Below are 56,062 nucleotides of genomic sequence, written 5' to 3'. Positions count from 1 at the left end.
GAGCAGGACTGCCGTGACCTGGCGTACGCCGGTTCGCGCGTGCGCCTGTGCAAGGGCGCTTATCAGGAGCCTGCTTCCGTTGCGTACCAGGACAAGCACGACGTCGACCTGTCGTACGTGCGCTGCCTGAAGATCCTGATGGAGGGCGAGGGCTACCCGATGGTGGCCTCGCACGACCCGCGCCTGATCGCGATCGCCGCCGACCTGGCGTCTGGCCGCGCCAAGGACTCCCACGAGTTCCAGATGCTGTACGGCATCCGGCCCGAGGAGCAGCGCCGCATCGCCGCCGAGGGCAACCGCATGCGCGTGTACCTGCCGTACGGCGACGAGTGGTACGGCTACTTCATGCGCCGTCTCGCGGAGCGTCCGGCCAACGTGGCGTTCTTCGCCCGGTCGCTGCTCACCAAGAGCTGAGCTCCTCGGCCGTTTCCAGCGCGAACTGCAACTTCACCGGCTCACCTGCCCCGCGGAGGATCTCGACCGCGCGGCGGGTGAGCCGCAGTGCTTTCTCCGTCTCGTACCTCGTCTCGGCGCAGAGCCGGCCGTAGATCGTCACCGCGTCGGCGTAGTCGGCGCTCCGGTCGAGGTCGAGCCCGGCCATGTGCCACAGCACGATCGCGATGTGCGCGGTGTTGCGCGCCTCATCTTTGCGTTCCGCGGCACGAAGTCTGCAGACGTGCCGCTGGAGGGCCGAGAGGTAGACGGTGGGCGCCGTCCTCGCCCGCAGCGCGCGGCAGATCTCGACCGTGAACTCGGACATCCCGACCGCGCGGACGTGGTGGTCCGATTCGGACAGTGCGCGGGCCGTGTTCTGCAGTGGTGGCGCCAGTTTCGCGCCGAAGAACTCGACGAGCTGCGACGGCAGGCGGTGGCAGAGTTCGAGGCACTCGTCGGACGTGGTCATCGCCTGACCGTCCTGGCCGTGCAGGAGCTGCTGCTCGACCAGCGTCGCGAGGGCGATCACGAGGCCCGCCTGGTTCGAGACGAGGTCCTCGGCGACCAGTTCCCGGTACACCTCGACGGCCTCCTCGGCCGCGCCGAGGTCGCCCACGACCTTGGCGACGTTGAGCAGGGCGGCGCCCAGGCCCTTGTGGTCCCCCGTCTCGCGCCAGAGCATGGCGGCCTCTCGCGCGGTGAGCGCGGCGTCGATGTCGTCGGCCAGCTCCAGCAACGCCTGGCTGCGCCGCGTCAGCGCGTCGGCGAGTTCGGTGCCGAACGTCTCGGGGTGGGCGACGGCGAGGCGGCGGAACAGGTCCACGGCCTCCTTCAACGTCTCGCTCGCGACCTCGGCCCTGTCCAGGTCCAGGAACATGACGCCGGCCGCGACGAGGTTGCGGGCGAGCTCGGGTTCGAAGCGCGGGTCCTCCTGCGCGACCAGCCTCCAGTTCGCGATGGAGAGCTGCATCGAGTCGGCCGCGTGCTGCCTGTTGCCCTCGACGTGGAAGCGGCGGGCCATCGCGGCGGCGACCCTGGCGAAGTCGGCGCGGAAGAGCGCCGGGTGGTTCTTCGCGAGCTCCTGGAAGAGCAGGGTGGCGCGGCTGATGGCGGTCATCGCGTCCTCGTCGCGGCCGAGCGTCTGGTAGCGGTAGCTGATCTGCTCCAGCGCGGACGCGAGCTGCGGGATGGTCTCCGGGTCGTCCTCCGCGATCTCGCGCCAGAGGTCGATCGCCTCCTCTGAGACGGCGAGCACCTCGTCGTTGCGCTGGGCGTTGATCAGCCTGAGTCCCAGGTCTCCCAGCGCGTCCGCGAGCAGCGGCCGGTTCTCCCGGTCCTGCGCCACGAGCTCGCGGTAGCACTCGACCTCGGCCTGGGAGGCCTCGACGGACTCCTGGCGCAGGCCGCACAGCATCGTGCGGGCACTGAGCATCCCGTACATCTCGGCGCGTTCGAGGACGTCGTCGGCGCGGTCGAGCAGCCGGCGGGTGAGGATCGACGGGATCGCGTCGGTGGCGAACCGCTCGTCGCGGAAGACCTGGCGGGCGATGGCCTCCACGGTGGCGGTGGACCCGATCTCCGCGGCGATGCGGAGGCTGTCGCGGGCCATGTCGCGCACGATCTTCGGGTTGCCCGTGACGAGCTCGTCGAGCCGTGGCCTCAGCGCCGGCCAGCGGTGGGCGGCGCGTGCCAGCAGGTCCGGGTCCGCGGTGTCCGGGGTGGCGACCGCCAGGTAGTCCTCGGCGATGCGGCCGGTCTTGCGGCCGGTGTCGCGCTTGAGGAGCTGCCGGACGAGCTGGGTGCGGTTCACGTCGCACGGATCGCCGTGCACCGCGGTCAGCGCGGCCATGTGCAGGTCGAGGACGGTCTCCTGGGCGATGTTCGGCGGCGGCTCGTCCGGGGCCGTGACGTCGAGCTCCTTGGCGAAGTGCTGGCAGGCGAGCGTGAACGACTCCTCGCGGTCTTCGAGCGTCGCGGCGAGCTCGACCGCCATGACCTCGTGGTCGAAGTCCGCGATGCGCTGGCGGGTGGAGGACCACCACCAGCCCGTGGTCCTCGCCGCGAGCAGCACCCGCGTGCGCGCAGGTCCGTGCCGGAGCGTGTCCTGCAGCAGCAGGAAGACGTCCTGCCAGCGCAGCCGGTCGGCGTCGTCGACCACCAGCAGCCTGCCGTGCTCGGCGTCGTCCCAGCACTCCTCCTGGAACTGCTGGAGCAGCCTGGTCTTGCCCGCGCCCGCCGGGGCGTACAACAACAGGGACGCCTGTGGCGCGGGGCTGTCGCGCCAGAGCGTCAGTGTGTGCAGCTCGGATTCTCTGCCGTGAAAGGGGACCACCTGCTGGGTGGGATCCAGCAATGCGGCAACGCTGAGTGCTCGGTCCACCGTCACATAGTCGGTCGCTGGTCAGCCGAGGGGTAGGAAGACCACTCCATCGTGGCCTTTTCCCGTTTTTCCTTCACCTCAACGTCTACTGGCTTGGAGAAGGTCCAACAGCTACGTGTGGCGGAGCCGGTTTCACCCTGGACTGAAATTGTCAGACCTCCCCGGCACAATCTAAGGCGTGCTGGTCGCCCTCGTCATCGACGCTGACGGCGCCGGCCGGTGGCAGAAGCTGCACGACGACGGGACTCCGGCGGGTCCCGCGATGACGGCTTCGTCGCCGGCCGCCGCCGTCGCGTCGCTGGAGCGCGCCCACAGACCGCGCTGGGTCTGGGCGGACACGTCCGAGGTCTACCCGGTGCTGCTCGCCGCCGGGGTGCGGGTCGAGCGGTGCTGGGACCTGCACCTGACCGAGGCGTTGCTGCTCGGCGCGGAGGGCCGCCACCGCGAGCCGAAGGAGCTCGCGGGGGCGTTGGCGCGGGTGCTCGGGCTGCCCGCGCCGGCCGACGTCGGGCCGCCCAAGAAGGACGACGCGCTGACGTTGTTCGGGCCGGATCCGGTGGTGCTGCCGGGAGACACCGACCCGCTGGCCGCGTTGTCGCTGGTTCTCCGGGCACAGCAGCGGAATCCGGCGCTGGGGCTGCTGATCGCGGCGGAGTCGGCGTCGGCGCTGGTGGCCGCGGAGATGACGCACCACGGGCTGCCGTGGCGGGAGGACGTGCACACCAGGTTGCTGGAGGAGGTCCTCGGGCCACGTCCGGCACCCGGTCAGCGGCCGAAGTTGTTGCAGGACCTGGCGGACGAGATCCAGGAGGCGTTCGGCGGCCGGGAGATGAACCCGGACGCGCCGGCCAGCATCGTCCGGGCGTTCGCGCGCGCGGGCATCGAGGTGCCGTCCGCGCGGCGGTGGGTGTTGAAGAAGGTCGACCACCCCGCGGTGAAACCGTTGCTGGACTACAAAGAGCGCGCGCGGCTGTGGGTGGCGCACGGCTGGTCGTGGCTCGACACGTGGGTCGAGGACGGGCGGTTCCGGCCGGACTACGTCGTGGGCGGCGTCGTCACCGGACGCTGGGCGTCGCGAGGCGGAGCCGCGTTGCAGATCCCGCGGCTGATGCGGCAGGCGGTGATCGCCGACGACGGCTGGTGCCTCGTCGCGGCGGACGCGTCGCAGCTCGAACCGCGGATTCTCGCTGCCCTGTCAGGGGATCCGCGGCTGACCGAGGTCTGCGGGGACGACGACCTCTACGCGGCACTGGCGCAGGACTCGTTCAAGGGCGAGCGGTCGCGCGCGAAGATCGCGATGTTGTCGGCGATGTACGGCGGCACGTCCGGCGAGGCCGGTCCGCTGCTCGCCGTGCTGCGCAAGAGGTTCCCGATCGCGGTCGGGTACGTGGAGGACGCCGCCCGGGCCGGCGAGCAGGGCCGGATGGTGCGCACGCGGCTGGGCCGCACGTCGCCGACGCCGTCAGCGGCGTGGCAGGAGCTGACCGGAGGCGCCGACGATTCCGGGGAGTCGTCGAGCTCGTCGCGGCAGGCGGCGCGCAACTGGGGGCGGTTCACCCGCAACTTCGTGGTGCAGGGCAGCGCGGCGGACTGGACGGCGGCGTTGCTGGGCGTGCTGCGCACCAGGCTTCCCGCCGACGCGCACCTCGTGTTCTTCCAGCACGACGAGGTGCTCGTGCACTGCCCGCGCGCCGATGCCGACGCCGTGGTCGAGGCGATCGCCGCGGCCGGGCGTGAGGCGACCCGGCTGCTGTTCGGCGAGACATCGGTGCGCTTCCCGATGAACGCGGTGCCCGTGACCTGCTACGCCGACGCGAAATAAGTCCAAACGAGACGGTTCGCCCCGGGCCGTTGGTCCGAACGGGCGCTTGCTCTTACGCCGTGAGAGCGCTCTCATAAATGTACTGCACCCGTGACAAGGAGGTCACTCGCGCATGAGGCAACGCCGCCGCATCTTCGCGGCCACGACAGCACTTATTGCCGCGGTACCCCTGGCGATCGTCGCCATGTCCGCCAACGCTGCTATCCCACCCCCTGCCGCGGGATGGACGCAGGTGTGGGGTGACGACTTCAACGGTTCGAACGGATCGCTGCCGTCGAGCGCCAACTGGATCATCGACACCGGCCACGGTTACCCCGGCGGACCTGCCAACTGGGGTACGGGCGAGATCCAGAACTACACGAACAGCACGAACAACCTGAAGCTCGACGGCAACGGCAACCTGCGCATCACCGCCTTGAAGGACGGCGGGGGCAACTGGACGTCGGCGCGCATCGAGACCCAGCGCTCGAACTTCAAGCCGGCGGCCGGCGGCAAGCTCGCCATCGAGGGCCGCATCCAGATGCCGAACGTCACGGGCGAGGCCGCCCTGGGCTACTGGCCCGCGTTCTGGACCCTCGGCGCGCCGTACCGCGGCAACTACTGGAACTGGCCGGGCATCGGCGAGTTCGACATCATGGAGAACGTCAACGGCATCAACTCCGTCTGGGGCGTGCTGCACTGCGACGTCGCTCCCGGCGGTGCCTGCGGCGAGTTCACCGGCATCGGCAACTCGCGGACGTGCCCCGGCTCGTCCTGCCAGTCCGCCTTCCACACCTACCGCTTCGAGTGGGACGACGCCGCGAAGACGTTCACGTGGTTCGTCGACGGCCAGGCCTTCCACCAGGTGACGCAGGCTCGTGTCGGCGTCAACGTCTGGAACGCGATGACGTCGCACGCGGGGCACTTCATCCTGCTCAACCTCGCGATGGGCGGCGCGTTCCCGAACGCGCTGAACAACAACCAGCCGACCCCTGTCGCGGCCACCCAGTCCGGGCACTCGATGGTCGTGGACTACGTGGCCGTCTACTCGGCTGGCGGCACCACCCCGACCACCACCACCACGACCACGACGTCGAACCCCGGCGGCGGGGGTTCCGCGTACACCGAACTGCAGGCGGAGAACGCTTCCGAGCGGTCCGGCGGTTCGGTGGCACCCGGTGATGGCGGTTCGGGCGTGCACCAGATCGCGAACGGCGGCTTCGTGAAGTTCTCCGGCGTCAACTTCGGCACCGGACCCGCCCGGCAGTTCTACGCCCGCGTGGCCTCCGGAGCCGGAGGCGGCGTGAGCGGACTGGTCGAGGTGCGACTCGGGTCGCGCACGGCCACGCCGGTCGGATCGTTCGCGGTGGGCAACACGGGTGGCTGGGACGCGTGGAGAACCATCCCCGCGAACATCTCGAACATCTCGGGGACTCACGACGTGTACGTGACGTTCACGAGCGGCCAGCCCGCGCCCTACGTCAGCTTGAACTGGGTGAAGTTCGGAACCTGACCCCTGGGTTCGCGACCCGCTGAACTCGTCCGCTAAGATGGCATCCGCAAGACGCGGATGATTAGCTCAGCGGGAGAGCACTACCTTGACACGGTAGGGGTCACTGGTTCAATCCCAGTATCGTCCATCAAGCTCAGGCGACCTGTGTCTGCGGACTGCGCAGACACAGGTCGCCTGAGTTCTTTCTGGGGGTGCAACCCCAGACCCCGCCCGGAGGGCTTCGCCCCCGGACCCCCGGCTGTGATTGCGTTGGGCGGTCGCTGGCTGGGTAAGCCGTCACGAGGTCCACACCAGAACGCGCCCGGTCACTCGACCGGGCCCGTTCTTGCTGTTGCGGAGCCATTTGTGCAACGGTCGGCCTGTGTACGCCGAACGTCCCGCTCCCGCGGGTCTGGCTTGCCTGTGGACGCGCACGGTGTCGTCGCGGACCGTGCAGCGCGTGGTGCCGGACGGGTGCACGGACCTGATGTGGACGCCTGCGTCCGGTGCGCTGTTCGTGGCCGGTCCGGACACCTCGGCTCAGCTCGCCACGGTCGCTCCCGGCACGTTGTACGGAGTGCGGCTGCCGCCCGGCGCGTTCCCGTCGGTGTTCGGGGTGCCCGCACACGCCGTCCGGGATCAGCGGGTGCCGTTGTCCGAGCTGGTTCCTTCCGCTCGGCTCGACTCCTTCTCGGACATGGTGTCGTTCTGCGCTTCGCGGGTGGTCGTGGATCCCGCTCTGGCCGCCACCGCGTCGTTGCTGCGGTCCGGTGACGTCGGCACGGTCGCGTGGGAGATCGGGCTGAGCGCACGCCAGCTGCGGCGGCGGTGCCTGGACGCGTTCGGCTACCCGCCCAAGGTGTTGCAACGGGTGCTGCGGTTCGACGCGGCGCTGCGGCTGGCTTGGAACGGCGTGCCGTTCTCGGCCGTGGCGTTCGAAGCGGGCTACGCGGACCAGGCGCACCTCGCCCGCGAAGTGCGTGCGCTGGCCGGCGTGCCCCTGGGTCAGCTGATCAGGCCGTAGCGGCGCAGGGTCAGCAGTGCGTCGACCGTGGCGATGGAACGCCATTCGAAGTGCACGATCGGCGTGAAGGCGGGAAAGCCGAAGTTCCAGCCGCCGTCCTCCTGCTGGCCGTTCTGCAGTTGGTCGAGGTCCTCGCCGAACTCCTCGTCGGTGAACCACGCGCGGGCGAGGCTGGTGGGTTTCGGCGCGTAGATGTGCAGTTCCAGACCTTCGCCGTCGGCATAGCCCTCGGTGCTCGGCTTGAGGTGCTTGAGCCTCTCCGCGGCCAGTTCGGCGCGGGCGCGGTCCGGCACCTCGTCGAGGAACATCACCGCTGCTCGCAGCTCGTACGGGTGGGTGTTCTCCAGCTTCTCGATCTCCCGCCAGCAGTAGTCGGTGGCCTTGTCGAGCCACGGGTCCGTCGTTCCGAGTGCGTGGAGGGCGGCGGCAATCTGGGCGGTCAGCAGCAGCCCGCCCTCGTCGTCGGCGGCGACCCACGGTGCCTTGGGGTGGTCCTTCGAGGTGGACATGCCGAACGGCACGCTCCCGTCCGGGCAGGTGCCGGTCAGCCAGGCCAGGATCGATTCAGCATGTTCGGGGGCGTCGACCTCGCCGAACATCTGGAGCGCGCGCAGGGCGTGCAGCGGCTGGCTGGTGGGACCGCGGTGGTCGGGTTCGAGCCCGTACCCGTACCCGCCGTCGTCGTTGCGGTAGGCCAGCACCGCCTGGACCACGTGCTCGGCCCTTCCACCGTCGAAGGCGTGCTCGAACCAGCGTTGTTCCAGCGTGCGGGCGTTGTGCCAGAGGAAGGTCCTCGCTTGCTCGATCATGTCCCCGAACCTAGGCCGGTCACGGTGCGGGGTCTTGAACGAATCGGCCATGTGACCTGATCAGCTGATTCGATCGGCTCCATCGGGAACCGGTCCTATGCGAAAATCCTCCAACAGGGGTGTGGAGTTCTGAGGGGAGCTGGCCAGGATGCTGATGTTCGACGCACTCGTACCCGTGAAGGCTGCCGGAGCTGCCATCGGTGCGGCAGCAGGTGCTGCTGGAGCCGCGGCGGGTGCGGGCGGTGGCGGAGTCGCGAAGTTCAGCGTCGACCCGGACCAGGCCCAGAAGATGATCGACGGCCTGAAGAAGGCCATCGAGAACTTGATGGATCTGCGCGAGAAGAGTGCCGAGATCACGAACACAGGTGCTCCGGGCCCCGACCCCTACAGCGGCTACGCGACACTCGCGATGCGCAAGACCGCAGGTGGTGAGCCCGGCGGATACCTGTGGGCGAACGAGCAGGCCCAGAAGGCGCTGGAGCAGACCATCGCGAACATCGAGAAAGCACTTGCCGAGTACAAAGCCACCGACGAAGCGGCGACGTCCGCGATGAAGGGCTGACAAGACCTTGAAGCGCATGACCGCCCTGCTCACCGTCGCGCTCACGTTCGGCGCGCTGGTGGGGTGCACGGGGAACACCACCGGTGGCACACCCACCACCCCTGCTTCGACCGGGACCGGGCAGACGAGCAGTGCTCCCACGTCCAGCGACTCCTCGTCGGGCCTCGACATCTCGAAGTACGCGACCAAGCCGTGCGACACCCTGAAGCCTGACCAGCTCGCCACGCTCGGATCCGTCCGCGAAGGGGCGACGAGCACCGGCGAACTCGGCCAGAAGTGCACGTGGCGGGGCCAGGACGTCACCAAGAACACGAGCTACATCGTTCATGTGAGCGAAGGCATGAAGTTCGACGACCAGGCTGCGGGCAGCAAGCAGAAGAACAACCTCTTCGAGGAGAAGACGATCGACGGTCTGCGTGCCTACTCGACCGACGGAACCGACGGAGCGATGTACTGCCTGACCACGGTCGAGTCCTCCAAGACCAGTTCGATCACGGTGCAGGTCTCCAGCGCTGCCGCTGAACGAGGGACCAAGAAGCCTTGCCCGGAGGCCGAACGAGTCGCACAACTGATCATCACAAACCTGAAGGGGTAGCGGGATGGCTGGGGATGAGCCGAACATCGGCGGTTTCGCACTTCTTCCCTTCGCGGGCGGCGAAACGATCTACAAGTGGTTCCAGAACGGCAGCGGTCCGAGCCAGAGCACCGCGATCACCTCTCAGGCCTGGCGTGATCTGTCGGCCGGCCACGGAGACGTCGCTCAGCTGATCGAGAAGGCCGTACGCGACTCCGGTGCAGCCTGGGAAGGCTCGGCAGGTGACGCGGCGCGGGGCGGGACTTCACCGCTCGCCACCTGGGCAACCGTCACCGGCGACTCGGCCACTCAGGCGGGTACCAACGCGGACACCGTCGGCGACGCGTACGTCAACGCCGCGAACGCCATGTCCATGCCGCCGACCGTCCCCGACAAGCCGTTCTTGAACGACTTGCGTCCGTGGGACACGGACTACGACAAGGCGCTGGAGAAGAACCAGCAGATCAGCGAGCAGAACGTCCGGGCGTTCAACCAGTACGCCGGTGCTGTCAACGCGACCATGGACAACCAGCCGACGTTCATCGCGCCCACCGCCACGGAGGGAAGCGTCCAAGAGGGAACCGGCGGCGACCACCGGATCGACGAGGTCGGTCCCAACGGCAAGAACCCGCCGCCGATCGGCAGCAACCCCCCTCCCGGCGGTGGCGACCGCAGTGGTGGCGGGGACACCAACCTGTCCGGCTGGAAGCCGCCGGGCACCGGCGGTGGGGACGACACCGGCACGGCCGGCGTGAACGACCCCAAGTTCACTCCTCCGCCCACCGACATCGGCCGCCCGCGGCCCGACATCGGCGTTCCCACCCTGCCGCCGGACGGCGTGTACAACCCGAACGACCCGCGCAGGCCTGGCGGTCCGCTGGATCCCAACAACCCGCGCAGGCCCGGCGGTCCGCTCGACCCCAACAACCCGCGCAACCGTCCCGGTGGACTCAACGGTCCCGGCGGCGGCGGTGCCGGTGGTGGTGCCGGCGGCGGTCGTGGTGGCGGCGGTGGCGGTATCGGCGGGCCCGGCGGTGGTCTTGGTGGCGCTGCTGCGGCCAAGGGCATGGGTGGACCTGGCGGCATGGGCGGCGGCTTCGGTGGTGCGGCCGGTGTCGCCGGTGACGGTCGTGGTGGTGCTGGTGGCTTCGGGCCTGCTGGTGCCGGTGCCGCGGGTGCTGCCGGTCGTGGTGGTGCGGCCGGCATGGGTGCCGGAGGTATGGGCGCCGGTGGCGCTCGTGGTGAAGGTGCGGAGGACGCGGAGCACAAGTCCGCGTCGTACCTGCAGGAGACCGAAGACATCTTCGGCGACGGAACGATGGTCGCTCCGCCGGTCATCGGCGGATAAGGGGGAAACGTGCTGCGGAGCAGGGTCGCCATCCCTGTCACGGCGCTTTATCAGGCGTGGCAGGCCGCGGGCCTGCCGACGATGCACCGTGCGCTGCTGGCTGAGGTCGACTTCGACGAGGGGCGCCTCGAGTCGGGTGACGTGAGCGAGCTCGAACGGTTGCAGCGGTCGGCGTGGACGCAGCTCGAGCAGTACGGGCTCGCGCGCGGCGGGCAGATCCACCCGGATCTGACCAACGCGCTGCGGCTCGTGGTCGAGGCCGGCGTGGAGTACTGGGCGTTCTTCAGCCTGAAGGACGGCCCTCAGCAGAGCGTGCTGGTCGTGTCGAACGGCCAGGACGCGCTGCGGATCCTGCTCACGCCGGACCAGCAGTTCGTGCTCGAACCGGTGCGGGCGGACGAGGCGCCGCAGGCGTTGGTCGGTGCTTTGCCGCCCACGCCGGCGGGCCGGGGCAACCCGATCACGCTGCCCGAGGAGGCGCTGCAGCAGAAGCGGCAGCCGTCCTACGAGGACACCGGCTCGTTCCTGCAGCAGAGCAGGCCGACGAGCACGCCGAACGACCAGCTCGTCGCGCAGCTCAACGAGATCATGAGCCAGCCGCGCACCGGTGCCGGTCAGGTCTTCTCGGCCAAGCGCGACCACCTGGGCCGCAAGCAGCGTTGCGTCAACCCGCTGACGTACATCGACACGCCGAGCGGGCGGTACCTCGCGGCCAAGAGCGACGGCTGGCTGCGGGTGCAGCCGGCCGACTTCGGCACGCTGACGCGGATGACCGCGACGATGCCGTAGGAGAACGAACGCCACGTCGGCCGGGTCGCAGCTGCTGCGACCCGGCCGACGTCGTTCAGGAGAACCGCAGCGCGTCCGGCCCCAGGTCGGCCGGGCTGCGGTGACCCGACAGCCCGAGCGTCAGGTCGAAGTCCGCGAGCAGGCTGCGCAACACGTGCCGCACGCCGACCTGCCCGCCGTGCGCCAGCCCGTACGCGAAGGGCCGTCCGACCATCACGGCCTTCGCCCCCAGCGCCAGTGCCTTCACGATGTCGGCGCCGGTGCGGATCCCGGAGTCGAACAGCACGTCGACCTGCTCCCCCACCGCCTCGACCACGGCGGGCAGCACATCCAACGACCCGACGGCACCGTCGACCTGACGCCCGCCGTGGTTCGAGACGACGACACCGTCCATTCCGTACTCGACGGCCTTGCGCGCGTCGTCGGGGTGCTGGATTCCTTTCAGGACGATCGGCCCGTCCCAGTGCTCGCGCAGGAACGCCAGCTGGTCCCACGACTTGTCGGTGCCGGTGAACAGCTGCACCCACCGCAGGATGGCCATCGGCAGGTCCTCCTCGGGCGACTTCTCCAGCCCGGCGCGGAAAACCGGGTCGCTGAACGGGATCGCCGTGCCGACCGCGCGCAGGAACGGCAGGTAGGCCTGGTCCAGGTCGTGCGGCCGCCACGCCAGCGTCCACGTGTCCAAGGTGACGACCAGCGCCGTGTAACCGGCCTTGCGCGCCCGGTCCAGCAACGACGCACACACGTCGGGGTCGTTCGGCCAGTAGAGCTGGTACCAGCGCGGCCCGTCGCCGGACGCTTCGGCGACCTCCTCGAGGGTGTGCGAAGAGGCGGTCGACAACACCACCGGCACACCGAGCTCGGCGGCGGCCCGCGCGGTCGCCAGCTCACCGTCCGGGTGCAGGATCGACTGCACTCCAACGGGTGCGAGCATCACCGGCGCCGGCAGCTCCGTGCCGAGCACCGAAACGCCCAGATGCCGCTCGGTCGCGTTGGTCAGCATGCGCGGCACGATCCGCACGCGGTCGAACGCCTCGCGGTTCGCCCGCACGGTGGCGCCCGACCCCGCGCCTCCCGCCACGTACCAGAACGGCCCCGGCCCCAGCCTGTCGCGCGCGGACTGCTCCAGCGCGTCCGGGTCGGTGGTGAACGGCGGCACGGCGCCACCGAGCCCCTGCAGGTAGATCTCGTTCTGGTACGCGGCGAAGGAGGTCATGCCGCCTACTTTGCTACGAAGCGAGCTGCACTAGGAAGAACTCGTTGCCGAAAGAGGTCCCGCACCCCATCGCGAACGACGTAGTGGGCGCGTCCGCCAACGACAGCACGAACGCTAGGCGCGTGCCCCCACCGGACGCTTCTTCAAAACCGCTCGCCTGGGCCAGCGCGACTCCAGCCAGATCGCGATCGGTGCGGCGGTGACCACTGTGGACGCCGTGCCGGCGACGAGGCCGATGAGCAGCGCGATCGCGAAGTTGGCCAGGGAACCGTCGCCGAGCACCAGCAACGCCGACAAGACGAAGAGCACGCCGAGGCCGGTGTTCACGGTGCGCGGCACGGTTTGCACGACCGCGTCCGACACCACGTCCGGGTACGAGGCCTTCAGCCGCGAGCCGCGCAGTTCGCGGAGGCGGTCGAAGACGACGACCGAGTCGTTGACCGAGTAGCCGATCACGGTCAGCAGGGCCGCCAGGAACACGCCGTCGGCCGTCTTGCCCATCCACGCGAACACGCCGATGAGCACGAGGACGTCGCTGAGCAGCGCGGCTACCGTGGCGAGGCCGAGGCGCCAGTCGAAGCGCACGGCCAGGTAGCCCAGCTGGGCGGCCACGGCGATGGCGAGGCCGATGACGGCGTTGCGGCGCAGTTCCGAGGACAGCGACGGGCCGATGAGTTCGTTGCTGGACTGGCGGGCGCCGCCGTCGACGGCCGAGGAGACGACCTCGCCCAGGCGGGCGGAGGTGGCGTCGTCGATGGGGGCGGTGCGCAGGGAGACCTCGTTGCCCGACGACGAGACGACCACGTCGGAGAAGCCCGCGTCGGCCAGGGCGGTGCGGACTCGGCCGGAGTCCACGGGGCCGCCCGCGGTGAAGTCGAGCATGCGGCCGCCGGTGAACTCGACGCCCAGGTTCAGGCCCCGTGCGAAGAGACCCGCGGCGGCCACGAGCACCACGGCACCGGCACTGATCAGCCACAGCGACGGGCGGCGGTACAGCACGGCGGACAGACGCCGGCGGACGAAACCGAGTGTGTGCAGGCCGCTCAGACGAGGGCGCTTGGTGACGAACCGGGTGCCGAGCGCCCACACGACGAGCACGCGGGAGAGCACCAAGGCGCTGAACATCGACGCCAGCACACCGATGGTCAGGGTGACGCCGAAGCCGCGGACCGGGCCCGTGGCCAGCCAGAACAGCAGACCGGCTGCCAGCAGGGTCGTCACGTTCGAGTCGGCGATCGCGCTCAGGGCGCCGCGGAAGCCGCTCTCCGAGGCGCGGCGGAGGTTGGGTTTCCTGGCGTACTCCTCGCGGGCTCGTTCGAAGATCAGGACGTTGGCGTCGACCGCCATGCCGATCGCCAGCACGAAGCCGGCCAGGCCCGGCAAGGTCAGCGTCGCCCCCACCGCCAGCAGCCCGGCGTACGCGACGCCCGCGTAGCCGACCAGTGCGACCACGGCCAGGAACCCGGCCAGCCGGTAGGCGAACATCAGGAACAGCGAGGTCAGGGCGATGCCGATGATGGCGGCCTTGGCGCTGGCCTCGATGGCCTCGGCGCCCAGGGTCGCGCCGACGGTGCGCTGTTCGATCACCTCGACCGGCACGGGCAGCGCACCGGAACGGACGACCAGCGCGAGTTCCTTGGCCTCGGCCTGCGAGAAACGGCCGGTGATCGTGGTCGAGCCACCCGCCTGACCGGCGCCGCAGGGCGTGTCGAGGCTGACCTCGGGGGACGAGATCGGCTTGCCGTCCAGCACGAACGCGATCTGCCGGCCGGGGGTGCCGGACGGCTCGCAGGCCGCCTCGCCGGTCACCTTCTGCCACTTCGCCGGGGCGTCGCCCTGGAACTGGATGTTGACCACGAAACCCGCGCCCTGCGGGTTGCGCGCGGACTGCGCGTCGGAGATGCCCTCGCCGGTCATGACGGTCTGGCCGTTGCGTTGCACGGTGAGCTGCGCGGTCTGGCCGAGGACCTTCACGGCCTCCTGCGGGTCCTGGACGCCGGGCAGTTCGACGACGATGCGGTTCTCGCCGGAGCGGGCGATCACCGGTTCGGCGACGCCCAGCGCGTCCACGCGGCGCCGCAACACCTCCAGCGAACGGTCGGCGGCGTCGGCGTCGCCCTGGGCCTCGAGGACGATCTGGGTTCCGCCGCGCAGGTCGAGGCCGAGGCGGGGATCCGTGGTGAGCAGCAGGAATGCGGATGCGACGAGGACCCCGAGCGCTATGAGTGCGCGCACGAGCAGCCCTCGTCGCGCGTTGTCGCGCGACATGGGTGAGAAGACCTTCCGGAGTGGGTTGCTGGAAAAGGGATTCAGCGACCGGAAGGCGGTGAACGAGCGGGCTGGGGCGTCCAGCGGAGGCCGTCGGGCGTGCGGTGCACGTGCCGGGCGAAGGAGATGACGAACCGCACCGGCATCGCGGGCTTCGCGACCGGCGGCACGTCGGAGGCCACCTGGGCCTGCGGCACCTGGGCGGCGTGGGGGTTGTGCGGTTTGGGCGCGGTGACCGGCAGGTTCGCGAAGTCGTGGCCGTGCCGGACGACGGAACCGGAGACGGCGGGCTCGGCGGGCGCGGCGACGATGAACAGCTGTCCGAGGAACAGCAGGAACGCGAGCGCGACCGCGTTGCGACGCATCACCGCTTCCTGCCTCCACCGACGTAGACGAGCGCTCCCCCCACGACAGCGCACAACCAGGAAAGCACAAGTGGCTGCATCGTCGTAGCCCCGAAGAACAACGCGACGGTCCAGCCGAGCAGGACCAGGGCCGAAACGGCGAGCAGGGACACGGTCACGGCGAGCTTGCGCAGGCCGAAGAGCAGCTTGTACGGACGCAGCCGCAACGCCACGACCAGGCAGCACAGCACCAGCGCGCCGGTGAAGAAGCCCAGGTAGGGCGTCGGCCGGGGCATACCGGCGAACAATCCGAGCAGACCGCCGCCGACCAGCAGCAACGAGAGCGTGCGCAGCGCGCGCCACACCTGCACCTTGTTCAACTGCAGCGGCGCGGGCTTGGCCGAACGCCGCCGTTGCACGGTCGCGAGGTTCGCCTTGGAGTCCGCGTCGGACGGATCGAGCTTGATCGCCGTGCGGTACGCGTGCTCGGCGGTGCCCCAGTCGCGCATCCGCAGGGCCGCGTCGCCGAGCACCTGGAACGCCCGTGCCTCGGTCGGCGCTAGCTGGGAGGCGTGCAGGGCCGAGTCGAACGCCTCGACGGCGCCGTCCGGGTTGTCGGCCAGGACCTCGGCGAGCACGACGTAGCAACGCCAGTCGCCGGGTTTGCGCCGCACGGACTCGCGCGCCGCGACCGCCGCCTCCTGGTGCCGGCCGAGGTCGCTCAGGGCCAGTGCCGCGAGTCTTTGAGGCCAGGCGGGCTCGCCGTCGAGGACCATCGCGCGCTTGGCCGAGTCGAGGGCGTGGTCCGCCTCCCCGAGGTCGAGGTGGGCGGCGGCGAGCCGGCACCACGCCTCGGCGTGCCGAGGGTTCGCCGCCACGAGGGGCCGCAACAGGTCGATCGCCTGCCGCGGCTTCCCCGAGGCGGTGAGGTCGGCGGCTCGTAAGAGCACCGCTGTCATCGGCTCGGACACGCCGCACAGTGTGACAAGCGCCCCCGGCCCTCGAACGGGTGACCTCAGCGAGCCGTCCCGAACCAGCGGGCCAGCGCCCCCTCCAGGCCTGCCTGGTCCTCGCCGGCCCACGCCACGTGCCCGTCCGGCCGCAGCAGCACCGCGGGCGCGTCGAGGTCCTCGGTGACGTCGACGACGTGGTCGACCCGGTCCGCCCAGCCCGCGGCCGACAACGTCCCGGCCTGGTCGAGCAGGATCCCGCGACCGGCGTGCATCTGCGCGTAGAGACCGCCGCGCTTGAGCGCGAGGTCGCCGATCCGCCGTCCCACCAGGTCGTTCTCCGAGCCGAGGTCGTACCGGACCGAGACCGCGATGATCTTCTCGATCAGGTACCGGTTGACCTCCTCGAACTGCACGAACTCGGTGAACAGCCGCCGCACGGACTGCGGTCCGGGCTCGACCTTCATCAGCTCGATCTGCGCACGGGTGTTGTTGAGCACTTCCTCGGCCACCGGGTGCCGTTCGGACTCGTAGGTGTCCAGCAACCCCTCCGGCGCCCACCCGTGCACGGCCGCGGCGAGCTTCCAGCCCAGGTTGAACGCGTCCTGCACGCCGAGGTTGAGCCCCTGGCCGCCGGTCGGCGGGTGGACGTGCGCCGCGTCGCCCGCGAGGAACACGCGGCCGGACCGGTAGCGCTCGGCCTGCCGGGTGGCGTCGCCGAAGCGGGACATCCACCGCGGCGAGTGCACGCCGAAGTCGGTTCCGGCGATCCTGACGAGCTGCTCCTTGAAGTCGTCCAGAGTCGGCATGACCGCCCGGTCCTCGTTCACGCCCTCCGCGGGCACGATGACGCGGTACGTCGCGGTGCCGCCGATCGGGCCGATGCCGAAGCGCTTCTGCGTCTTGCGGACCTCCAGCATCAGCGGCATCGCCTCCTCCCACGGGATGCCGATCTCCATCTCGCCCAGCAGCGTCTCCACCCGCGACGGCTCGCCGGGGAAGTCGATGCCGGCCAGCTTGCGGATGGTGCTGCGTCCGCCGTCGCACCCGACCAGGTACCGCGCACGCAACGAGGTGCCGTCGGCGAGCTCGACGGTCACGCCGTCGTCGTCCTGGTCGAACGCGGTCACCGTGCTGCCGCGCCGGATCTCGGCGCCGGCCTCGACGGCGTGCTCGGTGAGCAGGCGTTCGATGTGCGGCTGCGGCAGGCCGAGGACGACCGGGTACTTCGTGTCCAGCCGTTCCGGCGCGGGCTTGTCGATGCCCGCGAAGAACCCGGCGAGTGGGTGCGTCGTGCCCGCCTCCAGGAACCGGTCGGCGATGCCCCGCTGGTCCAGGACCTCGATGCTGCGCGCGTGCAGGCCGAGTGCCCGGACGACCTCGGTCGGCTCCGGATCCCGTTCCAGCACCACCACGCCCACGCCGTGCAGCCGCAGTTCCCCAGCCAGCATCATGCCGGTCGGTCCGCCGCCGGCGATGATGACGTCGATCATGGAGTGATCCCCATTTCCCCAGGTAGATGACGTTGGCTGGGAAATGATGAAGTACACCCGGGGTCTTGTGGCAAGGCCCCGGGTGCGCTATATGTTGAAGTGGGAGGAGAGCAGCGCTCTCCTCTTCCCGTTTTGAGGGTCAGCGAAGAAGCCCTGCCTCGTTCAGGTGGGCGAAGATGATCCGGTCGACCGGGGAGATCCGGTCCGCGTCGGCGGTGGTCAGCCAGGCGAGTTCCTCGATCTCGGCCGATGCCACCGGTTCCCCGTCGAACGACGCGGTGTAGCAGGTCATCCGCACGGTCACCCCCGACGTGTGGCCGTGCGCCTGCGCTTCGAACGTCCCCACGTACTTCGCCGACGCGGCGTCGATCTCGACGGACAGCTCCTCGCGGATCTCGCGCACGAGCGTCTCGACGTCGGACTCCCCCGGCTCGCGCTTGCCGCCGGGCAGGTAGTACGTGTCCTTGCCTGCCGACCGGGTGCCGAGCACGCGGTCGTCCTTGAGGTAGATCCAAGCCACCTTGTCGATCACGCGACCGACATTAAGCGTTGGCGAGTTCCTTGACCACGCGGTGCGCGTCGGCCAGCGACTCGACCGCGAGCTCGCGGAACTGGTGCATCTGCGGCACCACGTCCGCCAGCGTCAGTTCGGCGTGCACGAACTCCAGGTTCTGGTCGAGGCCGACCATCGACAGCACGGCGCGCAGGTACGGCTCCTGGAAGTCGAAGCCCTCGCGCGGCGTGCCCGGCTTGTACGAACCGCCGCGTGCCGTCACGACGACGACGCGCTTGCCGCCCCACGCGAACGTGCCGTCCTCACGGGCGAAGTTCGCGGAGGTCGCGACCTGGTCGATCCAGGCCTTCAGGGTCGACGGGATCGAGAAGTTGTACATCGGTGCGCCGATGAGGATCACGTCGGCGGCGTCGACCTCGGCCATCAGGTCGGCGGCGATGCCCTGATCGGTGCCGTCCTTGTGCGGGATCGGCGACGCGTGCAGGTCCCGGTGGACGTAGCCGCCGCCGGGGTTCGCGGCACGCCAGCTCTCGGCGAACGCGCCCGAGATCTCGCGGGTGACGGACCCCTCGTACCGAATGCTCGTGTCGATGTGAAGCAGATTGGTCATACTCGGAACATACGAGCAAAGAACTTCCGAGTCAAGATGTTCTGATCCGAGAACATCTCCTCCGGGATGTAGGATGGAACACATGGAGGAGCAGTCCGAGGTCATCGAAGCCTGCTTGCAGAAGTGGGACTTCAACTGGCTGCTGCACCGCGCCACCCAGCGCGTCGGCGCCGCGTACTCCGACGAGATCGCGAAGTTCGGCATCTCGCTGCGCGGTCAGCTCGTGCTGCAGACGCTCGCCAACGAGGAGATCCAGCGCACCCAGCTCAAGCTCGGCGCGATGCTCGGCCTCGACAAGACCACGCTGACGAGCGAGCTCGACAAGCTGGAGCGGGCCGGGCTGATCGTGCGCGTCCCCGATCCGAACGACCGGCGCGTGCGCACGCCGGTGATCACCGACAAGGGCCGTGAGCTGCAGAAGGAGGCGGGTGACGCGCTCGCCGAGGTCGAACGCGCCTTCCACTCCCGCTTCTCCCCCGAGGAGATGGCGATCATCCGCAAGGCCCTGCAGGACCTCTCGCGCGGCGAGGGCCCAGTGCACGGCTCTTGTATCTAGTAGAGCGTCGCGGCTATCTCTTGGGATAGCGATGGCGGCAGGTTGCTGATTTTCGATCATGGCTGTCACCTGCGCGGTTGGCGGTAGTTGGGGTGATCAGCAAACGTTTGCGCCGGCAGTTTTCTGCCGCCAGCTCGGCGGCGACGTGCGTGAGCGCGCGACCATCCGGGCTTCGGTAACGACCGACCAGGCCGCCCAGCCCCGTGCGCGACTCAACGCAGCACAGCTAAGCCGCGACGCTCTACTAGTGGCGTGACCCAGAACGTCGGCTGGTAATTCACGCTCAGCAGGGCACCACGATGCACCCGTCTGACCGCGAATTCCCCGGCAACCTTCCGAGCCGTGCCGCTAGACGAGCGCTCCGAGGTCCGCCTCGCGCAACTGCTCCGGCGTCACCGTCGCCTGTGCGTCCACCAGCGCCTTCAACGCCGTGCCGTGGTCCCAGACGTTGACGTTCATCGCCGCCCGCAGCCGTCCGTCCCGCAGCCAGAACGCGATGAACTCCCGCGAGGCCACGTCGCCGCGCACGACCAGCTCGTCGTCCGGGCCCGCGAGGCCGCGGTACTCCATGCCCAGGTCGTACTGGTCGGTGAAGAAGTACGGCGACTTCAGGTACGGCTCGTCCAGCCCGATCAGCGACCCCGCCACGTGCGTGCCCTGGTCCTTCGCGTTCGCCCAGTGCTCGACGCGGACGCGGTGGCCGTAGCGCGGGTGGTCCTGCGCTGCCACGTCACCGGCCGCGAACACGTCGGGGGCGGACGTGCGCAACGTGGCGTCGACCGCGATGCCACCGTCGGTCAGTTCCAGACCGGCGGCTTCGGCCAGTTCGAGTCGTGGTGCCGCTCCCACGGCCAGCACCGTGACGTCCGGGATCAGTTCGGTGCCGTCGTCCAGGCGCACACCGGACGGCGAGAAGCTCGCGACACCGGTGCCCAGCTCGAACTCCACGCCGTGCTCCTGGTGCAGGCCGCGGAACACCGCGCCCATCTCGGCACCCAGCACGCGCACCAGCGGTTCGGCCAACGGGTCGACCACCGTGACGCGGCAGCCGTGCGCGCGGGCGGCGGACGCCACCTCGCAGCCGATCCAGCCCGCGCCGACGATCACGACGTGCCTGCCCTCGCGCAACGCCGACTTCAGCGCCAGCGAGTCGTCCAGCGTGCGCAGCACATGTCCTTGCGCACCAGGCAGTACGCGTGGCCGCGAGCCGGTCGCGAGCAGGAGCCGGTCGTAGGAACGCACTGCCCCGTCCGAGTCGACGATCGTGTGGTCGCCGGTCCGCAGCTCCAGGACGGACGCTCCGAGCTGGAGGTCGATCTCGTTGTCGGAGTAGAAGCCCGGCTCGTGCACCCACGCGGGTTCCGCGGCCTTGCCGAGCAGCACGTCCTTGGACAGCGCGGGAAGTTCGTACGGGCGGTGGAGTTCGGTGCCGAACATGGTGATCCTGCCGCCGTAGCCGCGGTCTCGGAGCGCGCCCGCCGCCGAGGCGCCGGCGAGACCCGTACCCACGATCACGATGCGTTGCGGTTCCGCCATCTTCACCCCTCCAGGTGACCTGGTGTCGTCCCACATGCGACGCTATCCGCAGCTCGGCACGGTCGCCGGACAGAGAACGCCGAACCGTCGTCATGACGACCGGTGACGCGCGTCTCTCTGACGCGAGCGCCGGAACACCGGGCCAGGCGCGCCGAGTGAGCTGGAGGAAGAAACCCGTGGGAGCCAAAGAGGAGTGGCAGGTGAGCTGCCGCGACATCGCTTCGCGCCGACGGGACATGACGGTGTTCGTCAGCCAGGGGCACATAGTGATCACCGTGCCGCCGGGAGAGGCCGCCGTGCTGACACCACTGGAGGTCGGCCGGCTGCGGGCGGCGTTGCGCGACGCCGTCGTGAGCGCGTCCAACACCGACATGTGACTGCCGTCACACCGTTACCTACTCGCTAGTAGGTAGATGGCAGAGTGGGTCGCATGGTGACCCGCGTGCTGCTGACCTTGGTCAAAGCCGGAGTGATCCGGCTGTTGGGCCCGCGAGGGCTCGCCGGCACCGTACGCGGGTATCTGCACTGGAACATCACGCTCGCGTGGGGTTATCAGACCGGTGCGGGACGCCACCCGGACCGCGCGGCGATCATCGACGACGACGGCGTGCTCACGTACGCGGAAGTGAACGAGCGCACGAGCAGGCTCGCCCACGCCTTCCGCCCCGGCGAACGCGTCGGCCTGCTGTGCCGCAACAGCCGCGCCTTCATCGAGACGATGACCGCGTGCACGAAGATCGGCGCGGACGCCGTGCTGCTCAACACCGGCCTGAGCGGAGGACAACTCGCCCAGGTCGCCCAGGACCAGAAGATCGACAGGATCGTCGCCGACCGCGAGTTCGCCGAGGTCCTGCCCGGCCTGCCGACGTTCTTCACCGACGAGCTCGAGTCGCTGATCGCCAACGGGCCCACCAGGTCACTCCCCCGCCGGCCCCCGCGAGGCCGGCTGATCATCCTCACCTCCGGCACCACCGGCACGCCGAAGGGCGCCCGCAGGCCGGAACCCGCGAGCCTCGCGCCCGCCGCCGCGCTGCTGTCCCGGATCCCGCTCCGGCACGGCGACGTCATCTCCATCACCTCCCCGCTCTTCCACGCCTGGGGTCTCGCCGCCTTCCAGCTCGGGCTCGTGCTCGGCGCCACCCTGGTGCTGCGCCGCAGGTTCGACCCGGCGCAGGCGTTGAAGGACGCCGACAGGTGCACCGCCATGTTCGTGGTTCCCGTGATGCTGCAACGCATGCTGGAGGCGGAGCACCGGCCGAAGCTGCGGATCATCGCGTCCAGCGGCTCCGCCCTCCCGCCGAAGGTCGCCGCCCGCACGCTGGAGGAGTTCGGGCCGGTGCTCTACAACCTCTACGGCTCAACGGAAGTGAGCTGGGCGAGCATCGCCACGCCCGAGGAGATGCTGCGCGAGCCGGGCACGGCCGGAAAACCGCCGCTCGGCACCAGACTGGCCATTGTGGACGATCAGGGCAAGCCCGTGGCACCGGGCGAGACCGGACGGATCTTCGTCGGCAACGAGATGCTGTTCGACGGTTACACCAACGGCACCAGCAAGGAGTCGTTGAACGGCCTGATGTCGACCGGCGACCTCGGCTACCTCAAGGACGGCTTGCTGTTCGTCGCCGGCCGCGACGACGAGATGATCGTCTCTGGCGGCGAGAACGTGTACCCGCACGACGTCGAGGCCCTCCTCTCGACGCTCGACGGCGTCACGGAGGTGGCGGTGCTCGGCGTGCCGGACGAAGAATGGGGTCAGCGCCTCGCCGCTTTCGTTGTCGGCGCAAAAACCCTGACGGCCGAACACATACGTGAACACGTGAAGGCTAATCTGGCGCGGTACTCCGTTCCCCGGGATGTTTTCTTCGTCAACGAGTTGCCGCGCAACGCAGCCGGAAAAGTGTTGAAACGTCAATTGCGCGAACAGCACTAGGCTCGGCCTCCGAACGAGGGGGCTTCACCATGACGGTTCCCGGCCGGACCGCGGATCCGCGATCCAATGCCGTGCACAACCTGCGCGAGGCACGAATAGCGCTGGACGAGGGCAGGCCAGGCGAGGCCCTGGAGTACGCGGAGAAGGCCGTGGCCGCCTACTCGTGGCTGGACGACGCGGAAGGCGTGGCGGAAGGCGTCCTGGCGCAGTCGGTGGCGCTGGGCAAGCGGGGGTTGTGGCCGAGCGCGCTCGACACGATCGACAAGGTGCAGGCGATCGCGGCCGCCAACCGCCACATCGGACTGCAGGCGCGGTGCAGTTTCTCCCGGGCCGTGGTGGAACTGCGGCTCGACTCGCGGGAGCGGAGCTTCAACTCCTTCGCCCGCGCACTGGGTCTCGCGGAGCTCACCGGCGACAACGAGCTGATCGGCTCGGTGCTGTTCGAACAGGCACGGGTGATGCGGATGCAGTACCACGAGCACTGCATGATCCGCACCGCGGAGAACCGCTGCAGCCTCGACGGAGAGCCGTGCGTGCGCAAGCTCCGCCGCGCGGAGGCGTTGTGCGCTCAAGTGCGCGACCGCTGGAAGACCCTCGGCGATCCGGTGCGGATGGCGATGGTCACCGTGCTGCTGACACACGTGCGCATCGATCTGGGTGAACTTGACCGCGCACACCGCAGCTGGCAGCGCGCTGACCAGTTGCTTGCCGGAAGGAACCGCCCGGTGGCGAGGGCCGAGGCGCTGATGGCACGGGCGCGCCTCAGCGGTGCGCGGGCGCGCTACCCCGAGCAGATCGCCCAGCTCTCCCAGGCCGCCGAACTCGCGATGAGCTGCCTGGCACGGGAAGTGGCGGTGCACGCGCACCAGCAACTGAGCGAGGCGCACGAACGGTGTGGCGATCTCGAACGGGCGTTGCGCCACGCGCGGATGCAGTTGGAACAGTACCGGTTGTGGGAACTGCAGGAGGGCCGCGATCTGCTGCGGATGCGCGAGCACGACCTTTCGTCACGGCTCGTGGAACAGTTGGCGCACAGGCGTTTCGAGCCCAAGCGGGAGGACGCGGTGGTCCGCGTTCCGAACGTCGGCGAGCTGCACGAAACCGGTACCGCGGAACACACGAACACCCGGATCGCCCGCGCACTGCGGGCAGGGCTCACCAAACGCGGCATCGAGGTGCTGCGGCTCGTGGCCGCCGGGGCGAGCACGGCGATGGTCGCGGAGTCGCTCGGCCTGTCCCCCAAAACCGTGCAGAACCACCTCCAGCGCATCTACGCCACCCTTGACGTCAACGGCCGTGCCGGCGCCATCGTGTGGTGGATGAACTTGACCGTCGGCCAGTAATGCATTGTCAACCTATTGACAACTGGTCCGAGCGCACTTGTTGACCATCGCCCGTTCGGCCGCTTGTCCCCGACCGGGAACTGCCGGTTCCCGGGTGTTCTACCCACACGCGCGCGGTTCAATTGGGTGATGTGATGGGTAACTGGTCTGTGTCATGCTCCGTTAACAAGGTGTCCGGTTAATGAGCGAGGGGCGGTCATGGGCAGGCAACGCCGCCGAGCGCTCTCGTCAGTGCTTTCGGAGCGCGATGCGTGCCACGTCCCGCCACAGCAGCGGGTCGACGACCTCGGGGTTGATGTGCTCCAGCATCGCGGCCAGTGCGGTGCGCGCGTCGCCGCCGTCCGCGTCGACCTCGTCCGCGGCCCGCACGAGCAGCAGGTGGCACCGCAACTGCTGTTCGGCGTCGAGCTCTCCGGTGGCGAGCGCGACCTCGGCCAGTTCGCGGGCCCGGTCGACCTCTCCGTCGCGCAACGCCAGTTCCGCCCGCAACGCACGGGCGTGCGCGAGCAGGCCGTCCTGCCGGCGCATCGCGGCGACCGTCGTCTCCACCTCGTCCAGCAACGCGACCACCTCGTCGAGGTTCGCTCCCGGCGTGCGCAGCGCGATGGACGCCCCGGCCAGCCGGACCCGGCAGCGGTACTCGGGATCGCCGTCGAAGTCGTCCAGCAGCGCGACGGCCTCGCGGATGCAGTGCGCGGCCTCCATCCGGTCCCCCAGGCGATCCGCGACCTTGGCGCGCACCCACCACGTGGAGATCGCGAGCCGGTCGCGGCCGAGTTCGGGCAGCCGCACGGAAAGCTGGTCCACGACCTGTTCGGCGTCGGCCAGTCGTCCCGCCGCGGTGAGCTCCGCGCACAACGCGATGAGCGCGCGGGTGTGGACGCGGCGCACCCGGTCGCCGTCGCCGCTCGCCAGCTCGACGGCCTCGGTCGCGGCCCGCACGGATTCGGCCGTCCGGGCGAGGCGCCGCAACGAGGATGCGCGCAGGATCTCCACGAGCGCGTCCACCGCCGGACCGGGAGACCACGACTTGCGCAACTTCGCCGCCGCCAGCAGCAGACCCTCGTGGTCTCGCTGCCGCGCGAGCATCACCAGGCGCGTCCAGCGCACGCACCAGCCGAACATCTCCTCGTCCGACCGCTTTCCCAGCGTTTCCAGCAGATCGACGGCCAGCACCAGGTCGCCGTCGTGGTACGCGAGCAGTGCCTCGCACCACGCCAGCGCCTCGTCCTGCATGGCGGTGCGGTCCTCGTCGACCACCAGCTCGGACGGGTCGACGCCGAGCACCTCGGCGAGCCTGCGGACGACGGTGGGCGACGGAACGCGTTCGCCGGACTCGAGCCGGGACACGTAGCTCATGGAGACACCGGGGCACGCGAGGTCCTTTTGCGACAAACCGCGTTGCAGCCGGACCGCCCGCAACCGAGCACCGAACCTCGTCAACGACTTCCTGCCCTCATCCACGGCCGCCACCTAACGAAGGAGCCCCTCAATGAAGTTGAACACTATCGCTCGAAGCATCGCGGCTGTGATCCTCAGTTTGGGGGCGCTGCTGGCGATGTCGGGCGCGGCCTCGGCTGACGACAGCGACAAGTTCACCCCGCCGTACTGCTCGCAGCCCTGATCGACTCGCCCTGCCCGAGGTGGTCTTGCCTCCCTCGCAAGCAAGACCACCTCGGTCACCGACACACCAATTGACACACCTGGCCACACCACCTGGTGCAGGTGAGGCACCCTTGTGAGGTGACTCTGCAACTGCGCACGCCTCGTCACCAGGTGAGCCCGAAGTCCGTCCTGCTGTGGACCATGCAGGCCGCCCTCTTCTGGCTCGTGCTCTTCGTGCCCCAGCTCGTCGTGTTCCTGCTGGTGGACGAGCCACCGACGTGGGAGTTCGTGCTCATGACCGGCACGCTGGTCGTCGGGATCGTGCACACCGCGGTCGAGCCGAGCTGGCGTTACCGCGTCCACCGCTGGGAGACCACGCCGGACGCCGTCTACACCCTCTCCGGCTGGCTGAACCAGGAGTGGCGAGTCGCGCCGGTGTCGCGGATCCAGACGATCGACACGAAACGCGGGCCGTTCCAGCAGATGCTCGGCCTGTCCACCGTCACGGTGACGACGGCGTCGGCCGCCGGACCGGTGGAGATCGAGGGCCTGGAGCACGAGGTCGCGCAGAGGCTCGTGGTGGAACTGACCAACACCACGCAGGCCACGCCCGGTGATGCCACGTGAGCACTCCTGCGGAGGTGCCGGCCGGGCTTCCCGCCGCACCGGAGTTCGTCGAGCCGCTGCAGGAGTGGCACCGCCTGCACGTGCGGATGCTGGTCGTGCGGCCGCTCAACGAGGGCGTCGCGATGCTGGTGCCGATCCTGGTGCTGCTGTTCACCGGCAACGGCGAGAAGTGGCGGCTCATCGCCAGCGGCGCGACGGTCGCGGCGATCCTCGCCTTCAGCTACCTCATCTGGCGCACCACGAGGTACCGCATCACCGACGACCAGGTCGAGCTGCACACGGGCCTGCTGACCCGCAAGCAGCTCGCGGTGCCGCGTGATCGCATCAGGACGGTCGACCTCACCTCCAAGCCGGGCCACCGGATCTTCGGGCTCTCGGCGGTGCGGATCGGCACGGGGCAGCAGGACGTCCCCGGCACGGACGGCCTGACGCTCGACGCGGTGACGCAGGAGGAGGCCGAACGGCTGCGGTTGTTGTTGCTGCAGAAGGGAGTCGCACCCTGGACGGCTCAGGCGGCGGAGGGCGAGCACGCGGAACCGGTTCCGCTGCCCGAGTCCGAGGTCATCTCGCAGCTCGACCTGAAGTGGCTGAAGTTCGCGCCGCTGTCGTTGTCGGGTCTTGTCGCGATCGGCGCCCTGTTCGGCGTGCTGTCCAACTACGCCGACGACCTCGGCCTGCACCCGGTGCGGGACCTGTGGGAGTGGCTGTTCGAGAACCCGAGTCTCGCGCTCTTCGCCGGGTTCCTGGTCCTGCTGGCCGTGGTCGGGCTGGTGCTGTCGATCCCGCTCTACATCCTGCAGTTCTGGAACTACCGGCTGACCCGCGAACCGGACGGAACCCTGCGCGTGCAACGGGGTCTGCTCACCACCCGCTCGGTCTCGGTGGAGGAACAACGCCTGCGCGGCGTCGACGTCCAGGAACCGCTGCTGGTGCGCGCCGGCAAGGGCGCGAAGCTCGCCGCGGTGACCACGGGCCTGGGCTCGAAGGGCGAGAGCAACCTGCTGCTGCCGCCCGCGCCGCTGTCGGTGGCGCACCAGGTGTCGCGGGACGTGCTGAAGGTCGGCAACGACCCAACGACGCTCCGGCTCCGCAAGCACCCGTTCGCCGCGTTGCGCCGCAGCATGTTCCGGCACGTGCTGCCGTGGGTCGTCATCGCGGTGGGCCTCGCGATCTGGGCACCGTCGTGGGCGTGGCCGATCCCGATGGCGATCCTCCCGTTCGCCGCACTGGTCGGCTGGGACAACTACCGGTCGCTCGGCAACGCGCTGGACGAGCGGTACCTGGTGACGCGCAACAACTCCCTCGTGCGCAGCACCGTCGCGTTGCAGCGCACCGGCATCATCGGCTGGCGCATCCAGCGGTCGTTCTTCCAGCGCCGCAGCGGTTTGATGACGATCGGCGCGACCACGGCGGCGGGTGCGGGCATCTACCACGTGACGGACGTCGGCGAGTCGCACGGGCTGGCGCTCGCCGACGAGGCCGTGCCGGACCTGTTGCGCCCGTTCCTGATCGACTCCACTGTGGACGGTCAAGCCGAGCGGAACGACTGACGGTAGGCGCTCGGCGAGATCCCGATCGAGGCGGCCAGCTGCTGCCGCAGAGCCGCGCCGGTGCCGAAGCCGGCGTGGTTCGCGACCTGGTCGATCGGCAGGTCGGTGGACTCCAGCAGGTGCCGGGCGCGGTCGACGCGCTGCTGCGTCAGCCACTGGCCCGGTGACATGCCGGTCTCCGCGCGGAACCGGCGGGTGAACGTCCGCACGCTCATCCGCACCTGCGCGGCCATCGCGGCGAGGTCGAGCGGCTCCTGGAGCCGTTCCAACGCCCATTCGCGGGCGAGCGCGGTCGAGGTGTCCGGGTAGTCCGGCACCGGCCGGTCGACGAACTGGGACTGCCCTCCCTGCCGCCACGCCGGAACGACGCAGTAGCGGGCGACCCAGTTCGCCACCTCGCTGCCGTGGTCGGACCTGATGACGTGCAGGCACAGATCGATGCCCGCCGCGACGCCCGCGGACGTCAGCACGTCGCCGTCGTCGATGAACAGCACGTCCGGGTTCAGGCGCACCTTCGGGTACAGCGCGCGGAACTGGTCGGTGGTCTTCCAGTGCGTGGTCGCGGGCCTGCCGTCGAGCAGCCCGGCTGCCGCGAGCACGAACGCGCCGGTGCAGATCGACATGATCCGCGGCGCCTTCGTCGTCGTGAGCGCCTCCAGGACCGCGGGTTCGAGCCGGCCTTCGCGCGCCGGCTGGTAGTGGGTGCCCGGCACGAGCACCGTGTCCGCGTCCCTGAGCACCTCCAGGCCGTGGTCGGGCGCGATGGTGAAGCCGCCGGTGGTCGGGATCGGGCGGCGGTCCGGCGAGCAGACGACGACCTCGTAGGAGTCTTCGAGCCGCCCGAACATGTGCGTCGAGCTGCCGATGTCGAACGCGACGGACTTCTCGAGCGCGAGAACGGCGATCCGGTGCATGGCCTGATTCTTTCACATGTTGGCCATCGGGCCACTGGTCGCAGGGTCGGCCATCACCGAACCTTGTCGGCGTGAGACTCCATTGGGCCTGGGTTGTCGCAGGTGTGTCCTTCATCGCCCTGGTGGGCGCCGCGTCGTTCCGCGCGGCGCCGGGAGCGTTGATCGAGCCGTTGCAAGCGGAGTTCGGCTGGACGACCGGCACGATCTCGCTCGCCATCTCGATCAACCTGTTGCTGTTCGGGCTGACCGCGCCGTTCGCGGCCGCGCTGATGGACAAGTTCGGCGTGCGGATCGTGGTGACCAGCGCGTTGACGCTGGTCGCGATCGGCAGCGGGCTGACGGTGTTCATGACCGCGTCGTGGCAGCTGGTTCTGCTGTGGGGCGTCGTGGTCGGTCTCGGCACGGGCTCGATGGCGCTGGCGTTCGTCGCGACGATCACCGGACGCTGGTTCGTGAAGCACCGCGGCCTGGTCACGGGCGTGCTGACGGCGGGTGGCGCGGCCGGCCAGCTGGTGTTCCTGCCGACGGTGGCCTGGCTGTCGGAGTCCTACGGCTGGCGGTACGCCTCGCTGGTGATCTGCATCGCCGCGCTGGCCGTCGTGCCGCTGGCGGGGCTTTTCCTGCGGGAGTACCCGCGTGACGTGGGGCTGTTGCCTCTCGGCGCGACCGAGGACACTCCCCCGCCGCCGACCGGCGGAGCCGCCAAGCGTGCTCTGGGCGCGTTGGCCACGGCTGCCAGGACCCGGCCGTTCTGGTTGCTGGCCGGTGGTTTCGCCATCTGCGGTGCGTCCACGAACGGTCTGGTGGGCACGCACTTCATCCCCGCCGCGCACGACCACGGCATGCCGACGACGACCGCCGCCGGTCTGCTCGCGCTGGTCGGCGTGTTCGACATCGTGGGCACGATCGCGTCCGGCTGGCTGACCGACCGCGTCGACTCACGGCTGCTGCTGGCGGGTTACTACGCGTTGCGCGGCCTCTCGCTCATGCTGCTGCCGCAGCTGTTCAGCGAGTCGGCGCACCCGTCGATGCTGGTGTTCATCATCTTCTACGGCCTGGACTGGGTCGCGACGGTGCCGCCGACCGTGGCGTTGTGCCGCCAGTACTTCGGCATGTCCGGCCCTGTCGTGTTCGGCTGGGTGTTCGCGTCGCACCAGCTCGGCGCGGCCGTCGCGGCCTCGGCGGCCGGGCTCACCCGCGACCACCTGGGCAGTTACGACCTGGCCTGGTACGTCGCGGGCGCCCTGTGCATCGGCGCGGCCGTGCTGTCAGCGTCGCTTGCGCGAGGTCCCGAAGATGCCGCGCGTGATCTCGCGCGCCAGGGCGCTGCCCGCTGACCGCAGGAACGACTTCACGGCGCTGTTGCCCAGCACCTTCTCGACGAGCCCCGGTTCCTCCTTCTCCTGCCGCTGGGCAGGAGCGTCCGGGGCTCGTTCTTCCTGTGGCGGCGCGACCTTCCGCATCAGCTGCTCGTAGGCCGACTCGCGGTCGACGGTCTCCGAATACTTGCCGTGCAGGTCCGACGCCTGGGACGCCTGCTTGATCGCGTCGTTGCCGATGGTGTCCATCAACGAGCGCGGCGCCCGCAGGCGGGTCCACGCGACCGGCGTCGGCGCGCCCTTCTCGCTCAGCACGGTGATGATCGCCTCGCCGATGCCGAGCGACGTGAGGGCCTTCTCCAGGTCGTAGTGCGGGGTCGTCGGATACGTCTTCACCGTGCGCGCCAACGCCTTCTGGTCGTCCGGCGTGAACGCGCGCAGTGCGTGCTGGACGCGCGCGCCGAGCTGCGACAGCACGTCGTTCGGGATGTCGGTCGGCAGCTGCGTGCAGAAGAAGACACCGATGCCCTTGGACCGGATGAGCTTCACGGTCTGGGTGATCTGGTCGAGGAACGCCTTGGAGGCGTTGGAGAACAGCAGATGCGCCTCGTCGAAGAAGAAGACGAGCTTGGGCTTCTCGACGTCGCCTTCCTCGGGCAGCGTCTCGAACAGCTCGGCCAGCAGCCACATCAGGAACGTGGAGAACAGCGCGGGATTGCCCTGCAGCTCGGCCAGTTCCAGCAGGCTCACGACACCCTTGCCGTCGCGCTGGCGCATCAGGTCGGCCGGGTCGAGCTCCGGTTCGCCGAAGAACCTGTCACCGCCCTGCGCCTCCAGGTTGACCAGCGCCCGCAGGATCACGCCCGCGGTGGAGCTGGAGACACCGCCGATGCCCTTCAGGTCCTCCTTGCCCTCGTCGCCGGTGAGGTGCTGGATGACGCTGCGCAGGTCCTTGGTGTCGAGCAACGGCAGCCCGCGGCTGTCGGCCCAGTGGAAGATCAGCCCGAGCGTCGACTCCTGGGTGTCGTTCAGGCCCAGCACCTTCGACAGCAGGATCGGCCCGAAGCTCGTGATCGTCGCGCGGAGGGGAACGCCGAGACCGCCCGTGCCGATCGACAGGAACTGCACGGGGTACGACGCCGGCTGCCAGTCGTCTCCGGTGTCCGCGGCCCGGGCCTTCGTCCTGTCGCTGTCCGCACCTTGCTGCGACAGACCGGACAAGTCGCCCTTCACGTCCGCCATCAACACCGGCACGCCGTTGTTCGACAGCTGCTCGGCGAGCAGCTGGAGCGTCTTCGTCTTGCCGGTTCCCGTTGCGCCCGCGACAAGTCCGTGGCGGTTGACCATGGCCAGCGGGATGCGGACGTGGGCGCTCGGCTCCACCATCCCGTCGACCAGCACGGCGCCGAGTTCGATGGCCGCGCTCTCCGACGCATACCCAGCAGCGATCTCAGCTTGAGCCGTCATGCACGAGGAGCGTAACCAGGTTGCTGCACGCCGCCACTCGAAGTTGACGCTCCGCGCAGTAATGTTCCGGGCGTGATGGATCGTCTGGTGTGGATCGACTGCGAGATGACCGGACTCGACTTGGGCAAGGACGCTCTGATCGAGATCGCGGCACTGGTCACGGACGCCGAGCTCAACGTGCTCGGCGACGGCGTGGACATTGTGATCCACGCGGATGACGAAGTGCTCGCCTCGATGCCGGAAGTCGTCATGCAGATGCACGCCAAGTCGGGCCTGACCGAGGAGGTGCGCGCGTCCGCGGTGTCCCTGGAAGAGGCCGAGGCCGCCGTGCTGGCCTACATCAAGGAGTGGGTCCCCGACCCGCGGACCGCTCCCCTGGCCGGCAACTCCATCGCCACCGACCGCGGCTTCATCGCCCGCGACATGCCGGCGCTGGACGCCCACCTGCACTACCGCATGGTCGACGTGTCGTCGATCAAGGAGCTGTGCCGGCGCTGGTACCCGCGCATCTACTACGCGCAGCCGGGCAAGGGTCTCGCGCACCGGGCGCTCGCCGACATCGTCGAGTCGATCCGGGAGCTCGCGTACTACCGGCGGACGGCGTTCGTGCCGCAGCCGGGCCCGTCGACCGAGCAGGCCCAGGCCGTGGCCGCTGACCTGCTCAAGAACGTCGACTGACCCCCGATTTCAATATCGCTAGTCATCGTTGCTATGCTTCCCTCGCCGGTCAACGACTGGCAATGGTGGGTGTAGCTCAGTCGGTAGAGCACTGGGTTGTGATCCCAGGTGTCGCGGGTTCAAGTCCCGTCACTCACCCTGACAAGCCGGACCATGTTCGCAAAAAGCGCGAACATGGTCCGGCTTCGTTCTTTTCCTGGGGGCCGAGCCCCCAGACCCCACGCCGGGGAAACCCCCGGACCCCCATCCGCCGTCGGAGCGCGCTGTGACCACTCTTGTCGCCAAGGACCTCGCCGCCGGACACGGTGACCGCGTCCTCTTCTCCGGGCTGGACCTCGTGGTCGCCCCCGGCGACGTCATCGGGCTCGTCGGCGTCAACGGCGCGGGCAAGTCGACGTTGCTGAAGACGCTGGCAGGGCTCGTCCCCGCCGAGTCCGGTCGTGTGACGCTGAGCCCGCCCGCGGCCAACGTCGGGCACCTGTCGCAGGAACCCGAACGCCGCGAGGGCGAGACCGTCCGCGAGTTCCTGGCCCGGCGGACCGGTGTCGCGGACGCCCAGGCCGCGCTGGACGCCGCCACCGAGGCGCTGACCGCGGGCAACGACGAGGGCTACTCGGACGCGCTCGACCAGTGGCTCGCGCTGGGCGGCGCCGACCTGGAGGAACGGTCGCTCGAAGTCATCGCCGACGTCGGCCTCTCCGTCGGCCTCGACGCGTTGATGACCTCGCTGTCCGGCGGCCAGGCGGCGCGGGCGGGCATGGCGTCGCTGCTGCTCAGCCGCTACGACATCTTCCTGCTCGACGAGCCGACCAACGACCTGGACCTCGACGGCCTGGAGCGGCTGGAGAAGTTCGTCACGGGCCTGCGCGCGGGCACGGTGGTGGTGTCGCACGACCGCGAGTTCCTGGCCCGCACGGTCACGAGGGTGCTGGAGCTCGACCTGCACCAGAACTCCGTGCGCCTGTACGGCGGCGGCTACGACTCGTACCTCGAAGAGCGCGCACGGGCCCGTCAGCACGCCCGTGACGACTACGAGGAGTTCGCGGACACCAAGGCCTCGCTGGAGGCCCGTGCGCGCATGCAGCGGTCGTGGATGGAGAAGGGCGTGAAGAACGCCCGGCGCAAGGCGGGCGACAACGACAAGAACGCCCGCAAGTTCCGTGCCGACGCCACCGAGAAGCAGGCCTCGAAGGCCCGGCAGACCGACCGCATGATCGAACGGCTGGACGTCGTCGAGGAGCCCCGCAAGGAGTGGGAGCTGCGGATGGAGATCGCCGCTGCCCCGCGTTCCGGTGCCGTGGTGGCGTCGCTGCGGGCGGCCGTGGTCGAGCGCGGTGGCTTCCGGCTGGGCCCGGTGGACCTGCAGATCGACTGGGCGGACCGGGTCGCGATCACCGGCGCGAACGGCGCGGGCAAGTCGACGCTGCTGGCCGCGCTGCTCGGCCGGGTGGAGCTGACCTCGGGCCACGCGACGCTGGGCTCCGGCGTCGTGGTCGGCGAGGTGGACCAGGCGCGCGGGCTGTTCCTGGGCGATCTGCCGCTGGTGGACGCGTTCGAGGAGGCCGTGCCGGAGATGAACCCGGCCGACGTGCGGACGTTGCTGGCGAAGTTCGGCCTGAAGGCGGTGCACGTCATGCGCCCGGCGGCGTCGCTCTCACCGGGTGAGCGGACGCGGGCGGCGCTGGCGTTGCTGCAGGGCCGCGGGGTCAACCTGCTGGTGCTGGACGAGCCGACGAACCACCTGGACCTGGCCGCGATCGAGCAGCTGGAGTCGGCGCTGGACAACTACCCCGGCACGTTGCTGCTGGTGACGCACGACCGGCGGATGCTGGAGGCGGTGCAGGTGAACCGTCACCTGACCGTGTCGGGCGGTCAGGTGACGGTTTCCTAGAGGGCTAGCGGTTGCCCTGGACCCACGTGGCCCACGGGACCTGCCAGTCGCCGAAGCCGTCCCACGGCTCCAGCGCGGGACCGCCGGAGTTGGTGACGATCACGACGTCGCCCTGCTTGCTGTTGTCGAACACCCACTTGGCGTTCTCCGGCGACAGGTTGAGGCAGCCGTGGCTCACGTTGCGCTTGCCCTGGTCGCCGATGGACCACGGCGCGCCGTGGAAGAAGATGCCGCTGTTGGACATGCGGTACGCCCAGTCGACCGGGGTCTTGTAGCCGCCGTTCTCCAGCGCGAGGCCGTACGTGGTCGAGTCCATGATCATGTGGTCGTGCTTCTCCATCAGCACGTACGTGCCGGTGGGAGTGGCGTCGGCCGGCTTGCCCATCGAGGTCGGCATGGTGCGCACGACCTGGCCGTTGACCTTGGTGATCACCTGGTGCGACTGGCCGTCGGCCTCGTGGATGACCTCGTCGCCGACCGTCGTGGTGATCGTGCGGTCCTCCTGGCCGTAGATGCCGTCACCGATGTGCTTGCCGTAGACCTTGATGTTCATCGTGATCTTGGTGCCCGACTTCCAGAACTTCTCCGGACGCCAGTGCACCTCCTTCTTGTTGAACCAGTAGAAGGCACCCTCGACCTTGGGCTCGGTGGTGATCTCGAGCATCTTCTCGGCCGCGACCTTGTCGGCCACCGGCTCGTCGAAGTAGAAGGCGAGCGGCTGCCCGACGCCGATCGTGGTGCCGTCCTGGGGGTTCGTCGACACGTACGTGAGCGTGCGCGGCTTCACCGTGGTGAAGGACGACTCCTTGGTCTCCGCCTTGCCGTCCTCACCGGTGGCCGTGGCGACCAGCTTGTACGTCTTGGAGTACCCGAGCGGCTCGGTGTTGGTCCACTGCGTCGACTCGGCGTTCATCTTGCCCTCGACGACCTTGCCGTCGGGGTTGGTCAGCTTGACGTCGGTCAGCTTCCCGTCCGCCGCCGTCGCGATGACCGGCAGACCGGGCGACACGTTCGCCGCGCCGTTGTTCAACGCGAGTGTCAGCGTGACGGGCTTCGGCGGCGGAGGAGGAGCGCTCGACTCCCCACCGGCACCACCACCACTCGCCGGATCGCCCCCACCCGAACAGCCTGCGATCAGCATCACAGCGACTCCCGCCATGACCACCCCACGACCGCGCCTGCTCCACATCCCCATCGACGTACTTCCGATCTGCTTGTCGCCGCTCCCGAGACTGCACGAAGGTGTTTCGTCGTCCCCCGACTAGGGGACGACGGGGGGTGGCCCCGAGTTGCGCAAGTGGCCGGATCGTTACGTGGCGGACGCACCCCCAAACCGGTGCTGACCAGCCGATTGGGAGCGCGTGGAGGCGCTGTGCTAACGTTCTTCACGTCGGAACGAGCAAGGCTCCGGCACACAAACAAGCGCCGCTAGCTCAGTTGGTTAGAGCAGCTGACTCTTAATCAGCGGGTCCGGGGTTCGAGTCCCTGGCGGCGTACTCCAGAGAAGCAGGTCGAGAATCATCTCGGCCTGCTTCTCTGCATTTTCCGTGCACATCTTCATTCTCCGTTTCGTCGTTGTGGATCATGGTTTGCGAGCCCGAGACATCCCTGGAAGTCAGGCGGCCCGCTCGACGTGGGGAGCCCAGGCGGTGGCTTCGTCGTAGGTGGTGTGGGCGGCGAGGCAGCCGTGGAGGATCCCGACGCGCCGGTTGGTGACGTGCCGCAGGGCGGCGTTGTGCGGCACACCGCGGGCGCGTTGGCGGTCGTAGTACGCCCGTGCACCTGGTGAACTCCGCAAGCACACATGGCCTGGCGCATCAGCGCGTCGATCAGCCGCGTGTTGCGGACATGGCGGGCGTTGACCGTCGACCTGCTGCCGGACGCGATCGTGACCGGGCTGGTGCCGGCGTAGTTCTTCCGTGCTTTCGCTCCGACGTACCGGGTGCGGTCGTCGCCGAACTCACCGAGCACTCTGCCGCTCACGATCTCCCCCATACCGGGTTGCGAGAGATAGATCGTCGCGTCCGGGTGCCAGCCGAGACGCTTCACCAGTTCGGCCTCGATCGTCTTGATCTGTTCGACAAGCGCAGCGATCACACCCACGAGTGAGCGGACGGTGATCGAGTAGGCGCGTTGCAGCACGGCACGTAGACGAGACTGCTCTGAACTCAGTCCTGCGTGGATGCGCTCAGCCCGCTCGTTGACAAGCCGCTTCCGGCCCACCCGCTTCAACGCGGCCAAGATCTCCGATCGTGAGAGCTTTGCCGCGGCGTCCGGATCCGGAGCTCGCTTGAGCAGATCCAGCACCTCGCCCGCCGCGAGGTCTTCGCCGAATGCAGCCAGTGCCGCGGGGAAGAAGTCCCGTAGCTGGGCGCGCAAGCGGGCGACCTGTCGTCGACGGTCCCAGATCAGGGTCTGGTGTGCAGGCGCAAGTAGCTTGATCGCCTCGGCGAGTTCGCTGTCGCCCGCCACCTGGCGCAGCTGGTGTGAATCCGTGCGCACCATGTCCGCCAACGCATGAGCGTCCGCGGCATCACTCTTGGCTCCAGACATCGCAACCCGTTCCCGGAACCTGGCGGCCTGGCGCGGATTGACCGCGAACACCCGATAGCCCGCGGCGACCAGCGCCGTCACCCACGGCCCGCGATCAGTCTCGATCGCGACCGACACCTGGTCCGACTTGCAGTCTGCGTGGTCGGCGATCAACGCGTGCAGCTGCTGCACGCCCCTCGACACCTTCAGACAATCGCGTACCGCACAGTTTCTTGCCGTTGGCGTCCATGATTTCGATGTCGTGATGACCTTCTGCCCAGTCATCACCGACGAACAACACGTCACGTACCTCCACGCTCAGCGACAACGATCAGCGGGAACGCCGGCAGGTATTGGTGATGTGCTCACACCAGCGACGAGGTGAGCACGACATCCCTTAGCGGTCGCTCATCCCCAGCCACCGGCAAGCGCACGCGTCTCGGGAAGGACTCACAAACCCGCTTTGACCAAGTGCTCACCCACCGGCAACTGTCGCCCACATCGTGACGCATCTCGCCAGCACGGCCTCGGCCTGACGCGGACCAGTGCGACGGTGTTGTCGCAGCCGCGCAGCTCTCGGAGAGGTGAGGGTCTTGGCGTCGACAGCGCTTTGCCAGGCATGTACGCGCGCCTCGCTCCGGCCTACCCTGCCAGTCCAGGCCGGTGAGGTCGAGTCCTGCTCCGGCGCCGGAGACAACACGCCCGCCCGTGTCGAGTCCGACCACCTCGTCGTCGGCAGCGGCAGACAAGCAGGACCCGCGCCTCTATGCGCCACAGGTCCGCGAGCACTTAGCCGCTGCCGGCGTGAACCCGCAGCTGCTGATGGCGATCCTCTACAACGAGTCGTACAAGCCGCACGACCCAGCGCTGGAACGGGCCTGCTGTCTCACACACATCCTCAGTGACGTTCCTCGAGGCCGACGGCTTCGCGCAAGGCCTTCGTGGCGTCTTGCAACTCGGGACTGTTGTTCGCGTTCGCCGCAACGAGCGCCGCCAGGGCCGTGGCGATGACGTTGAGTTTCTCCTGCGCGGCCTCACCCTCACGGCGGCCGGCATTCGCGAGCAGCGCTACCAGCAGCAGTGTGAGGACGCTTGAGACAGTGTGGATGGCTGTCTGCCACTCCTTGAGATCTGTCCACAGTGGCAGACTGGCCAACCATCCCACAACGATGCCCGCGCACACGAAGAAAAACGGCGCTTGACTGACTCGCAGGTGGGCCCACTCGACAAAGCGGTCAAAGGGCGAGCGGCGATCTCCGCTCGCGCGGGTTTGGGCCGCTGCAGTGTTCTTCATCGTCACTCTCCATCGATGAGGCTTCGCTGCGGTCGGCGGCGGGCAGGCTATCGGTTGGCGCGCCAGAAACTGCGCTTGCGTGCTCCGCCGGTGACCAGGTGGTAGATCAGCAGCAGGACGGCGGATCCCAGGATGGCGGTGATCCACGTACGGATCTCGAAGAAGCCTCCGACGGCGTCGATGCCGAACAACGCCGACGCCACCCAGCCGCCGAGCAACGCTCCAGCGACGCCGATCATGATGGTGACGATGACGCCGTGCTTCGCCCTGCCGCCCAGCAGCCGCTTGGCGATGACGCCGGCGGCCAGACCGAGCACGATCCAGGCGATGATGCCCATGGTGGACCTCTCAGTGCTTCAGATTGCAGATGCATCTGCCGATCGGGTCGAGATGACTGGCCGACTGTCCACTAAGGATGATCGTGAGCCACGTGCCGGACGGGAACCGGCGGAGGCGAGATTTCCGGCGGTATCGGCGAACGGCGATCAGGCCGCGAGAGATGTCGGTTGGCGCTGTGAGCGGAAACATGTTCACGGCCTCCTTGGCGCGTCTGCGGTTTCGACGCGTACGCCCGCCAAGGTCCGGAGCGGAGTTTCGATGCACCACGATCTGCCGTGTCAGGCCGTTGCGGGCCCGGCGGGACGCGGTGATCGGGTGTTGTCTTCTCAGCGTAGACCTCTACGAGGCCCCTGAACAGGGCTGATGCGGCGCCGACGAGGCGCGGGATCGACTCCGCGTGTTTCTCACTCAGCGCGATCGCCTGGCACGGTGAGTACAACCTTGTGCGGGCGGCTCACAGGTCTACGCTGGGGTTCTCATCCTTCCCGCCCGCCTGGACCCCGCGGTCGCCGTGGTCTCGTGAGGAGACCTCCGTGAGCACCGTCGTCAACTCTCAGGCATCTGTTCCTCCACACTCCTCGGCCCCAGGACGATCCGCCCCGATCCTGGTTGCCGATCAGCTCACCGTGACGACCTCCGCCACTCGGCCGGGGACGATCGTGATCACGGTCTGTGGAGAGGTGGACATGTTCACCGCTTCGCTGCTGCGGGATCGTCTGCACGATCAGATCCGCTACCGCGGCCCGGATCTGATCGTCGAGCTCGCCGACGTCAGTTTCCTCGCCGCCGCCGGTCTCACTGTCCTGACGACCGCTCGTGCTGCGGCAATCGACGCGGAGATCGGGTTCTGCTTGGTCGCGGACACACGGCCGGTCCTCAGACCACTGGAGATCACCGAACTGTACGACGTGCTCGCTTGCTACCCCGACCTCGACCACGCCCCCATGCGGACCCAGCAGAGCGTCCCTCCACAAAGGACAAGTGAATAGATGACCGAACTGTCGGAAGACACAGCGGTGATCACCCAGCGGCTGCACCTGGCCACCGGCTTCCTCGCGAACGAACGCGACTGGGTCGTGGAACGCCTGGCCGCGCTCGGCTCGCGGTTGCGGTCGTTCCGCGGAGACCAGGTCGACCTCGAGATCAGCCTGAAGGACCGTCGCGGCGTCGAGCAACGAGTCACCCTCGAGTGCTGGATCAGCCGCACTCCCCGCCTGCACCTCGTCGCCACCTCCTCCGAGCCGGATCTGCCGGCCGCACTCAACGAGGTCCGCACCGAGCTGATCCGTCAGGTCGACGAGGCCAAGACGCGGACCGAACCGCGCAGCAACCGCGCACTGCGGTCCGTTCCCGCACTGCCCGAGCTCGACGAGCCCTCACATGCCCAGGACTGAGGCCGAACCCCATGCACGGTGACGAACCGGAAAAGAGCACCAATCAACTGGCTGTGTGGAGGGACCTGCTCGACGCGCTCGACAAGCTGGACGTCGCGTGGGAGAACGCACAGCCGCCGGAACCCGATACACCGGCGTTCACACAGTTGCCGGGCAACATCGCGGTGGCCCTGGCCGCCGCCGTCGAAGACGGAGCCAAGGCCATCTCCGGCATGACCGACGTTCTTGTCGCACAGCACGACAGCGGCGAGGCCTTCCAGCAGGTAGCACTCGCGCTGCGACACGCTGTGAACCAGTGGCCCACCGGCCGGTGAAATCCGCTGCGGCGATGGCCATGCGGCTCAGCAGCGTCCTCAACCTGAACGGCTGCCGTTCGCCCGCAGCTGGTCCTCGCCGGAGGAGCCGTTTCCGGTCGAAAGAGGTGCTGCCACGCCGCTCAGGACGAGGGTGGCGCGCTGGGCTTCCTGCGGGGCGACCCTTTGGGGAGCGCGTTTTCGTCGAGCGTGCCGTCGATGATCTGTGCGGCGACGTCGGTCAGGCGGCGGTTGTGACTGCGGGCGTAGTCACGCATGAGCAGGAAAGCCTGATCCATCGGCAGGCGGGTGCGTTGGGCGAGCACACCTTTGGCCTGTTCCAGCTGGACGCGGCTGCTGAGGGCGGTCTGCAGCTGGGTGGCGAGAAGCTCGCCCGCGGCGATGACGCGTTCCTGGATCATCCCGACGGTGGCCACGTCCGCCATGGCCTGACCGATCGCCAGATCTGCCTCACTGAGCCGGCCGGGACTGGTGCGGAACAGGTTCAGCGCCCCGATGGTCTCCTCACGCAGCCGCATCGGAAGTGCCTGCACCGAATGGAACCCGAAGTGCTGCAGCTTCTGGGTGAAGGCCGGCCACGCCGCACGCATCGCGGCCAGGTCGCCCCGCGCCACCGGAAATCCGGACCGGAAGCAGTCCAGGCACGGGCCTTCGTTGTTCTGCAGCTCGTAAAGTTCCAGCAGGCGGGTTTCCTCGGTGGAGGAAGCCATCACGTGCAGGCCGCCGTGATGGTCGGCCAGCATGATCCCGGCGGCATCGATGTCGAGCAGCTGCACGCTGCGGGTGGCCAGGGTGTGCAGGAAGTCGATGACGTCGAAGTCGGCCACCAAGGTGTCGGCCAGGTCCACGAACGTACTGGCCAGAAGTCGTTCCCGGCTCGTCATGAGCCCGCTGTCTTCAGCTCGTCAGTGCTCATTGCCGTTCCTGCTGCATCGTTGTGCCGGATTCGCTGTCATCGAAGGACATGCGACGGTTGACGACATCGGCGGCGACGGCCGACACCGTCCTTCCCGCAGCGTACGCGTGTGCGCGGAGCCGCAGGAGTGCCTCGGCGAGGCTGACACCGAGCTGGACCGAGATCATCCCGGTCGCCTGGTGGACCTCGGCCTGGCCGTCGATCGGCCCGCCGAGCGCCGAATGCGTGCCGTCACGCCCGTCGTGCTCCTGCAGGTGCAGCACCATGACCGTGGCCGCGTCGGCGAACGCCTGTGCGTCAGCGACTTCGAGGGAGCCGAGTTGTCCCGGGGTGTCGCGGTAGAGATCCAGGACTCCGACGCGGATGGCGCCTACTCGCAGTGGGAACGCGAAGACGGCGCGCACGCCGGCGTCGAGCACGGCGGCACCGTACTGCGGCCAGCGGGCCGACCCGGCCGTCTCGACATCGGGCTGGAGCACCGGGCGGCCACTGCGCGACGCCTCGACGCAGGGCCCCTCGCCGAGGGCGAACTGCAGTTCCTCGCCGTGGCGGGCCTGCTCGTCGGTTGCCGCGAGGACGACGCCGCTGGGCCCGTCGGCGGTCATCAGCGCCACGGCGACGCCGCTGACCGGCAACGCCGACAAGCACTCCGCGACCAGCCTGGCGGGCAGCGTCATCCGCCCGTCCCGGCTGTCGGCGATCACTGACAAGATCTCGGCGACCCTGGAATCGCGCATGGTGCCCTACCCGTCCGGACCGCAACCCAGCCGAAGCAAGGCGTGGGCGATGTCGGGACAGATGTCGAACACGCCGTCCAGCCCGGTGACCTTCAACGGCAACAACACCGGGCGGGTGCACCCGACCAGGCACAGCGCGATTCCCGCCGCCATCGCTGCTTCCCTGACGGTGACCAGGACGGTGAGACCGGCCGCGCCGAGAAAACTCACGTCGGTGAGGTCGATGACCAGCGGCGGGTCCGTTGGCCGCACGTGCTCGAGAAGACGGATCTTCAGCAGCGGGCTGGTGCACGAGTCCACCTCGCCCCGCACGGCCAGCACGACCGCGCCGGACACGACCGGACGCGCTGTGACAGTCAACAGCTCCACATCGAAGTTCGCAAGCAGCGGGACGACGGCTACGCGTGAGGGCTGGAGTACGGCGGTCATGGGGCTTTCTCCTTGATCGGGGCGCCGTAGCGCGCTTCGCATCGACGTGGTCACAAGACTGTCCTATTAGGATCAGAAAGGAGGTTCCCCACCGCATGTCCGTTGCCCGCGAACGGGTAGCCGTCCCCAGCCGAGGGCGGCGACTTGATTGTGAGTGCGCGAACCCGGTCGATCATCAGGTCGGCTTCGGCAGCGGTGAACAGGCCCAGCCGGACGCCGCGCAGGATGACTGAGACTGTGTTCTGACGGGGCTCCGCGATCCCGGTTACAGGTGCGGTCGCGGGACTCTGGTCGAGTTGTGCCATGAGAACAGCTCCTCGGTCGACTGATGCCATACCGGGGTCCAGGGCACTTTCCTGAGACCCTACTCGCCCTGCCGGAAGATGTTCCACACTTCCGGGAACTTTCGGCACCACCCGTGACGCGACAACGATCCACAAAGGACAGCACAGAATCCCGGTGACGGCACGCTCGCCAAGAGCGCGGCCCGCTCCAGTATGCGGTGCCGACAGGCGCCGCTCAGAACACCGTCACATGACCTGACAACGCAGACGCCCGACAGGACGGCACGGAACGCCGGCTGGGATCGTTCGCGAGAACATGTCCACGACCTCCTTGGCGCGCCGACGACTCGACACGTGCGTCGCCAAGGTCCGGGGCGATGCCCAACCCACGATCCGACCCCTTGCGGGCTCGGCGGAATCTCGTGATCTGGCAGGGCCTCCTCAGCGTAGACCTCCGCGGGGCCACCGGACAGGACCGATACGAGACCGCATCCGCAAGTTAACGCAGACGGAGTCGTTCGGGGCGTGAACGGTTCCGGTGGCGATCGGCCCATCCGGGTCATTGCCGACAGGTCGCATCAGGTGAGGTGCCTGAGCTGGTTCACCAGTGCCGGCGAGATGGCGGAGGAACCTCAACAGGGCCGCCGGCTGCCACACTTGTCGAATGACACTGGGATACGTCCTTGCTGTGATGCCCGACCTGGAAACGGTTCCGGACCGGCATCTGCAGGTTTTTCGGCGCTCACGTGAGATCCGCCGCCGGCGCGTCGTCGGGGGCGCCGCGGCGGAGGTGCTTCTGGCACTGGGCGCTGCCCCAGTGGATTTCCTTCGGAGAGGCGAAAGAGCCGTTCGCGGCCGTTGCCGGCGGATCGGGGCCCTGTCCCCGCACACAGGCACAGCCGGGACGAGCAGGAGACGAGCTCCTCGCGCCTCGGGGCGCCACGACCGCGACCCTGTGCACGTACGAACGCGACCAACCGATGGGAAGTGAGCGGGAGTTCGTGGCGCGGGGACCGTGCGGGAGGACGTCGACTCGATCGTTGACGCGCTCAACGCGCTACCCGCACCGAAACCAGGAGGCAGTTGCTTTCTGCCGGGGTGGGCCCGGTATCTCCTGGTGCTGGACTACCCGGATCGGGCCGCCACCGTGGTCGTCGAGGTGCACAAGGCCTGTGACGACGTGTGGAACGGGAAAGTGGTCCGCAGCGGTGACGCCGAAGATCCTCTCAACGCGTTCGCCGAGGTCTTCCGCAAGCAGGGCGGGGAGATCGCGCCGCCTCCGTGGAAGTGGTGATGTCGCGATGCGACTTTCCTGTGCACCGTGACAGCTGCGGAGGTCGCCAGCCCTTCTCGTCGCGATGACCACCGCAGCCGCCCACGACACATCCGACAGGCTCCCTGATTGCGAGCCCGGGACGGGCCCGAGAAGCATGATCTGCGACGACACAGGCTGACACCGGCCAGCAGCTGATGCTTCTGGATCCTGCACCTGACGTGTGGAAACGGCACTCGCCGACATCAGGCGACACCTCCGTCAGGGGCCACCCGAGGACTCTTAATCAGCGGGTCCGGGGTTCGAGTCCCTGGCGGCGTACTCCAGAGAAGCAGGTCGAGATTCATCTCGACCTGCTTCTCTGCTTTTCTGCGCTTGTTCTCTGCTCCTCTCCGCTGTTGTGGATCCCGGCACGACCGGATCGGGTGACTCCTGCCGGACAACTGGTCGGCGACGGCGGTGCGCGAGCCGGCCGTGGCCGGAGTCGAAGCAATCGGTGTGGTGTGCGACATCACCGACGAGGCATCCGTCGAGCAACTGTTCCAGCGCGCGGAGTCCGAGGGGGCATACTGCGGAAAAGGAGGTCGAGATGGATCTCGACCTCCTTTTCCGCACTTGTCGTCATTCTCCGTTTTCGGCTCAGCAGTCCGCGGCTACCGGTTCGTTCGAGCCGGTGTCGACGAAACCGTCGCTGATCCACTTGCCGTCCTCGAGCCGGTTCCACAGGTTCGTGCTGCCCCAGACGCCTTCGACGGTCTCGCCGCGGCTGGTGCACGCGATGGCCACCACCGCGCCGTCCGCGACCGTGCCCTCGACCGAGTAGCTCAGGCCGGGGCCGGACCGCAGGTTCACCGTGCTGTTCGGGCCCGCGTCGACCGTGCCGGTGGGCAGCGTCGTGCCGCCACCGCCGTAGTTCGTGACCCTGCCGCCGACGGAGACGCGCGTGCTGCCGCGTTGCGCATAGCCGCCGTAGGCCTGCGAGCCCTCGTAGAACGTCCAGCCGCCGATCGTCATCCCGTTGACGCTCACGTGGGTGTTGCCGCGCAGCAACGAGAAGTGCACGTGCGCCCCGCTGCTCGAACCGCCGCACGGCAGTTCGTTGCCGATGTTGCCGAGGTACGTGCCGGTGCGCACGGCGCTGCCGTCGGCGAGCGTCGTCAGGTTGTACATGTGGTAGTAGGTGGTGCTGTAACCGTTGTCGTGCACGACTTTCACCAGTGCGCTGCGGCCGACGATGCAACTCTTGTAGACGCGGCCGTTGCCCGCGGACAGGACCCGGCCGTCACCGCCGTTGAAGTCGATGGAACTGAACGGCCGGCTGCTGCCGCTGTTGCCGTGCGGGCCGCCGCCCATCCACCACGCCACGTTCACCGGCCACGGCAGACCGAGACCGGTGGGCGCGAGTGCTTGTGCGCGGTTGTTCTGGTTGGCCGCGAACGTCCGCTTCTCGCCGTCGCTGAGCACGCCGGACGGCGCCTGTGCGGCGAGAGCGGCGAACCCGGCGGTGCCGTCGAGCTCGACCCGCCACGCGGAGCGTTCCTTGCGGGCCAGGAACAACGCCATGTGCGGTGCCCCGTGCTCCTGGCCGTGGGCGAGCGGGATGGTGGTGCTGCCGAACACCCACGCACCGGAGGTGCGGGTCGGCTCGAACAGCGGTTCACGCAAGGTCTGCGTGTCCCACTGCCGCTTCAGCGCGTCGCCGTGCTGCTGGAGCATGGTGGCGCGGACGGTCGTGGCGAGGTCGGTCTCGGCGGCCGTCGCGGACGGCGCGACCGCCAGGGCGGCACCGGTCGCGAATGCGGAGAGGAGCGCGGCGAATCGGCGCGCGGACAACGGACGGGACATGTGCCCTCCAGGGGGAAATCGGCACAGTGCAGGGATTCGGCGGCTCTTGCAGGGGCCGCCGCGCCGATGACATACCGGTGGTCCGACGCGGTCAAGGTCGTCTCTGGCAGATGTCCACAACTGTGGAAGGCGCCTTCAATACTGTGGAGGGATACCCACCTTCGTCGGTCATATCGGGCGTGAGCGGCCTTCTAAACTGTTTCTTCCACAGTGGAGGGGGTGCGCGGTGGCCGTTCCGCCCGACGTCGGCCACGAGGTCGAAGTGCTGCTGCACTCAGGTCCGTTCCACGCCGCGTTGCGCGCCGCCATCGAGCGCAGTGGTCTCACGCTGGAACGCCTGCGCGACCGCCTGGACCGCCGGGGCATCCACGTCAGCCTGTCCACGCTGAGCTACTGGCGACTGGGCCGCAGCCGTCCTGAACGCGCCGACTCGCTGCGCGCGGTCCAGGCCATCGAGACCATCCTCGGCCTGCCGCGGCACTCGCTGGAAGCCCTGCTGGGACCGCCGCGCCCGCGTGGCAGGTGGGTGACCGAGCAGCGACAGCCCCGGCGCTACGGACGGATGCTGGAGCCCGCGCAGTCGCTGGCGGAGACCGTGGAGGCGCTGGTCGGTCCGTCCGACAGCGACCCGCGCCTGTGGTCGCAGGACGACGCGGCCGCAGTGGACCGGCACGGCGCGCTCCGCTCGATCCACACCAGACAGGTGCTGCGCGCGGTCGCCGGTCACCCCGACCGCTACCTGGCCGTGTACTGCGCGGACGACGGCACGCCACCGGAGGCGTTGGACGCGGAGGCCGTGCGCAACTGCCGCCTGGGACGCGTGCGAAGGCACCCCCGAGCGCCGGTGATCGCCGCGGAACTGCTGTTCGACCACACCTTGCGCGCAGGCCAGACCCACCTGCTGGAGTACCGCTTCACCATCGCGGAGACAGGCGCGGTGGCCCACGACCACCGGCGTGCGTTCCGCTATCCCGTGGGCGCGTACGTGATGAGCGTGCAGTTCACCGAGCCCCGCCTCCCGGTCCGCTGCTACGCCCTCGCACAACCTGGCGTGGACGCGGCGCTGGTGCGCGGGGAGGAACTCGCGCTCGCGCCGGGCCGGGTGCTGCACCTGACGGCGAAGGACGTCCAGCCTGGCGTGCTCGGCATCGGCTGGGACTGGTCCTAGGACTCAAGCCCTGTCCGGCGACCGTCCCAGCGCAGCCAGGATCCGGCGCAGCGGGTCCGAGCCGTCCTCGTCCACCGCGGGCTTGAACGGCGCGCCGGGCCGCAGCCTGGTGTCGCCGTCCGGGACCGCCTGCGCGATCCGCAGCGCGGGTCCGGCGACCTCGGGAGCGAGGCGGTAGCCGAGCCCGAGCGAGCGCGCGACGTCCCAGCCGTGCACCACGTAGTCGATCAGGTGGAAGCTCACCGCCTGCACCGCCGGGAAGCTCGCCCCGAACTCCGGCAGTGCGAACTCCCGTTGCGGCACTTCGGGTTCCGCGAACGCGGCCAGGACGTCCTCCGCCGCCTCGGCGTAGTCGGCCGGGCCGGCAGGCCTGACCACCCACGCCGCGAGATCGCCGCCGGTGCCACGGGCCGCGGCCGCGAAGCCGTGGTGCTGGGCGGTCATGTGAGCGAGCAGATCGGCGAGTGTCCACTCGGCGCAGGGCGTGCGTCTGCCCAGGTCGTCGGCCGACACCTGGGACACGATCTCCACGCTGGTCCGCACCACGCCGCGGTGCAGGACCAGCAGGTCATTTATATGCATGTGCTTACGATATGCACATGCACATCATTGCCGCAAGGTCGCTATCATCCTGTCCGTGGACGGCCGGCGACGTGACCTCGCGGCGATGATCGCGCCGCTGCAGCGAGCGCTGGTCGCCGCCGAGCAGCCGGTGCTGCGCGCGCACAGCCTGAGCATGTGGGGCTACGTCGTGCTCGACGCGCTCGAAGGCCAGCCGGTGCGCACCCAGGCCGCGCTCGCGGAGTTCATCGGCGCGGACAAGAGCCGGATCATCGGCGTGCTGGACGAACTGGAGGCCGACGGCCTGCTGGAACGCACGCGCGACCCGGCGGACCGGCGCGCACGGCTCGTCTCGATCACCGAGGAGGGCCGTCGCCGGCACGGCGCGGTCCAGGCCGAGATCCAGCGGGGCGAGGAATGCCTGCTCGCCCGGCTGGCGCCTGCCGACCGCGAGGCGCTGCTGCGCTCACTGGCCGTGCTCGTCGACGAGTTGCCGAAGCTCGGCCAGGACTGAGGGAGACACAGTGCCCGACCTGCACGCGCTCTACCGCGATCTGCACGAGCACCCCGAACTGTCGCTGCAGGAGTTCCGCACGGCCGGGGTGCTCGCGGATGCGTTGCGGCAGTTGGGGTACGAGGTCACCACCGAGGTCGGCGGCACGGGCGTGGTGGGCGTGCTGCGCAACGGCGACGGCCCGGTCGTGATGCTCCGGGCGGACATCGACGCGTTGCCCGTGCAGGAGACGACGGGATTGCCCTACGCCTCAACGATCCGTGCGACCAGCTCGGACGGTGAGGACGTGCCGGTGGCCCACGCGTGCGGGCACGACATGCACGCCACGTGCCTGATCGGTGCGGCCGAACGTTTGTCGCAGACCCGCGAGGAGTGGTCGGGGACGTTGCTCGTGGTGTTCCAGCCGGCCGAGGAACTGGGCCGTGGCGCGCGGAACATGGTCGAGGACGGCCTGTTCGACCGGTTCGGCAAGCCTGAGGTCGTGCTGGCGCAACACGTCAGCCCGTTGCCCGCCGGAATGATCGCGTACGGCAGCGGTCCGCTGATGGCGGCCTCCGACTCGGTGCGCGTCACGCTGTTCGGGCGCGGAGGCCACGGTTCGGCGCCGGAGACCGCGATCGATCCGGTGCTGATGGCCGCGCATACCGTCGTGCGGCTGCAGGGCATCGTCGCCCGCGAGGTTGCGCCGTCCGAACGTGCCGTCGTCACGGTCGGACGGTTGCAGGCGGGCACCAAGGAGAACGTCATCCCGGAGACGGCCGAGATCGGCGTCAACATCCGGACGTTCAACGAGCACATCCGCGGCATCGTCCGGGCGGCCGTCGAACGGATCGTGCGCGCCGAGTCCGCCGCGTCCGGGGCGCCGCGCGAACCCGAGTTCGACTGGTACGACGGCACTCCGGTGCTCGTGTCCGATCCGGACGCGACCACGAGGACGATGGCCGCGTTCGCCGAACACTTCAGCAAGAGCAACCTGATCCCCGGCGCGGTCGTCAACGCCAGCGAGGACGTCGGCGTGTTCGGCACGGCCGCGGGCGTGCCGACCGTGTTCTGGTTCCTCGGCGGCACCGACTTCAGCACCCGCGAACCCGGTCGGCCCGTGGCGATGAACCACTCCCCCGAGTACGCGCCGGACATCGAGCCGACGCTGACCACCGGGGTCGACGCGCTGGTCGTCGCCGCCCGGACGTGGCTCGGTTAGCGTGCGGCGATCCCGTCGTACATGACGCGCCGCAGCGCTTCACTCTGCGCGGCCTGGGCTTCCGGCGTGCGCAGTGAGGAGATCGCGGTACCGAGGATCATGCCGTTGATGGCCCTGGCGGTGTTGCCGACGTCGAGATCCGCTCGCAGGTAGCCCAGTTCGACGCCGTGCGAGAGGTAGGCGGACGTCAGCGCGGCGGCCAGGTCGAACAGGTCGAGGATCCGTTCGGCCATGGCCCGGTCGATGCCGGGGGCCTCGAACAGCAGCAGCCGCGGCACGCGCGGGTCCTCGCCGAAGATCCGGCCGAGCGCCTCGCCGATGCGCGCGGACTGCTCGCGGTACTCGGCCAGCGTCGACACCGCGTCCGGGGCGTTCTCCGCCGTGAGTGCCCCGGTGATGCGGCCGACCAGGTCGTCGACGACGTGGTCGACGATGTCCCGCTTGTTCTGGAAGTAGCGGTAGAACGTGCCGTGCCCGATGCCGAGCCGCGCGGCCACGTCGGCGATCCCGGTGGCGTGGTAGCCGCGTTCGGCGAAGCAGTCGAAGGCCGCGTCGATGATCTCGCGGCGCAGCTCCTGCTTCTTGCGCTCCGCGCGGCTGACGGGTTCGGCACTGGACGTCATGGCTCAAGTCTATGACCTGCGAACTCTTGCGATCACCCGCAAAACTGACATACGGTTCCAAAACTGACATGCGGTTCCGCTCAGCGCAGGAGGTCGGGAATGGCCCCGCAGTACGACGCGATCGTGGTCGGTGCCGGATTCGGCGGCATGGGCGCGGCGATCGAGCTCAAGCGGCTCGGGCTGCACGACCTGCTGATCCTGGAACGGGAGGACGACCTCGGCGGCACCTGGCACGTGAACCGCTATCCGGGGCTCGCCGTCGACATCCCGTCCTCGACGTACTCGTACTCGTTCGAACCGAATCCGCACTGGTCACGGCTGTTCGCGCCGGGTGAGGAGCTCAAGCGGTACGCCGAGCACGTGGCGGTGAAGTACGGGCTGCGGCCGTTGATGCGCTTCGGCGTGACGGTGACCGGCGCTCGCTGGCGGGACGGCCACTGGGAGGTCGTCGCCGGCGAAAAGACCTTCACCGCGCGGTACCTCGTGACCGCCACCGGGTTCCTGTCGATGCCGAAGATGCCGGACATCGAGGGCATCGAGTCGTTCCAGGGCAAGGTGATCCACACCGCCGCGTGGGAGCCCTGCGACCTGGCCGGCAAGAGGGTGGCGATCATCGGCACGGGTGCCACCGCGGTGCAGCTCATTCCCGAACTGGCCCGGCAGGCCTCCGCGCTGACCGTGTACCAGCGCACGCCGATCTGGGTCAGCCCGAAGCCTGACTACCCGATTCCGCCTGCGGTCAGGACGTTGTTCGCGCGGCTGCCGTTCGCGCAGCGGGCCGTGCGGTGGCTGGGCAGTTCGGTCCTCGAACTCATGATGATCTCGGGGGTGGTGCGCTACAAGCAGTTGCGGGTGGTGAACCGGCTGGCCGAGCGGTGGTGCCGCCTGCACCTGCACCGGCAGGTCCGCGATCCGGAACTGCGGCGCAGGCTCACCCCGGACTACTCGTTCGGCTGCAAGCGGCCCACGTTCTCCAACGACTACTTCCGCACGTTCACCCGGCCGCACGTGCGACTCGAGACGGCGTCGATCGAGCGGGTCGACGCGTCCGGAGTCGTCACGGCGGAGGGCAAGGCGGAGATCGACGTCCTCGTGCTGGCAACGGGGTTCGACCTGTGGGACACCAACTTCCCGGCGTTCGAGGTGATCGGCCGCGAGGGCAGGGACCTCGGCGCGTGGTGGCGGCAGAACCGGTTCCAGGCCTACGAGGGCGTGACGGTGCCGGGGTTCCCGAACTACCTGTCGCTCAACAGCCCGTACTCCTACAGCGGGTTGTCGTACTTCACGACCATCGAGTGCCAGATGACGCACGTGCGGCGGCTGTTCACGGCGATGCGCTCCCGTGGTTCGTCGGTCTTCGAGGTCACGCAACGGGCCAACGACGAGTTCCTCCACCGGATGCGCACGAAGGTCACGCGCAACTCGGTGTTCTCGCTCGGCCACTGCGCCACCGCGCACAGCTACTACTTCAACCAGCACGGCGAAGCCACGTTGCTGCGGCCGACCTCGACGGTGAGCGCGCACCGTGCCGCGAACAGCTTTCCGTTGTCGGACTACGACTTCTCGTCGATCGGCGTCACTCGGACAGGCAGAGCAGATGCCCCTGCGGGTCGGCAAGGACAGTCCACTGCCCCTCGCCCGGCTGGAAATCCGGCTTGGTAGCGCCGAGTTCCAGCAGCTGCTTGACCGCGAGCGCGACGTCCTCGACGTGGAAGTCCAGGTGCGCCTGCTTGTCCGAACCGGGCCACGCGGGCGGCTGGAAGTCCGGCACGCGGACGAACGCGAGCTGGACGCCGTCCTCGCCCAGGTAGACGGAGTCGTCGTCGCTGGAGGTGACCTTCCAGCCCGTGACCGCGCGGTAGAACTCGGCCAGCAGGCCGGGGTCGGCACAGTCGAGGACGACCGTGGTGAGCTGCGCGAGTGCAGGCATGTTCCGCTCCTTCTGGGTTGGTGTGCACCAGCCTGCGCCGCGACCGCGTCCTGGGTCTTGAACATCCTTGCGCCAAGAAATTGTCAGACCTCGTCTCTAGCCTGAGGGAGTGCTGTCCTTCACCGTTCTCGCGGCCCGTCCGGAGTTCACCGTGTCCTCGGTGGACTGCCGCGACGACCACCGCGGCTGGTCGGCCGAGCAGCCGCACGCGGACGTGCGACTCGTGCTCGTGCGCAGTGGCGGGTTCCGCCGCCGCGTCCGGAGCGGGTGCACCGACCTCGACCGCACGGTCGGCTATCTGGGCTTACCCGGCGAGGAAGAGCAGTTCTCCCATCCCGCCGGCGGCGACGTGTGCACGTCGATCAGCCTGCGGCCCGCCCTGTGGCGCGCGCTGGCGGGCGACGCACCGCGGTTCACCGGGTCGTCGCTGTACGTGGACGGCCGGCTCGACCTCGCCCACCGGCGGCTTCTCGCGGCCGCGCGCGGCGACGGGGCCGAGGAGCTGGTGGGCCTCGTGGCGCAGGCCGTCCAGCAGGTCGTCACCACACCGGCTCCGGACGGTGGCGGCGACGAGGCGCTGGTGGCGAGGGCTCGTGGCGTGATCGCCGACGACCATCCGGCTGCCTCGGGGCTGATTCCGCTCGCCGGTCTCCTGGGCGTCTCGCCGTACCGGTTGAGCCGTGCCTTCACCCGCGTGCTGGGGGTGTCGCTGACCCGCTACCGCAACGGTGTCCGCGTCTCCCGCGCGCTGGACCGCCTGGAGCAGGGCGAACCCGGCCTCGCCGTGCTCGCCGCCGACCTCGGGTTCGCCGACCAGGCACACCTGTGCCGCACGGTGCGCGAACACCTCGGGCACACGCCGACCGCACTGCGCAGACTGCTCGGGACAAACCGAGCTCATCAGCGTGAAGAACGCCTCACCGCCGACGTCGTTCGTGATCGACGACACGGCGGCGACCGTGAGACGGAGCTCTTAGTCTGAGCGCCTCAATGGCGAGAGGTGCTCGATGAAGAAGCAGGCGTACGCGGTTGCCGCGATCGCGGACTCGATCGCGGCTGCCGTGCGCGGCGCCAAGTCCGTGCGCCCCGTGACGAAGACCGCACTGATGCCCGTCCTGGCCGCGGCCAGCCCACCCCGCGACGCCGGCATGGCGGTAGGTCTCGCCGGCTCGTGGCTCGGCGACGTGGCGCTGCTCGGCGACTCGGACCGGGCGTTCCGCACCGGACTCTTCAGCTTCCTGGTGGCCCACGTCGGCTACACCGCGGCCCTGGCCCGCCGGTCCTCACCGGGTTCCCGGAAGGCGGTCGTGCCCATCGTCGCGGCATCGGCCGCGGGAGCCGCAGTGTTCGCCCGCGCGGCAGGCCCGCTCGGCAAGCCTGTCGGCCTCTACGCCCTGACGCTCGGCACGATGGTCGCCGCCGCGTCGACGGCCCGCGGCCCCGGCGCGCGACGGGTTCTCGGCGGCGCGGCCCTGTTCGCGGTGTCGGACGCACTGCTCGGCGCGAGCCGGTTCGTCCTCGGGGAACGCGCCGCGCGAGTGGCTTCAGCGGGGGTCATGCCGACCTACGCGGCGGCCCAGTGGCTCCTCCACACGGGGTTCGACAAGTCGAACAGGTGACCCGCGTGAAAACCGGTTGGAACCCCTGTGCTAACGTTCTTGACGTCGGAACGAGCAAGACTCCGGCACACAAACAAGCGCCGCTAGCTCAGTTGGTTAGAGCAGCTGACTCTTAATCAGCGGGTCCGGGGTTCGAGTCCCTGGCGGCGTACTCCAGAGAAGCAGGTCGAGAATCATCTCGGCCTGCTTCTCTGCTTTTCCGCCCGATCTTGCCGCGCTACCGGCGGAGCGCTCCACCCAGATCTCAGGTGGGACCTCGACCTCGCCACAGTCCACCTGGGTTTGTGGCCCGGATGGTGGGGAATCCCGTTGGAGAGGCGTGCAGGCACGCCATCGCACCGATGACCCCAGACCCCGGCGTCGGAGATCGACTCCGGAGGTACAGCCGTCGTGATGACCGACCGCGGGGACCCGTCTCCCACGCGGAACCCGATCCCCTCCGCACTGCGTGTGAGTGCGGCGCTGGGCTGGCGGTTTCTCGTCGTGGTGGCCTCGCTCTACGTCGTCGGCGTCATCTTCGGCAGGCTGGCGTCACTCGTCGTGCCGCTCGCGATCGCACTGCTGCTGGCCGCCTTGCTCGCGCCGGCCGTGGGTTTCCTCATGGCGAAACGGTTTCCCCGAGGGCTCGCTACGCTCGTGGTGCTCGTCGGCGGGCTGGCGGTGCTGGGCGGGTTGCTCACGTTCGTCGTGATGACCTTCGTCAACGGTGTGCCGGACCTGGCGGATCAGCTGGCCCGCAGCATCGACGCGGTGTCCGGCTGGCTCGTCAACGGACCGTTGCAGCTCAGCGAGGGTCAGCTGCGCGAGTTCGCCGACCGGATCGTGAAAACGTTGCAGGACAACCAGTCCGGCATCACGTCGAGTGCTCTCACGACGGCCGCGACGGTCGGCGAGACCCTCGTCGAGATGCTGCTGGTGCTGTTCGCGCTCGCGTTCTTCCTCTACGACGGTCCGCGGATCTGGCAGTTCCTCATCCGCATCGTTCCCGACGGACCGCGCAGGCGGGTGGACGTCGCCGGTAGGCGCAGTCTCGCCGCGCTGGTCAGCTACGTCCGCGCGACCGGGGCGGTCGCCGTGGTGGACGCGCTCGGCATCGGCATCGGGCTGGCCGTGCTGAAGGTGCCTCTGGCGGTTCCGTTGGCAGCACTGGTGTTCATCAGTGCGTTCGTGCCGATCTTCGGCGCGGTGGTGGCGGGCGGCGTGGCCGTTCTCATCGCGCTCGTCGCGAACGGCCCGGTGACCGCCGCGATCGCCCTGATCATCGTCGTCGCCGTGAACCAGCTGGAAAGCCATGTCCTGCAACCGTTCCTGCTGGGACGGGCGGTCAAGCTGCACCCTCTCGCGGTGGTGCTGGCCATCGCGTCGGGACTGCTCGTCGCGGGCATCGCGGGTGCCCTGCTCGCGGTACCGCTGCTGGCGGTGCTCAACTCCGCGATCCGCTCGCTGCTGAGCGAGGCGGACGAACACGTGGCACCCGCCGACGTCCGCACCAGTGAACCTGAGGAGTCCGGACCTGACGAACCTGGCCTGGACACCGAAGCCGACAATCCGAAACCCGGAGTGGGAACATGACCTCGACCCAAGACGCCTTGACGACCACAGCCGAACGTCCTCGGGGCAGCGACTTCGCCCGCCTGACCAAAGAGCTCAAGACAGCCGGCCTGCTGGACCGCCGCCGCGGCTACTACGCGCTGCGCATGGCGATCAACGGCGTGCTGCTCGGTGCGATCGCCGTGACGTTCGTCCTGCTGGGCGACTCCTGGTGGCAGGTGCTCCTCGCGGTGGCCCTGGCCGTGGCGTCGACGCAGCTCGCGTTCATCGGGCACGACGCGGGACATCGGCAGATCTTCCGCAGCCACCGCAACAACGACCTGGTCGGGCACCTGCACGGCAGCCTCACCGGCATCAGCTACCAGTGGTGGGTGGCCAAGCACAACCGGCACCACGCCAACCCCAACCACGAGGGCCAGGACCCGGACATCGAGATCCACGCCCTCGCCTTCAGCCGCGCGCAGGCACACGGCAAACGCGGCGTGTACGGCTGGATCACCAAGCACCAGGCGTTCCTCTTCTTCCCCCTGCTGCTCGCCGAGGCCGCCGTGCTGCGGATCTCCGGCCTGGTCGCCCTGTTCCGCAGGGAACTGCGCAACCCGTGGCGTGAGGCCGCGCTCCAGATCGTGCCGCTGGCCGCCTATCTGGTGGCGGTGTTCCTGGTGCTCTCACCGCTGAAGGCCGTCGTGTTCATCGCCGTGCACCAGGGTCTGATGGGCGTCTACCTGGGCTGTTCGTTCGCGCCGAACCACAAGGGAATGCCGATCATCGCCGAGGGACAGCGCCTCGACCACCTCCACAAGCAGGTGCTGACCTCGCGCAACGTCACCGGCGGCCGCTGGGTCGACGCCCTGCTCGGCGGGTTGAACCACCAGATCGAGCACCACCTCTACCCGCACATGCCCCGCCCCAACCTGCGCCACGCACAGCCCGTCGTCGAGAACTTCTGCGCCCGGCAAGGCATCCCGTACAGCAAGACCACCATGGTCCGCTCCTACTCCCAGGTGCTGCGCCATCTGCACGACGCGGGAGCACCTCTGCGCGGCACGGCGCGGAGCGACTAGCTCGCGTCCACCGGTCGCAGCGCGGCTGAGTCCAGGTCTCCACCGGTGAGCCTGCGGGCGACGTCGCGGACCGGTTTCTGATTCCTCGTGGCGTAACCGAATACGAGGCGGCGGGCCTCGTCCGTGCTGGTGTCGAGGGTGCCGGCGACCATGCCGATGGCGTGCGCGAGCATCACGCGGTCGTTGAGCGTGGTCAGGGTCTGCTCGGCGAGCCGGTGGGTGCGCGTGGGATCGTCGTCCTGCGACAGGCCCAGTACCGTCAGGTCGGCGAGCACCTGCCCGAGCCGTTGCTGCCAGGCCTCCCACGGGGTGACCGCCGCGTAGAACACGTTGAGACCGCCGACCGCGTCTCCGGCCAGGCGCATCGGCACGGCGTGCACCGCGCGGAACCCGGCGCCGAGTGCGGCCTGGGTGAACGCGGGCCAGCGATCAGGACCGTCTTCCAGGTC

Annotated in this window: 54 protein-coding genes, 4 tRNA genes and 2 pseudogenes (1 of these 60 cut by a window edge); 34 read left to right on the top strand and 26 right to left on the bottom strand. The window is 69.1% G+C overall.

Annotation, left to right across the window (positions count from 1 at the left end):
- A protein-coding gene (locus SK571_RS25850) for a proline dehydrogenase family protein (RefSeq protein ID WP_319986673.1) crosses the window boundary here: on the top strand, positions 1–414 show its final stretch. It extends 510 nt beyond the left edge of the window; the window shows 414 of its 924 coding nt (coding positions 511–924); the start codon falls outside the window, past its left edge; its stop codon occupies positions 412–414.
- Here SK571_RS25850 and SK571_RS25845 read toward each other — a convergent pair.
- On the bottom strand, positions 401–2,815 hold the full coding sequence (locus tag SK571_RS25845) for a tetratricopeptide repeat protein (RefSeq protein WP_319986672.1): 2,415 nt from the start codon (positions 2,813–2,815) through the stop codon (positions 401–403). The genes SK571_RS25850 and SK571_RS25845 overlap by 14 nt on opposite strands.
- A gap of 178 nt (positions 2,816–2,993) precedes the next feature.
- Between SK571_RS25845 and SK571_RS25840 the strand changes: the two genes are divergently transcribed.
- The 4 genes from SK571_RS25840 (at position 2,994) to SK571_RS25825 (ending at position 7,132) form a co-directional block, all read left to right on the top strand.
- The gene (locus SK571_RS25840; RefSeq protein ID WP_319986671.1) at positions 2,994–4,637 is read left to right on the top strand and encodes a bifunctional 3'-5' exonuclease/DNA polymerase; all 1,644 of its coding nucleotides are present in this window, start codon (positions 2,994–2,996) and stop codon (positions 4,635–4,637) included.
- Positions 4,638–4,749: 112 nt separating this feature from the next.
- On the top strand, positions 4,750–6,129 hold the full coding sequence (locus SK571_RS25835; protein ID WP_319986670.1) for a carbohydrate-binding protein: 1,380 nt from the start codon (positions 4,750–4,752) through the stop codon (positions 6,127–6,129).
- Between the two features lie 55 nt (positions 6,130–6,184).
- A tRNA-Val gene (locus SK571_RS25830) sits at positions 6,185–6,256 on the top strand.
- A gap of 234 nt (positions 6,257–6,490) precedes the next feature.
- Complete coding sequence (locus tag SK571_RS25825; RefSeq protein ID WP_319986669.1) at positions 6,491–7,132, top strand: helix-turn-helix domain-containing protein; 642 nt, start codon at positions 6,491–6,493, stop codon at positions 7,130–7,132.
- Here the strand turns inward: SK571_RS25825 and SK571_RS25820 are convergent.
- Entirely contained in the window at positions 7,114–7,941 is an 828-nt protein-coding gene (locus SK571_RS25820) for a prenyltransferase/squalene oxidase repeat-containing protein (RefSeq protein WP_319986668.1), read from the bottom strand. The two genes, SK571_RS25825 and SK571_RS25820, sit on opposite strands and share 19 nt — an antisense overlap.
- 148 nt (positions 7,942–8,089) lie before the next feature.
- Here SK571_RS25820 and SK571_RS25815 point away from each other — a divergent pair, with 148 nt between their 5' ends.
- The 4 genes from SK571_RS25815 to SK571_RS25800 are packed head-to-tail and all read left to right on the top strand — an operon-like array spanning position 8,090 to position 11,214.
- Positions 8,090–8,503, top strand: a complete 414-nt coding sequence (locus tag SK571_RS25815; RefSeq protein ID WP_319986667.1) for a hypothetical protein — start codon at positions 8,090–8,092, stop codon at positions 8,501–8,503.
- Between the two features lie 16 nt (positions 8,504–8,519).
- Positions 8,520–9,098: a DUF3558 domain-containing protein gene (locus tag SK571_RS25810; protein WP_319986666.1), complete on the top strand. Its 579-nt coding sequence runs from the start codon at positions 8,520–8,522 to the stop codon at positions 9,096–9,098.
- A gap of 4 nt (positions 9,099–9,102) precedes the next feature.
- Entirely contained in the window at positions 9,103–10,425 is a 1,323-nt protein-coding gene (locus SK571_RS25805; RefSeq protein WP_319986665.1) for a PPE domain-containing protein, read from the top strand.
- Between the two features lie 9 nt (positions 10,426–10,434).
- On the top strand, positions 10,435–11,214 hold the full coding sequence (locus SK571_RS25800; RefSeq protein ID WP_319986664.1) for an ESX secretion-associated protein EspG: 780 nt from the start codon (positions 10,435–10,437) through the stop codon (positions 11,212–11,214).
- Between the two features lie 55 nt (positions 11,215–11,269).
- Here SK571_RS25800 and SK571_RS25795 read toward each other — a convergent pair whose 3' ends face one another.
- The 7 genes from SK571_RS25795 to SK571_RS25765 all read right to left on the bottom strand — a co-directional run bounded on the left by SK571_RS25795 (position 11,270) and on the right by SK571_RS25765 (position 18,609).
- The gene (locus SK571_RS25795) at positions 11,270–12,430 is read right to left on the bottom strand and encodes a lactate 2-monooxygenase (RefSeq protein ID WP_319986663.1); all 1,161 of its coding nucleotides are present in this window, start codon (positions 12,428–12,430) and stop codon (positions 11,270–11,272) included.
- 114 nt (positions 12,431–12,544) lie between these two features.
- On the bottom strand, positions 12,545–14,698 hold the full coding sequence (gene secD / locus SK571_RS25790; protein WP_319986662.1) for a protein translocase subunit SecD: 2,154 nt from the start codon (positions 14,696–14,698) through the stop codon (positions 12,545–12,547).
- A 41-nt stretch (positions 14,699–14,739) separates the two neighbouring features.
- Positions 14,740–15,063, bottom strand: coding sequence for a hypothetical protein (locus SK571_RS25785; RefSeq protein ID WP_319986661.1), 324 nt, complete (start codon positions 15,061–15,063; stop codon positions 14,740–14,742).
- Complete coding sequence (locus tag SK571_RS25780; protein ID WP_319986660.1) at positions 15,063–16,013, bottom strand: tetratricopeptide repeat protein; 951 nt, start codon at positions 16,011–16,013, stop codon at positions 15,063–15,065. The genes SK571_RS25785 and SK571_RS25780 overlap by 1 nt, the downstream gene beginning before the upstream one ends.
- A gap of 44 nt (positions 16,014–16,057) precedes the next feature.
- The gene (rox, locus tag SK571_RS25775) at positions 16,058–17,485 is read right to left on the bottom strand and encodes a rifampin monooxygenase (protein WP_319986659.1); all 1,428 of its coding nucleotides are present in this window, start codon (positions 17,483–17,485) and stop codon (positions 16,058–16,060) included.
- A 139-nt stretch (positions 17,486–17,624) separates the two neighbouring features.
- Complete coding sequence (locus SK571_RS25770) at positions 17,625–18,017, bottom strand: NUDIX hydrolase (protein WP_319986658.1); 393 nt, start codon at positions 18,015–18,017, stop codon at positions 17,625–17,627.
- Positions 18,018–18,027: 10 nt separating this feature from the next.
- Positions 18,028–18,609, bottom strand: coding sequence for an FMN-dependent NADH-azoreductase (locus SK571_RS25765; RefSeq protein ID WP_319986657.1), 582 nt, complete (start codon positions 18,607–18,609; stop codon positions 18,028–18,030).
- Positions 18,610–18,691: 82 nt separating this feature from the next.
- Between SK571_RS25765 and SK571_RS25760 the strand changes: the two genes are divergently transcribed.
- Positions 18,692–19,165 (top strand): MarR family winged helix-turn-helix transcriptional regulator, encoded by a 474-nt coding sequence (locus SK571_RS25760; RefSeq protein WP_319986656.1) that lies wholly within the window; start codon positions 18,692–18,694, stop codon positions 19,163–19,165.
- A 348-nt stretch (positions 19,166–19,513) separates the two neighbouring features.
- On the opposite strand, the gene SK571_RS25755 is transcribed toward SK571_RS25760, so the two are convergent.
- Entirely contained in the window at positions 19,514–20,701 is a 1,188-nt protein-coding gene (locus tag SK571_RS25755) for an NAD(P)/FAD-dependent oxidoreductase (protein WP_319986655.1), read from the bottom strand.
- 176 nt (positions 20,702–20,877) lie between these two features.
- Between SK571_RS25755 and SK571_RS25750 the strand changes: the two genes are divergently transcribed.
- The 3 genes from SK571_RS25750 to SK571_RS25740 are packed head-to-tail and all read left to right on the top strand — an operon-like array spanning position 20,878 to position 23,974.
- On the top strand, positions 20,878–21,078 hold the full coding sequence (locus tag SK571_RS25750) for a hypothetical protein (protein ID WP_090010112.1): 201 nt from the start codon (positions 20,878–20,880) through the stop codon (positions 21,076–21,078).
- A 53-nt stretch (positions 21,079–21,131) separates the two neighbouring features.
- Complete coding sequence (locus SK571_RS25745) at positions 21,132–22,631, top strand: AMP-binding protein (protein WP_319986654.1); 1,500 nt, start codon at positions 21,132–21,134, stop codon at positions 22,629–22,631.
- Positions 22,632–22,660: 29 nt separating this feature from the next.
- Positions 22,661–23,974 carry a LuxR C-terminal-related transcriptional regulator gene (locus tag SK571_RS25740; RefSeq protein WP_319986653.1) on the top strand — a complete coding sequence of 438 codons (1,314 nt, stop codon included), beginning with the start codon at positions 22,661–22,663 and terminating at the stop codon, positions 23,972–23,974.
- A 228-nt stretch (positions 23,975–24,202) separates the two neighbouring features.
- On the opposite strand, the gene SK571_RS25735 is transcribed toward SK571_RS25740, so the two are convergent.
- The gene (locus SK571_RS25735) at positions 24,203–25,438 is read right to left on the bottom strand and encodes a helix-turn-helix domain-containing protein (protein ID WP_319986652.1); all 1,236 of its coding nucleotides are present in this window, start codon (positions 25,436–25,438) and stop codon (positions 24,203–24,205) included.
- Positions 25,439–25,466: 28 nt separating this feature from the next.
- Here SK571_RS25735 and SK571_RS25730 point away from each other — a divergent pair, with 28 nt between their 5' ends.
- From SK571_RS25730 to SK571_RS25720, 3 genes are all read left to right on the top strand, one after another.
- Positions 25,467–25,598, top strand: a complete 132-nt coding sequence (locus SK571_RS25730) for a hypothetical protein (RefSeq protein WP_319986651.1) — start codon at positions 25,467–25,469, stop codon at positions 25,596–25,598.
- Between the two features lie 125 nt (positions 25,599–25,723).
- Complete coding sequence (locus SK571_RS25725) at positions 25,724–26,206, top strand: PH domain-containing protein (protein WP_319986841.1); 483 nt, start codon at positions 25,724–25,726, stop codon at positions 26,204–26,206.
- On the top strand, positions 26,203–27,756 hold the full coding sequence (locus tag SK571_RS25720; protein ID WP_319986650.1) for a PH domain-containing protein: 1,554 nt from the start codon (positions 26,203–26,205) through the stop codon (positions 27,754–27,756). Before SK571_RS25725 ends, SK571_RS25720 begins: the two co-directional genes overlap by 4 nt.
- Here SK571_RS25720 and SK571_RS25715 read toward each other — a convergent pair.
- Positions 27,735–28,670: a GlxA family transcriptional regulator gene (locus tag SK571_RS25715; RefSeq protein WP_319986649.1), complete on the bottom strand. Its 936-nt coding sequence runs from the start codon at positions 28,668–28,670 to the stop codon at positions 27,735–27,737. The two genes, SK571_RS25720 and SK571_RS25715, sit on opposite strands and share 22 nt — an antisense overlap.
- Positions 28,671–28,741: 71 nt before the next feature.
- Between SK571_RS25715 and SK571_RS25710 the strand changes: the two genes are divergently transcribed.
- Positions 28,742–30,007 carry an MFS transporter gene (locus SK571_RS25710; RefSeq protein WP_319986648.1) on the top strand — a complete coding sequence of 422 codons (1,266 nt, stop codon included), beginning with the start codon at positions 28,742–28,744 and terminating at the stop codon, positions 30,005–30,007.
- Here the strand turns inward: SK571_RS25710 and SK571_RS25705 are convergent.
- On the bottom strand, positions 29,939–31,456 hold the full coding sequence (locus tag SK571_RS25705; RefSeq protein ID WP_319986647.1) for a helicase HerA-like domain-containing protein: 1,518 nt from the start codon (positions 31,454–31,456) through the stop codon (positions 29,939–29,941). The genes SK571_RS25710 and SK571_RS25705 overlap by 69 nt on opposite strands.
- A gap of 72 nt (positions 31,457–31,528) precedes the next feature.
- Between SK571_RS25705 and orn the strand changes: the two genes are divergently transcribed.
- From orn to SK571_RS25690, 3 genes are all read left to right on the top strand, one after another.
- Entirely contained in the window at positions 31,529–32,134 is a 606-nt protein-coding gene (gene orn / locus SK571_RS25700) for an oligoribonuclease (protein ID WP_319986646.1), read from the top strand.
- A gap of 65 nt (positions 32,135–32,199) precedes the next feature.
- Positions 32,200–32,272: transfer RNA gene (locus SK571_RS25695), tRNA-His, on the top strand.
- Between the two features lie 127 nt (positions 32,273–32,399).
- Complete coding sequence (locus tag SK571_RS25690) at positions 32,400–34,025, top strand: ABC-F family ATP-binding cassette domain-containing protein (RefSeq protein WP_319986645.1); 1,626 nt, start codon at positions 32,400–32,402, stop codon at positions 34,023–34,025.
- A gap of 4 nt (positions 34,026–34,029) precedes the next feature.
- On the opposite strand, the gene SK571_RS25685 is transcribed toward SK571_RS25690, so the two are convergent.
- Positions 34,030–35,184, bottom strand: a complete 1,155-nt coding sequence (locus SK571_RS25685; RefSeq protein WP_319986644.1) for a L,D-transpeptidase — start codon at positions 35,182–35,184, stop codon at positions 34,030–34,032.
- Positions 35,185–35,447: 263 nt separating this feature from the next.
- Here SK571_RS25685 and SK571_RS25680 point away from each other — a divergent pair.
- Positions 35,448–35,521: transfer RNA gene (locus SK571_RS25680), tRNA-Lys, on the top strand.
- A 119-nt stretch (positions 35,522–35,640) separates the two neighbouring features.
- Here SK571_RS25680 and SK571_RS25675 read toward each other — a convergent pair.
- The 3 genes and pseudogenes from SK571_RS25675 to SK571_RS25665 form a co-directional block, all read right to left on the bottom strand.
- Positions 35,641–36,858: pseudogene (locus tag SK571_RS25675) on the bottom strand (IS110 family transposase).
- Positions 36,859–37,455: 597 nt separating this feature from the next.
- Positions 37,456–37,851, bottom strand: a complete 396-nt coding sequence (locus SK571_RS25670) for a low affinity iron permease family protein (RefSeq protein ID WP_319986643.1) — start codon at positions 37,849–37,851, stop codon at positions 37,456–37,458.
- Positions 37,852–37,898: 47 nt separating this feature from the next.
- Complete coding sequence (locus SK571_RS25665) at positions 37,899–38,189, bottom strand: GlsB/YeaQ/YmgE family stress response membrane protein (RefSeq protein ID WP_319986642.1); 291 nt, start codon at positions 38,187–38,189, stop codon at positions 37,899–37,901.
- Between the two features lie 444 nt (positions 38,190–38,633).
- Here SK571_RS25665 and SK571_RS25660 point away from each other — a divergent pair, with 444 nt between their 5' ends.
- Genes SK571_RS25660 through SK571_RS25650 form a run of 3 tightly spaced genes read left to right on the top strand, consistent with a single transcriptional unit; the run spans position 38,634 to position 39,898 of the window.
- Positions 38,634–39,179 carry an STAS domain-containing protein gene (locus SK571_RS25660; protein WP_319986641.1) on the top strand — a complete coding sequence of 182 codons (546 nt, stop codon included), beginning with the start codon at positions 38,634–38,636 and terminating at the stop codon, positions 39,177–39,179.
- Positions 39,180–39,584, top strand: coding sequence for an HPF/RaiA family ribosome-associated protein (locus SK571_RS25655; RefSeq protein ID WP_319986640.1), 405 nt, complete (start codon positions 39,180–39,182; stop codon positions 39,582–39,584). It abuts the gene before it with no gap.
- 11 nt (positions 39,585–39,595) lie between these two features.
- Entirely contained in the window at positions 39,596–39,898 is a 303-nt protein-coding gene (locus SK571_RS25650; protein WP_319986639.1) for a hypothetical protein, read from the top strand.
- 122 nt (positions 39,899–40,020) lie between these two features.
- Here the strand turns inward: SK571_RS25650 and SK571_RS25645 are convergent, their stop codons facing one another.
- The 4 genes from SK571_RS25645 to SK571_RS25630 form a co-directional block, all read right to left on the bottom strand.
- The gene (locus tag SK571_RS25645) at positions 40,021–40,746 is read right to left on the bottom strand and encodes a GAF and ANTAR domain-containing protein (protein WP_319986638.1); all 726 of its coding nucleotides are present in this window, start codon (positions 40,744–40,746) and stop codon (positions 40,021–40,023) included.
- 64 nt (positions 40,747–40,810) lie between these two features.
- Positions 40,811–41,551, bottom strand: coding sequence for a GAF and ANTAR domain-containing protein (locus tag SK571_RS25640; protein ID WP_319986637.1), 741 nt, complete (start codon positions 41,549–41,551; stop codon positions 40,811–40,813).
- A gap of 6 nt (positions 41,552–41,557) precedes the next feature.
- Positions 41,558–41,980, bottom strand: coding sequence for an STAS domain-containing protein (locus SK571_RS25635; protein WP_319986636.1), 423 nt, complete (start codon positions 41,978–41,980; stop codon positions 41,558–41,560).
- Positions 41,981–42,030: 50 nt separating this feature from the next.
- Entirely contained in the window at positions 42,031–42,285 is a 255-nt protein-coding gene (locus tag SK571_RS25630) for a hypothetical protein (RefSeq protein ID WP_319986635.1), read from the bottom strand.
- 994 nt (positions 42,286–43,279) lie between these two features.
- Between SK571_RS25630 and SK571_RS25625 the strand changes: the two genes are divergently transcribed.
- On the top strand, positions 43,280–43,558 hold the full coding sequence (locus SK571_RS25625) for a hypothetical protein (protein ID WP_319986634.1): 279 nt from the start codon (positions 43,280–43,282) through the stop codon (positions 43,556–43,558).
- Positions 43,559–44,176: 618 nt separating this feature from the next.
- On the opposite strand, the gene SK571_RS25620 is transcribed toward SK571_RS25625, so the two are convergent.
- The gene (locus SK571_RS25620) at positions 44,177–45,382 is read right to left on the bottom strand and encodes a peptidoglycan DD-metalloendopeptidase family protein (RefSeq protein WP_319986633.1); all 1,206 of its coding nucleotides are present in this window, start codon (positions 45,380–45,382) and stop codon (positions 44,177–44,179) included.
- Between the two features lie 226 nt (positions 45,383–45,608).
- On the opposite strand from SK571_RS25620, the gene SK571_RS25615 reads away from it, so the two are divergent.
- Positions 45,609–46,550, top strand: a complete 942-nt coding sequence (locus SK571_RS25615) for a hypothetical protein (RefSeq protein WP_319986632.1) — start codon at positions 45,609–45,611, stop codon at positions 46,548–46,550.
- 3 nt (positions 46,551–46,553) lie between these two features.
- Here the strand turns inward: SK571_RS25615 and SK571_RS25610 are convergent, their stop codons facing one another.
- Positions 46,554–47,132, bottom strand: a complete 579-nt coding sequence (locus SK571_RS25610) for a TIGR03086 family metal-binding protein (protein WP_319986631.1) — start codon at positions 47,130–47,132, stop codon at positions 46,554–46,556.
- Between the two features lie 55 nt (positions 47,133–47,187).
- Between SK571_RS25610 and SK571_RS25605 the strand changes: the two genes are divergently transcribed.
- Positions 47,188–47,625, top strand: a complete 438-nt coding sequence (locus SK571_RS25605) for a MarR family winged helix-turn-helix transcriptional regulator (RefSeq protein WP_319986630.1) — start codon at positions 47,188–47,190, stop codon at positions 47,623–47,625.
- Between the two features lie 10 nt (positions 47,626–47,635).
- Positions 47,636–48,826, top strand: coding sequence for an amidohydrolase (locus tag SK571_RS25600; protein ID WP_319986629.1), 1,191 nt, complete (start codon positions 47,636–47,638; stop codon positions 48,824–48,826).
- Here SK571_RS25600 and SK571_RS25595 read toward each other — a convergent pair.
- Positions 48,823–49,449: a TetR/AcrR family transcriptional regulator gene (locus SK571_RS25595; RefSeq protein WP_319986628.1), complete on the bottom strand. Its 627-nt coding sequence runs from the start codon at positions 49,447–49,449 to the stop codon at positions 48,823–48,825. The two genes, SK571_RS25600 and SK571_RS25595, sit on opposite strands and share 4 nt — an antisense overlap.
- A 99-nt stretch (positions 49,450–49,548) precedes the next feature.
- Here SK571_RS25595 and SK571_RS25590 point away from each other — a divergent pair, with 99 nt between their 5' ends.
- Positions 49,549–51,111, top strand: coding sequence for a flavin-containing monooxygenase (locus SK571_RS25590; protein ID WP_319986627.1), 1,563 nt, complete (start codon positions 49,549–49,551; stop codon positions 51,109–51,111).
- Here SK571_RS25590 and SK571_RS25585 read toward each other — a convergent pair.
- Complete coding sequence (locus tag SK571_RS25585; protein ID WP_319986626.1) at positions 51,026–51,379, bottom strand: VOC family protein; 354 nt, start codon at positions 51,377–51,379, stop codon at positions 51,026–51,028. The two genes, SK571_RS25590 and SK571_RS25585, sit on opposite strands and share 86 nt — an antisense overlap.
- 109 nt (positions 51,380–51,488) lie before the next feature.
- On the opposite strand from SK571_RS25585, the gene SK571_RS25580 reads away from it, so the two are divergent.
- The 5 genes from SK571_RS25580 to SK571_RS25560 all read left to right on the top strand — a co-directional run bounded on the left by SK571_RS25580 (position 51,489) and on the right by SK571_RS25560 (position 55,613).
- A complete protein-coding gene (locus tag SK571_RS25580; protein WP_319986625.1) occupies positions 51,489–52,361 on the top strand; it encodes a helix-turn-helix transcriptional regulator in 873 nt (290 codons plus the stop codon).
- Positions 52,362–52,386: 25 nt separating this feature from the next.
- Positions 52,387–52,998 carry a lysoplasmalogenase gene (locus SK571_RS25575; protein WP_319986624.1) on the top strand — a complete coding sequence of 204 codons (612 nt, stop codon included), beginning with the start codon at positions 52,387–52,389 and terminating at the stop codon, positions 52,996–52,998.
- A gap of 77 nt (positions 52,999–53,075) precedes the next feature.
- A tRNA-Lys gene (locus tag SK571_RS25570) sits at positions 53,076–53,149 on the top strand.
- Positions 53,150–53,391: 242 nt separating this feature from the next.
- Positions 53,392–54,570 carry an AI-2E family transporter gene (locus SK571_RS25565; protein ID WP_319986623.1) on the top strand — a complete coding sequence of 393 codons (1,179 nt, stop codon included), beginning with the start codon at positions 53,392–53,394 and terminating at the stop codon, positions 54,568–54,570.
- Entirely contained in the window at positions 54,567–55,613 is a 1,047-nt protein-coding gene (locus tag SK571_RS25560) for a fatty acid desaturase family protein (RefSeq protein WP_319986622.1), read from the top strand. Before SK571_RS25565 ends, SK571_RS25560 begins: the two co-directional genes overlap by 4 nt.
- Here the strand turns inward: SK571_RS25560 and SK571_RS25555 are convergent.
- Positions 55,610–56,062: pseudogene (locus SK571_RS25555) on the bottom strand (GAF domain-containing protein); the annotation flags it as partial. The gene SK571_RS25560 and the pseudogene SK571_RS25555 sit on opposite strands and share 4 nt — an antisense overlap.

Origin of the sequence: Lentzea kristufekii (assembly GCF_033949925.1) — a bacterium.
Taxonomy (GTDB): Bacteria; Actinomycetota; Actinomycetes; order Mycobacteriales; family Pseudonocardiaceae; genus Lentzea; species Lentzea kristufekii.
This window is presented reverse-complemented; position numbering and strand designations above follow the sequence as displayed.

Excerpts from the sequence above, each read along its gene's own strand:
- SK571_RS25760 (WP_319986656.1), top strand. The coding sequence starts at position 18,692 with ATGGAGGAGCAGTCCGAGGTCATCGAAGCCTGCTTGCAGAAGTGGGAC.
- SK571_RS25630 (WP_319986635.1), bottom strand. The coding sequence starts at position 42,285 with ATGGCACAACTCGACCAGAGTCCCGCGACCGCACCTGTAACCGGGATC.
- SK571_RS25795 (WP_319986663.1), bottom strand. The coding sequence starts at position 12,430 with ATGACCTCCTTCGCCGCGTACCAGAACGAGATCTACCTGCAGGGGCTC.
- SK571_RS25745 (WP_319986654.1), top strand. The coding sequence starts at position 21,132 with ATGGTGACCCGCGTGCTGCTGACCTTGGTCAAAGCCGGAGTGATCCGG.
- SK571_RS25715 (WP_319986649.1), bottom strand. The coding sequence starts at position 28,670 with ATGCACCGGATCGCCGTTCTCGCGCTCGAGAAGTCCGTCGCGTTCGAC.
- SK571_RS25595 (WP_319986628.1), bottom strand. The coding sequence starts at position 49,449 with ATGACGTCCAGTGCCGAACCCGTCAGCCGCGCGGAGCGCAAGAAGCAG.
- SK571_RS25810 (WP_319986666.1), top strand. The coding sequence starts at position 8,520 with ATGACCGCCCTGCTCACCGTCGCGCTCACGTTCGGCGCGCTGGTGGGG.
- rox (WP_319986659.1), bottom strand. The coding sequence starts at position 17,485 with ATGATCGACGTCATCATCGCCGGCGGCGGACCGACCGGCATGATGCTG.
- SK571_RS25665 (WP_319986642.1), bottom strand. The coding sequence starts at position 38,189 with ATGGGCATCATCGCCTGGATCGTGCTCGGTCTGGCCGCCGGCGTCATC.
- SK571_RS25815 (WP_319986667.1), top strand. The coding sequence starts at position 8,090 with ATGCTGATGTTCGACGCACTCGTACCCGTGAAGGCTGCCGGAGCTGCC.
- secD (WP_319986662.1), bottom strand. The coding sequence starts at position 14,698 with ATGTCGCGCGACAACGCGCGACGAGGGCTGCTCGTGCGCGCACTCATA.
- SK571_RS25755 (WP_319986655.1), bottom strand. The coding sequence starts at position 20,701 with ATGGCGGAACCGCAACGCATCGTGATCGTGGGTACGGGTCTCGCCGGC.
- SK571_RS25835 (WP_319986670.1), top strand. The coding sequence starts at position 4,750 with ATGAGGCAACGCCGCCGCATCTTCGCGGCCACGACAGCACTTATTGCC.
- SK571_RS25670 (WP_319986643.1), bottom strand. The coding sequence starts at position 37,851 with ATGAAGAACACTGCAGCGGCCCAAACCCGCGCGAGCGGAGATCGCCGC.
- SK571_RS25805 (WP_319986665.1), top strand. The coding sequence starts at position 9,103 with ATGGCTGGGGATGAGCCGAACATCGGCGGTTTCGCACTTCTTCCCTTC.
- SK571_RS25705 (WP_319986647.1), bottom strand. The coding sequence starts at position 31,456 with ATGACGGCTCAAGCTGAGATCGCTGCTGGGTATGCGTCGGAGAGCGCG.
- SK571_RS25565 (WP_319986623.1), top strand. The coding sequence starts at position 53,392 with ATGACCGACCGCGGGGACCCGTCTCCCACGCGGAACCCGATCCCCTCC.
- SK571_RS25685 (WP_319986644.1), bottom strand. The coding sequence starts at position 35,184 with ATGGCGGGAGTCGCTGTGATGCTGATCGCAGGCTGTTCGGGTGGGGGC.
- SK571_RS25655 (WP_319986640.1), top strand. The coding sequence starts at position 39,180 with ATGACCGAACTGTCGGAAGACACAGCGGTGATCACCCAGCGGCTGCAC.
- SK571_RS25635 (WP_319986636.1), bottom strand. The coding sequence starts at position 41,980 with ATGACCGCCGTACTCCAGCCCTCACGCGTAGCCGTCGTCCCGCTGCTT.
- SK571_RS25575 (WP_319986624.1), top strand. The coding sequence starts at position 52,387 with ATGAAGAAGCAGGCGTACGCGGTTGCCGCGATCGCGGACTCGATCGCG.
- SK571_RS25640 (WP_319986637.1), bottom strand. The coding sequence starts at position 41,551 with ATGCGCGATTCCAGGGTCGCCGAGATCTTGTCAGTGATCGCCGACAGC.
- SK571_RS25820 (WP_319986668.1), bottom strand. The coding sequence starts at position 7,941 with ATGATCGAGCAAGCGAGGACCTTCCTCTGGCACAACGCCCGCACGCTG.
- SK571_RS25585 (WP_319986626.1), bottom strand. The coding sequence starts at position 51,379 with ATGCCTGCACTCGCGCAGCTCACCACGGTCGTCCTCGACTGTGCCGAC.
- SK571_RS25650 (WP_319986639.1), top strand. The coding sequence starts at position 39,596 with ATGCACGGTGACGAACCGGAAAAGAGCACCAATCAACTGGCTGTGTGG.
- SK571_RS25765 (WP_319986657.1), bottom strand. The coding sequence starts at position 18,609 with ATGACCAATCTGCTTCACATCGACACGAGCATTCGGTACGAGGGGTCC.
- SK571_RS25590 (WP_319986627.1), top strand. The coding sequence starts at position 49,549 with ATGGCCCCGCAGTACGACGCGATCGTGGTCGGTGCCGGATTCGGCGGC.
- SK571_RS25730 (WP_319986651.1), top strand. The coding sequence starts at position 25,467 with ATGAAGTTGAACACTATCGCTCGAAGCATCGCGGCTGTGATCCTCAGT.
- SK571_RS25560 (WP_319986622.1), top strand. The coding sequence starts at position 54,567 with ATGACCTCGACCCAAGACGCCTTGACGACCACAGCCGAACGTCCTCGG.
- SK571_RS25785 (WP_319986661.1), bottom strand. The coding sequence starts at position 15,063 with ATGCGTCGCAACGCGGTCGCGCTCGCGTTCCTGCTGTTCCTCGGACAG.
- SK571_RS25740 (WP_319986653.1), top strand. The coding sequence starts at position 22,661 with ATGACGGTTCCCGGCCGGACCGCGGATCCGCGATCCAATGCCGTGCAC.
- SK571_RS25620 (WP_319986633.1), bottom strand. The coding sequence starts at position 45,382 with ATGTCCCGTCCGTTGTCCGCGCGCCGATTCGCCGCGCTCCTCTCCGCA.
- SK571_RS25610 (WP_319986631.1), bottom strand. The coding sequence starts at position 47,132 with ATGCATATAAATGACCTGCTGGTCCTGCACCGCGGCGTGGTGCGGACC.